The sequence below is a fragment of the Nocardioides sp. JCM 18999 genome (genome assembly GCF_055391175.1).
In genome coordinates this window covers 1,688,361-1,743,972 of record NZ_AP043887.1, presented here as the reverse complement: position 1 = coordinate 1,743,972, position 55,612 = coordinate 1,688,361, and the positions used below count along the sequence as shown (strand labels likewise).

Below are 55,612 nucleotides of genomic sequence, written 5' to 3'. Positions count from 1 at the left end.
CGCACGCGTCGGGACCCGGACGATCGAGCAGAGCCGCACCGCGATGCTCTCGGTGATCAAGGACCTCGCCCCGATCCTCGACACGCTGACCGCCAACGAGGGGACCTTCAAGCCGATCTTCGACGGGATCCAGGCCTTCGCCTCCCAGACCGACAGTGCGATCCGCGGCTCCTACCTGAACTTCGACCTCCGGATGCGGGTCAACGAACAGGTCTTCACCAGCGCCAACCCGGTCGAGACCCTGGCCAGTCTGCTCGGACTGCCCGGGGACCTGCTGACGGAGCCTGGCCGATGAGCACGCCGATGACCCGCCGTGTGCACACCGCGCAGATCCTGCTGATCCTGATCGTCATCGTCGGCGCTCTGATCGTCGGACGCCAGATCGTGACCGGCTCGATGTTCAGCCGGGCGTACACCGTCACCGTCGACCTCCCCGGAGCGGCCGGCCTGCACCAGCACTCCGACGTCGCCTACCGCGGTCAGCACATCGGCACCGTCGACGCCGTCGACCTGACCGCGACCGGGGTGCGGGCCACGCTCGCGATCAACAGTGGCGTCAAGCTGCCCACCGACACCGAGATCGTGGTCGCCAACCTCTCGGCCGTGGGGGAGCAGTACGTCGACTTCCGACCGCGCACCGACTCTGGCCCGTTCATCCTCGCCGGGGCGAAGCTCCGTGCCGGCGAGGAGGCGCTGCCGCTGCCGACGTACCAGCTCCTGGCCCACGTGCAGAAGCTGCTCGGCCGGATCGACGTCAAGGACATCCGGACCATCTCCCGTGAGATGTCCGCGATCTTCGACAACGAGGACGTCGACGTGGCCGCCCTGGCCGCTGAGATGGGCGACACCCTCGACCTGCTCGAGCAGCTCACCCCCGACGTGATCACGGCGCTGCAGCAAGGGCAGGTGCCGCTGCGCACGATGTCCGAGCTGACGCCGGAGATCAAGGACTTCGTCGCCAACGCGGTCAGCATCACAGCCCAGCTCAAGAAGGCCAACCCGATCCTGGCCCGGCTGATCGACCAGGGCGCCCTGCTGGTGTCGGTGATCGACGGCCAGTTCACCCAGCTGGAGCCGTCGCTCGCGAGCCTGCTGAAGTCGGGGACGCCGGTCGCCGAGATGGCTCGCGACCACCTGCCCGGCCTCAAGCACTGGTACACCTACGGCCCGCTCCAGTTCCAGGCGATGGCCGCCTCGACGGCCGGCGGGCACGCCCACGTCATCCTCGCCTTCCGGGTGCCGCAGAACTGCCACTACGGACCCGACGTCTCGCCCTACAGCGAGCGCGCCGAGATCAACCTCGACGCCCGCTGCACGACCGAGAAGCCGGCCATGCAGCAGCGCGGCTCGCAGTACGTCCCCCGCCAGTGACCCCGCCCAGGAACAGGACCGATTGATGGACTTCAACATGCCCGACTCAGCGCTCGCCGTGCGTGAGGGCGTCGCCGCGGTCGCGGCGAAGTACGACCACGCCTACTGGTCGCGCTGCGAGGACGAGCACCGCTTCCCGCACGAGCTCTACGCCGATCTCGCCGCTGGTGGCTGGCTGGGTCTGACCGTCCCCGAGGAGTACGGCGGCGGGGGACAGGGCCTGCTCGAGCTGGTGATCGCCAACGAGACGTTGTGCGCTTCCGGCGGGACCGCGGGCGCCTACATCTACATCACCACGCCCGGCTTCGGTGCCACCACGATCACCCGGCACGGCACGGAGGCCCAGAAGCAGGCGATCCTGCCCGGACTGGCGACGGGAGCGACCCAGTTCTGCCTCGCCCTGACCGAGCCCGACGCCGGCAGCAACGCGCTGGAGATCACCACCTCAGCCCGCCGCGACGGCGACGAGTTCGTGCTCAAGGGGCAGAAGGTCTGGATCTCCAACGTCGAGAACGCCGACTGGATGGTTGCCGTCACCCGCACGGTGCCAGCCGCCGAGGCCCGGCCGCGCAGCTCCGGGATCACGCTCTTCCTGGTCGACGTGACGCAGGCGCTTGCCGACGGCACCCTGGTCTTCCAACCCATCCCCAAGCTCGGGTCGAACATCATCGCCTCGAGCCAGGTCTTCCTCGACGACGTCCGGGTCCCCGCGGCGAACGTGATCGGTGAGGTCGACCAGGGCTTCGCGGTGCTCTGGGACGTGCTCAACCCCGAGCGGATCCTCGCCGCCGCGGGTGGCATCGGGACCGCGCTCGCCGCCCTCGACGTGGCGTGCGACTACGTCCGCGAGCGCGAGGTGTTCGGCCGACCGATCGGGGCGAACCAGGGGCTGCAGTTCCCCTTGGCGCAGATCAAGGCCAAGACCGAGCTGGGCCGGCTGATGACCTACAAGGCCGCCTGGCTCTTCGACCAGGGGCTGGCCTGCGGCAACGAGGCGAACGTCGCGAAGCTCACCGGCGCCCAGGTGGCCTGGGAGGCCGCCAACCAGGCGTTCCAGTGCTTCGGCGGCATGGCCTACAGCAAGGAGTACCCGGTCGAGCGTCTGTTCCGTGACGCCCGGATCGGCAAGAACATCCCCGTGTCCGAGGAACTGGTCCTCGCGCACATCGGCACCCAGATGCTGGGCCTGCCGAAGAGCTACTGAGCCCGAACTAGCTGAGGAGACAACGATGGACGTCCTGAACGAGCGCGAGCTGATCGACAAGCAGATCGCCGGCCTGACCATCCCCGCCGCGCTGGCCGAGACCGCCGCGACCCAGGGGGAGACCCCTGCCTACTCCGACCGGCACACCCCCGACGGCACCGGCTGGCGCACCATCACCTGGGGCGACTTCCGCGAGCAGGCGCTCGACCTCGCCGCCGGCCTGATCGGCCTCGGCCTCGAGCCGGGCGAACGGGTCTGCATGATGGCCTCGAGCCGGATCGAGCACGCCCTCACCGACGCCGCGGTGGTGCACGCCGGCGGCGTGCCGATCTCCGTCTACGCGACGCTGTCGCCGACCCAGGTCGCCTGGTACGCCAAGCACGCCGGCCCGAGCGTGATCCTGCTCGAAGGCGCCGACCAGCTCGAGCGCTGGACCGAGGCGCTGGCCGACCCCGAGCTCCGCGCCGGGATCAAGGCCGTCGTCGTGCTCGACCCCGCTGCGGCCGGCGAGCACACGGTCTGGACCGACGTCGCGACCGCCGGCGCCGCGCGCCGCGCCGCCGACCCGTCGGAAGTGGCGGCCCGGGTCGAGGCGATCACCATCGACGACCCGGTGACGATCCTCTACACCTCCGGCACGACCGGGGACCCGAAGGCCGTGGTCCTCACCCACCACAACGTGCTCTTCGAGGTGGTCTCCTCCACCCAGGCCGGCGGCCTCGTCGGACCCGGGATCACGCTGTCCTACCTGCCGATGGCGCACATCGCCGAGCGCGTCCTCGGCCTGTACGTGCCGCAGGTCCACGGCGGCCACGTCCACTTCATCGCCGACCCGACCCAGCTCGCGGCCACCCTCGGCGAGGTGCGACCCACCCGCTTCTTCGGGGTGCCCCGGGTGTGGGAGAAGATCCAGGCCGGCATCTCGGGGCTGCTCGCGATGGAGCAGGACGAGGCCAAGAAGGCCGCGATCGCCGCAGCGTTGGACACGGGCCGGCGCTACATCGAGTCCCAGCAGTACGGCCGGACCACCCCACCTGAGCTGGCCGAGGAGTTCGCCGCCGTGGACGCCGCGGTGCTCGCCCCGATGCGGGGCATGCTCGGGCTGGACCGGGCCGAGTGGACCGCCAGCGCCGCCGCGCCGATGCCGCCGAGCGTGGCCGCGTTCTTCGCCGGACTCGGGCTCAAGATCCTCGACGTCTACGGGATGACCGAGACCACCGCCTCGCTGGCGGCGGTCACCCCGTCGGCCTTCCGGATGGGCACGGTGGGCCGGGCGCTGCCCGGCATCGAGATCCGCCTCGCCGACGACGGTGAGATCCTCGCCCGTGGTCCGATCGCCACCCCGGGCTACGACCAGAACCCGAAGGCCACCGCCGAGCTGGTCGACGCCGACGGCTGGGTGCACACCGGCGACATCGGAACGATCGACGCCGACGGCTTCCTCCAGGTGATCGACCGCAAGAAGGAGATGATCATCAACTCCTCGGGCAAGAACATCGCCCCGACCGTGATCGAGAACTACCTCAAGGAGAGCCCGCTGGTCGGGCACGCCATGGTGGTCGGCGAGGGCCGCAACTACCTGGTCGCGCTGATCACCCTCGACGGCGAGATCGCCCCGCGCTGGGCGGCCTCCCAGGGCATCGAGACCGCCGACCTCGAAGCGCTCGCCCGGCACGAGGCGGTGCTCGCCGCCATCGGCGCAGCGGTCGAGTCCGCCAACGCACGCCTCTCCCGGCCGGAGCAGATCAAGAAGTTCGAGCTGCTCCCCGTCGAGTGGACCGCGGAGTCGGCCGAGCTGACCCCGACGCTCAAGCTGAAGCGGCGGGTGGTCACCGACCTGTACGCCGACGTCGTCGAGCGGCTCTATGACAACTGACGCGGCGCGCGTCAGGACGACGCTCCCGGCCCGACCGCTCGGGCCGGGAGCCGTCGCCTGGTACGCGGCGAGCGATCAGCGGATGCTGCTGCTCGCCGTCCGCGCCCTCGTGCTCCAGGTCGCCCACCCGATGGTCGGCGCCGGTGTGGCCGCCTACTCGGTCTACAAGACCGACCCCTACGGTCGGCTGTGGCGCACGACGCTGTCGGTCCTGGACCAGGTCTTCGGCGGGGCCCGCGCGGCCGAGGAGGGTCAGCGGCTGGTGCGGATGCACGCCGAGATCCGGGGGAGTGACGCCGCCGGTCGCCGGTACAGCGCCCTCGACCCGGGCGCGTACCTGTGGGTGCACGCCACCATGTTCGAGACCTGGCGGCTCTTCCTGCGCGAGTACGGACCCGGGCTCACCGCGGCCCAGGAGGACCAGCTCTTCGACGAGTGGCACCGGATGGGACTGCTGATCGGCGTCCGACCCCGGGTCCTGCCGGGCTCCGTCGCCGAGTTCGACGCCTACTGGGCCGAGATGGTCCCGACCCTGGAGAACAACGAGGTCGTCCAGGACCTGCTCTACTACGCGCCCGGGCCGGCCTGGTTGACCCGGTCGCTGCTCCGCCGCCAGCGCGCCGTGGTCTCCGAGACCCTCGACGCCGACTTCGTGGCGCGGATCGGGCTGCGCCGTACGTCGGCGACGGCTGCGACCCGCCGCCGGGTGCGGTCGGTGGCCCGTCTCCTGGGTCACCTGCCCCGACCGTTGCTGCAGAACCCCTTGGCCCTGCGCGCCATGCGCCGCACGGCGCACGACCCTCGCACGTTGCCCGAACCCGTTCCCTACCCCGCAGGAGCACCAGCATGAGCATCGACCAGACCACCGGAACCTCCGCCCGCCCCGGCTGGGTCGACGACGCCGTGATCGCGGACCTGGCCCGCTGGGTCACCCGTGACCCGCACGGCAGCGCCGAGCCCGTCGTCGCGCTCTCGCCCTACGACCGCGCTCCGATCGCCGAGCTGCCCGCCTCGACCGTCGCCGACGTCGAGGCCGCCGTCGCCCGGGGTCGCGGCGCGCAGCGGGCGTGGGAGATCACCCCGCTGGCGCAGCGCAGTGGAGTCGTCCTCGCCTTCCACGACCTGCTGCTCGAGCGTCAGGACCAGGTCCTCGACCTGATCCAGTGGGAGACCGGCAAGGCCAGGTTCCACGCCTGGCAGGAGGTGGCGCAGGTCGCCACCATCGCGCGGCACTACGGGCGCAAGGCGAAGAGCTACCTCGCCGACCACCACGTCCGCGGGATGGTGCCCGGCCTGACCAAGGTGAAGGAGGTCCGCGTCCCCAAGGGGGTCGTCGGCATCATCTCGCCGTGGAACTACCCGCTCTACCTCGGCACCGGTGACGTGCTGCCCGCACTGTTGGCCGGCAACGCGGTCGTCTCCCGGGCCGACTCGCAGACGGTGCTGACGATGCTCTGGGCCCGCGCCCTGATGGCCGAGGCCGGTCTCCCGACCGACCTGTGGCAGATCGTGATCGGTCCCGGCCCGGAGGTCGGCGGCGCGATCATCGACAACGTCGACTTCATCTGCTTCACCGGGTCGACCGCCACCGGTCGTGGGATCGCCGAGCGGGCCGGACGCCGGCTGATCGGCGCCTCGCTCGAGCTCGGCGGCAAGAACCCGTTGATCGTGCGGGCCGACGCCGACCTGGTCAAGGCGGCCGAGGGCACCGTCGTGGCGGCCTTCGCGAACACCGGCCAGATGTGCATCCACATCGAACGGGTCTACGCCCAGGACGCCGTCTACGAGCAGTTCCGCGACGAGCTGGTCAAGGCCACGGTCGCGCTCACCATCGGGCAGACCTACGACTACTCCGTCGACCTGGGCACCCTGGTCTCGCCGGCGCAGTTGGAGACGGTCAGCGCGCACGTCGCCGACGCGGTCGCCAAGGGCGCCACCGTGCTCACTGGCGGCAAGGCCCGGCCCGACCTCGGGCCGCTCTGCTTCGAGCCGACCGTGCTCGAGGGCGTCACCGAGGAGATGACGGTCTACGGCAACGAGACGTTCGGTCCGGTGATCTCGCTCTACCGCTACCAGCGCGACTCCGACGCCCTGGCACTGGCCAACGAGGGCACGTACGGCCTGTCGGCCTCGATCTGGTCGAAGGACGCCCAGGCAGCCGACCGGTTGGCCCCGCGGATCCGGTCGGGCTCGGTGAACATCAACGACGGTGCCGCCGCCGCGGCCGGCAGCATCGAGGCCGGCATGGGTGGCATGGGGGAGAGCGGCCTCGGTCGTCGGCACGGTGCCGAGGGGATCAAGAAGTACACCGAGTCGCAGACCGTCGCCTCGCAGCGGCTGATGACGCTCGGTCCGCCCCCGAAGCTGGGCGTGGAGGGCTTCGTGAACCTGACCAACAAGCAGCTCGCCCTGCTCAAGAAGCTGGGTGTCCGATGACGGCCGAGATCCGCGAGCGGTTCGACGCCCTGCGGGCCGGCCCTGCCACGGTCGAGGAGCTCGACGCGCTCTGGGCCGAGCTCCGGCCGGCGGTCGCGGCCGACCTGCTCGGGTCCTGGCGCGGCTTCGCGTTCTCCACGGGACATCCGATCGAGGAGCTTCTGGTCGCCTCCCGCTGGCACGGGAAGCGGTTCGACGCGGTCGACGACGCCCAGCCGCTGGTCTGCGTGGGCGAGGACGGGGAGCTCTACGACGAGACCGTCCGCGGGGGAGCGAGCCTGTGGAACGTCGAGTTCCGTGGCGAGACCACCGCCACGATGGTCTACGACAAGGCGCCGATCTTCGACCACTTCAAGGCCGTGGACGACACCACCCTGATGGGGATCATGAACGGCAAGCCGGCCGTGGTCCTCGTCGACGGACAGCACTTCTACTTCGGCCTCGAACGCGAGTAGCTCGGGTCCACCCACTCAGCAGGTGATCCGCCGGTTTCCTTCGGCGGACACCCCTTGACCCATTTTTGAATTCGAATACGATTATGAAAACGACGAGGAAGGGACGCCCATGAGCAGCGCCGTGATCGAGAACGACCGCCCCCTGTACGACGACGACCACCAGCACGTCCGCGAGACGGTGCGCGCCTTCGTGGACAAGCACGCCAAGCCGAACGCTGAGCGCTGGGCGGCCGAGGGCAAGGTCGACAAGTGGCTCTTCGAGGAGGCGGCCAACGCCGGCATCCTGGGGTTCAACATCCCCGAGGAGTACGGCGGCGCCGGGATCGACGACTTCCGGTTCAACGCCGTCATCGGTGAGGAGTTCAGCCGGCACCCCGTCTCGGACGGTCTCGGTGGGATCAGCCTGTCCAGCGACATCACCATCCCGTACTTCGTCGACCTGACCAACGACGAGCAGAAGGCACGCTGGCTCCCGGGGATCGCCGCCGGCACGCTGGTGACGGCGATCGCGATGACCGAGCCCGGCACGGGCTCCGACCTCGCCGGCATCCGCACCTCGGCGGTCCGTGACGGCGACGAGTACGTGATCAACGGATCGAAGGTGTTCATCTCCAACGGCCAGAACGCCGACCTCGTCGTGGTCGCCGTCCGGACCGGCCCGCACCCGCACCAGGGGCTCAGCCTGATCGTCGTCGAGGCCGACCGCCCGGGCTTCAGCCGCGGACGCAACCTGGAGAAGATCGGCCTGCACGCGCAGGACACCTCGGAGCTCTTCTTCGAGAACGTCCGCGTCCCTGTCGCGAACCTGCTCGGCGAGGAGGGATCAGGCTTCCTCGGCCTGATGCAGAACCTGCCCCAGGAGCGGATCTCGATCGCCCTCGGCGCCGTCGCCGCCGCGGAGGGCGTGCTGGAGCGCACCTTGGAGTACGTCAAGGAGCGTAGTGCGTTCGGCAAGCCGATCGGCTCCTTCCAGAACACCCGGTTCGAGCTGGCCGAGCTGGTCACCGCCGTCCGGGTCAGCCGTTCCCACGTCGACGCCCTGATCGCTCAGCACGCCGAGGGCAAGCTGTCGGCCGTCGACGCCGCCGCTGCGAAGTTCTGGTGCACCGAGCAGTACGTCACCGTGGTCAACCGCTGCCTCCAGCTGCACGGCGGCTACGGCTACATGCAGGAGTACCGGATCGCACAGGACTACCAGGACTGCCGGATCACCACGATCTACGGCGGCACCACGGAGATCATGAAAGAGATCGTCGGCAAGGACCTGGGACTGTGAGCGCGATCCGGTACACCCGTGACGCCGCGGGCATCGTCACCCTGGTGATGGATGACCCCGACGCCCCCGTCAACACGATGAACGACCACTTCGTCGGTTCGCTGCGACTGACCCTCGACCGACTCGAGGCTGAGCGCGACGAGATCACGGGCGTCCTGCTCGCCTCGGCGAAGAAGAGCTTCTTCGCCGGCGGCGACCTGGAGAAGCTGCGCTCCCACGACCCGGCCAACGACGCCGAGGAGCTGCGTCACCTCGACCTGATGAAGAACGACTTCCGCCGGTTGGAGACGCTGGGCCGACCGGTCGTCGCCCTGATCAACGGCACCGCTCTCGGCGGTGGCTACGAGGTCGCGCTGGCCACCCATCACCGGATCGCCGCCGACGTCCCGGGCTCGCTGCTGGGCCTGCCCGAGGTGAGCCTGGGACTCTATCCGGGCGCGGGAGGAGTCAGTCGGGTCAGCCGCCTGCTCGGGCTCGCGAAGGCGCTCGCAGAGGTCATTCTGCCGGCCCGGATGTTCACCCCGACCGAGGCGCTCGAGGTCGGCCTGGTCGACGAGCTGGTCGGGGACGTGTCCGAGCTCGAGGCGCGGGGGCGCGCCTGGATCGCCGCCCACCCCGACGCTGCGCAGCCGTGGGACCGCCCGGGAGCGTCCGCCCCAGCGGCACAGGAGACGGCGGCGTACACCGCGATCCTGGCGGCGGCCGAAGGAGCGACCGTCGACATCGACGCCGCACTCGCGATCGAGTCGCGTCACCTCGTCCACCTGCTCGGGCAGCAGGTCACCAAGGACATCATCACCGAGCGGTTCTTCAACGTTCGGCGGAACCAGAAGGGAGCGGACCGTGCCTGAGCTGCGCACACGCTTCACCGAAGCGGTCGGGATCCAGTACCCGATCGTGCAGGGCGGGATGATGTGGGTCGGCCGGGCCGAGCTCGCCGCGGCCGTCTCCGAAGCCGGGGGTCTTGGCATGATCACCGCACTCACCCAACCCACCCCGGCCGACCTGGTCGTCGAGATCGAGCGGGCGCGCAAGCTCACCGACAAGCCGATCGGGGTCAACCTGACGATCCTGCCCTCGATCACCCCGCCGCCGTACGACGAGTACCGGCGGGCGATCGTCGACGCGGGGATCACGATCGTCGAGACGGCCGGGTCCAGCCCCGAGCCGCACATGGACTTCTTCGGGGCGCACGGGGTCAAGGTGATCCACAAGTGCACCAGCGTCCGGCACGCGGTCAAGGCGGAGAAGGTCGGCGTCACCGCCGTCTCGATCGACGGCTTCGAGTGCGCCGGTCACCCCGGTGAGGACGACATCCCCGGGCTGGTGCTGATCCCGGCGGCGGCCGACGCGCTGTCGATCCCGTTCATCGCCTCGGGCGGCATCGCCGACGGTCGCGGGTTGGCCGCGGCGCTCGCGCTGGGTGCCGACGGGGTCAACATGGGTACGCGGTTCCTCTGCTCGGAGGAGTCCGACATCGCGCGGTCGGTCAAGGAGCAGATCGTCGCCAACAGCGAGCTCGACACCAACCTGATCTTCCGCACGCTGCGCAACACCGCGCGGGTGGCGAAGAACTCGGTCAGTGACGAGGTCGTGGAGATCCTCAACGCCGGCGGTCAGTTCCCCGACGTGCAGGCGCTCGTCGCCGGATCACGGGGACGGAAGGTCTTCGAGGACGGGGACCTCGAGGCCGGGATCTGGTCGGTCGGCCTGGTGCAGGGCATCGTCCGCGACATCCCGCCCGCGGGGGAGATCGTCACCCGGATGGTCGCCGAGGCACACCGGACGCTGACGGCCAACCTGGCGCGCTTCTCAGGCTGAGGTCGACTCGCTCTGATCCACGCCGGCCTGGGCGTGCTTCCCGTGCGGGAACGTGCCCAGGCTGGCCAGGTCGTACCCGTGCGGGTAGGACTTGATCTTCTTGAGGTCCTCGGTCCGCACCGGCTTGCGCCGCGGCGGCAGCAGCGCGACGAACCGGGCCCGCAGGCGCAGGCCGGACTCGGCGGCCCTGCGGACCCACTCCGGCGGGTCCGAGTAACCGAACGCCCGCAGCAGCGGCTTGTCCATCAACGCCTTGCTGAACAGCGGCATGAACCAGCTGATCGGCTTGGGGTAGAACTCCGAGAGCAGTGCGAGGGTGGAGTCGGCCACGGCGCGACCACCGCCGTCGTAGGCGAAGTTCGCCGCTTCGTACTCATCCATCAACGTCGCGAAGCCGTCGTACGTCTCGGGGACGTCCTTGATCCCCATCCGCCGGCCGAGCGCCTGGTAGTAGCGGACGCTGGCCAGCAGCTCGGCGTCGGTGAGCTGACGCCATCCGTAGTCGGCGATCCACCGCGCCGGCACCACCACGAACGTCGACAGCACGTAGCGCATGTCGTCGTTCGGGATGTCGTAGCTGTGGTGCATCTGGTTGACCCGCCGCAGACCGGTCTTGCCCTCCGGACTGTCCAGGCCGTGCTCCAGCGGAGCGGCCAGCAGCAGCGCGGTGTCGTCGTACCGCTTCTGGGTGTGGTCGATGAAGGCCCGGGTCTGGAACAGCAGACGGCCGATGCTCGGGACGGCGTAGGTGCGGAAGAGTGCGAAGCTCAGTGCCTGGTTGGAGTCCCACGGGAACTCGTAGGACAGGAGGTTGGTGTAGATCTCCTGGAAGTCCTGCTCCGGATCGAGCCCAGCGTTGCGATCCGGCCGCTGAACGAAGAGAACCATGACACCTCCACTGTCGACGTTCATCCGACAGTAGCGCCTTTCAGATGCGCTCGAACAGGTCCTTCGTCCGGGCGATGAGGTCGTCCAGCGCCGCAGCGGCCCCGGGGCTGGCGGGGCCCATGTCGATGAATCCGTGCACCATGCCGTCGTAGCGGACCAGCTCCACCGGGACGTCGGCCGCCTCCAGCGCGGCGGCGTACGCCTCGCCCTCGTCGCGCAACGGATCGAACTCGGCGGTCAGGACGAGGGCCGGCGCGGTGGCTCCGATCGTCTCGGGTGTGGCCCGCATGGGGGAGTGCCAGAGGTCGTCGAGCGCGGCGTCGTCGGGCACGTAGTGATGGAAGAACCACTCCATCGTGGCCATCTCGAGGAAGTAGCCCTCACCGTTCTCCTCGCGCGAGGGATAGCTGCCGCTCGGGTCGGTGACCGGGTAGATCAGCACCTGGGCGTCGACCAGCTGTGGGCGCTGCTGGGCCACGACCGCGGCCAGGTTGCCACCGGCGGAGTCGCCGGCGACGGCCAGGACGTCGCTGCCGCCGAAGACGGCGAGCTGGCCCGCGACCCACTTGGTCGCCATCAGGCAGTCCTCGACCGCGGCCGGGAACTTCGCCTCGGGCGCGAGCCGGTAGTCGAACGAGACCACCACGGCACCGGTGCCGGTGGCGAAGCGGCGGCAGGTCTGGTCGTGGGTGTCGAGGTCGCCGACGACGAAGCCGCCGCCGTGGAAGTAGAGCAGCGTCGGACGAGGTCCCTCGCCCTCGGGCCGGTAGACCCGGGCCGGGCGCCCGACGATCTCGATGTGCTCGACCTCGGCCACCGGGACCTGGTTCTCCGGGGTGACCAGGTCGATCGTCATCGCGCGGGTCGCGCGGCGCGCCTGGGCCGGGGTGCCGGCATGCATCGGCGGGTACGCAGCGGAGTTGATCAGGTCGAGCAGGCCAGCGATTCCGGGGTCGAGAGGCATGGCCCCGAGCATGCCACCTCAGGCGGTGTCGGGGGTGCGTTGCCGGTTGCGCAGGCTCCAGATCCCCCACACGCCGACACCGATCGGGATCGGCAGCCAGAACGAGAAGAGGCGGTAGAGCAGGGTGCCGATCACGGCGGTGTCGGTCGGAACGCCGATCACGACGAGCAGACCGGTGAGGCCCGCGTCGACGAACCCGAGGCCCCCGGGGGTGAGCGGGATGAAGGTCAGGGCCTGCGCGACGACGTAGGCGACGAGCACCTCAGAGGCACGCACGTGAGCCCCGAAGGCGACCAGGGCCGCGACCAGGGCGGCGAAGTCGAACATCCGGTTCGCGGTCGCGGCCAGGACGGCCTGCAGCCACTGGCCGCGGAACGCCTCGACCAGGCGGTCGCGCTGGGCCAGCAGCGAGGCCTCGACCTTCGTGGCGGTCGCCGACCGCTTGAACAGGTGGACGACGTGTCCGATGCCGCGTCCGACGGCGGCGACCGCGCGGCGCCACGTGAAGGCGACCACGCCGATGCTGACGGTGACGATCGCGAGGGCGAGCGAGAACAGCAGGCCGAGCTGGAGCTGGTGCGGCGGCGGTGGGCCGACGATCAGCGCGGGGATGACCAGCACGGGGAGCAGCAGCAGGACGGCGCTGGTGAGCAGGTTGGAGGCGGTCAGCCCGGAGACCACCGCACCGGAGGGCTGCCCTGCCGTGATCAGGACCTTGCCCTGCACCACGCCGCCCATCGCGATGCCGCCGGGCACCACCTTGCTGGCGGCGTTGCCGGCGAGCTGGGCCGCGGCGGTCGTGCCCCAGGTCAGTTCCGGGGCCGCTTCGACGCCCGCGGCCTCCTCCTCGACCGTGATCGCGATCCGAGCCAGCCACCACAGTCCGGCCAGGCTGCAGGTCTCCAGGACGCCGAGGATGACGAACCACGGAACGTCCACGTCGGACAGGCGCGGCCACGCGTCGAACATGGTGAGCATGCTCGGCAGGACCAGGTAGATGCCGAACCCGGTGGCGCCCAGGGCGACGGCGCGCCAGCTCCACTGCCGGATCAGGCTTGCGGTGCGCGAACGTTCGTCGTCGGCCATGACCCTGATTATGTCGGCCAGGTCCACCGGTATGCTCGGGCTCGCCAGTGCGGGAACCCGGTGAGAATCCGGGACTGACGCGCAGCGGTGAGGGTGACGGGCGGAGCATGCCAGCGATGGCAGCCACTGGACACGACGAAGGTCGGGTCCGGGAAGGCGCTCCGTTCCGGTCGATCCCGAGTCCGAAGACCTGCTGGCCCTAGCGGCGTCCGCCGCCAGGTCACGTTCGGACTCCGCGACAGAGTCCCTGACCGGATGGGTGTTCCATCGATGTCTTCGCTCCGAGATCGTGCCGACCGCTGCCCCGGGGTGCTGCGCCCGTGGCCGGCTGAGGACGGCCTGCTGGTGCGGCTGCGCCTGATCGGTGGCCGGATCACCACGGACCAGCTCCTCGCCCTCCTCGACGTCGCGGAGACGTACGGCGACGGACGGCTGCGTCCGACCACGCGGGCGAACCTCCAGCTCCGTGCGCTGCCCGGCGGGGAGTCGCTGAGCCCGGAGGTGGTCGCGGCGATCGAGGAGACCGGCCTGCTGCCGAGTCGCACCCACGAGCTGGCCCGGAACGTGATGGTCTCGCCGCAGAGCGGTCTGGCCGGCGGGCGGGCGGACCTCCGACCGGTCGCGGCCCGGTTCGATGCGCTGCTGCGCAGCAACGCCGACCTGGCCGGGCTGCCCGGTCGGTTCCTGGTCGTGCTCGACGACGGTCGCGGCGACCTGGTGTCCCAGAGCTCCGACCTGGCCGCGGTCGCCCTGGACGAGGACTCGGTGCAGCTGAGAGTCGGCGACTCGTGGGGTCCGGTCGTGCCGATCGACGCGGCCGCGGCCGCGCTGATCACCCTGGCCGAGGTCTTCGCCCACGTGCGTGGAGCCGGTCCGGACGCGCCGTGGCACATCGCCGAGCTGACCGTGCCGCTCCTCGAGGCGGCCACGCCGGACCCGCGGCTCCCCACTGCTGCGCCCACCCTGCCCTTCGGCACCGTCCCCGGCGGACGGCACGTGGAGGTGCCCGAGACCGGGCTCGCCCGCGCTGCCGTGGTTGACCTCATCGCGGACGTCGACCACCTGATCGTCACCCCGTGGCGGGGCATCCTCGTGCCGGAGGACCACCGATGAGCACCGCAACCCGCCCGCCCCGCCGCTACGAGTACGTCGACTCCGGACCGGCCATCTACCTCGACTCGTTCGCGACCATCCGGCGCGAGGCCGACCTGTCCGCGATCCCGGCCGACGCGGAGAAGCTCGCGGTCCGGATGATCCACGGCAGCGGGCAGGTCGACCTCGCCCGCGACCTGGTCGTGCACCCCGACCTGGTCCGCGCGGCCCGGGCCGCGCTGGAGGCCGGGGCCCCCTTCCTGTGCGACGCGACCATGGTGGCCACCGGCGTCACCCGATCCCGGCTGCCCGCCGACAACGACGTGCTCTGCTTCCTCAACGACCCTCGAGTGCCCGACCTGGCGCGGGAGTGGTCGACCACCCGGACCGCAGCGGCGGTCTCGTTGTGGGAGCCGCACCTCGAGGGCGCCGTGGTCGCGATCGGGAACGCCCCGACCGCGCTGTTCCACCTGCTCGAGATGCTCCTCGACGGCGCCCCGCTCCCGGCGGCGATCGTCGGCTGCCCGGTCGGCTTCATCGGCGCTGCCGAGTCCAAGCAGGCCCTGGTCGAGTTCGCTGCCACGTCGGGCATCGACATCCCCTACGTCGTCGTACGAGGTCGGCGCGGTGGCTCCGCGATGACCTCCTCGGCGCTCAACGCACTGGCCCAGGAGCAGGAATGACCGGCCACTTCTACGGCGTCGGCGTCGGGCCCGGCGATCCCGAGCTGATCACCCGCAAGGGCGCGCGACTGATCGAGTCGGCGCCCGTGGTGGCGTTCCACGCCGGGGTCGGCAAGGAGTCGAACGCCCGCCGGATCGCCGCCTCCCTCTTCCGTGCCGACGTGATCGAGGAACAGCTCACCTATCCGGTGACCACCGGCGACACCGACCACCCGGGTGGGTACGCCGGCGCGTTGGCCGCCTTCTACGAGGAGTCCGCCGCCCGGCTGGCGGTGCACCTCGACGCCGGCCGTGACGTCGTGCTGCTCTCCGAGGGCGACCCGCTCTTCTACGGCTCCTACATGTACATGCACGACCGACTGGCCGAGCGGTACCCGACGGAGGTCGTGCCCGGGATCCCGGCGTTCCTGGCCGCGACGGCGACCACCGCGGCTCCGCTCGTGCGGCAGACCGACGTGCTGACCGTGCTGCCCGGGACCATGCCCGAGCCCGAGCTCGCGCGGCGCCTGGCCGACACCGACGCGGCGATCATCATGAAGCTCGGTCGGACCTTCCCGGCCGTCCGTCGCGCGCTCGAGGCCGCCGGACGCCTGGAGCACGCGCTCTACGTGGAGCGGGCCTCGATGCCCGCGGAGCGATGGCTGCCGGTGGCCGACGTGGCCCCGGAGACGGTGCCGTACTTCTCGCTGATCGTCGTGACCGGTGACTCGCTCCACGGCGCGCGCTCCCGCACGACGCAGTCGGTGGAGCCCGTGGTGAGCGTGGAGGGTCCGGCCGCGGAGCTACTCGTCGTCGGGCTCGGGCCCGGTCCGGACGCGTGGCTCACGCCGGAGGTCTCGGCCGCGTTGGCCGAGGTCGACCACGTCATCGGATACGGCCCGTACGTCGCCCGCGTCCCGCAGCGACCGGGACTGACCCGGCACGCGACCGGCAACACGGTCGAGGTCGACCGCGCCCGGCACGCGTTGGAGCTGGCGAAGGCGGGCGAGAGGGTCGCGGTCGTCTCCGGCGGCGACGCCGGGGTCTTCGGGATGGCGGCTGCCGTCTTCGAGGCGGCCGAGGACCCGGCGTACGCCGACGTGCGGGTGCGGGTGCTGCCCGGAGTCAGCGCGGTCCAGGCGGTCGCGGCGCGTGCCGGAGCACCGATCGGCGCCGACTTCGCGGTGGTCTCGCTCTCCGACCGGTTGAAGCCGTGGGAGGTGGTCGAGCGGCGACTCCGAGCGATCGCCGAGGCCGACCTGGTGCTGGCGATCTACAACCCCGCCTCGCGGACCCGGGTCTCCCAGATCGAGACGGCGCAGCAGGTGCTGCTCGAGCACCGCAAACCCGACACGGTGGTGATCGTGGGGCGCGACGTCGGCCGGGCCGAGGAGTCGATCACCGTGACCACCCTGGCGGAGCTGGATCCGGCGACGATCGACATGAAGTGCCTGCTGATCATCGGCGCCGAGTCCACCCGCGTCAGCCCGGCTGGGGTCTGGACGCCTCGCTACGTCGACGGGTTCCTCCGGTGACCGTTCACTTCGTCGGTGCCGGCCCCGGTGCGGCCGACCTGCTGACGGTCCGCGCCACCCACCTGCTCGGCGCGGCGGACGTCGTCCTCTACCCGGGGACCTACCTGGATCCTGAGGTGCTCGCGCACGTGAGCGGTGAGGCGAGCCTGGTCGACACCCAGGGGTTGGACCTCGACCAGATCACCGAGCACCTGGTCACCTCGTCGCGGGCGGGTCGGTCGGTGGTCCGGCTGGCGTCAGGAGACCTGTCGCTCTACTCGGCGCTGTCGGAGCAGACCCGACGGCTCGACGCCGCCGGGGTCGCGTGGGACGTGACGCCCGGTGTTCCGGCCTATGCCGCCGCAGCCGCCGCGGTCGGGCGCGAGCTGACCGTGCCGTTGGTGGCGCAGTCGGTCGTCCTCACCCGCACCCAGGCGCGCTCGACCGCGATGCCCTCAGGTGAGTCGTTGGAGGCGTTCGCCGCGACCCGTGCGACGTTGGTGCTGCACCTGGCGATCACCCGGATCCGGTCGTTGATGGGGGAGATCGAGGCGTCGTACGGCGCGGGGTGCCCCGTCGTCGTGGTCCACCGCGCCTCCCAGCCCGAGCAGCGCGTCCTGCGCGGGACGGTCGGCACGATCGCGACCGCGGTCGAGGCGGCCGACCTCCGCCAGGCGGCGGTCATCCTCGTCGGCTGGGCGCTCGATCCCGATGCGGCGAACGGCGAGGTGGGGGAGTCCTTCCTCTACGACGCGAACCGCGATCGGGCACGATGGCGGAATGGACAGCGAGACTCGGAGCTACCGCACCGGAACCCGTGAGACGGTCCTCGACCTGACGCACGACTGCGCCCAGTTCGTCGCCGGGGCGGGCGACGGCCTGCTCCACGTCTTCGTGCCGCACGCCACGGCTGGCATCGCGATCCTGGAGACGGGCGCGGGCAGCGACGACGACCTGCTCGGCGCCCTGTCCGAGCTGCTGCCTGCGGACGACCGCTGGCTCCATCGCCATGGGTCCCCCGGCCACGGCCGCTCGCACGTGATGCCCGCCCTGATCCCGCCGTACGCCACGGTGCCGGTGATCGACGGCCGCCTGATGCTCGGGACCTGGCAGTCGATCTGCCTCGTGGACCTGAACGTCGACAACGTCGACCGGACGGTCCGGTTCAGCTTTCTCGCCGGCTGAGAGCCTGGATCCGGCCCGGCATCGGCTGCGATGCTGTCAGCACGTCCCACCACTGAAGGAGCAGCCATGCGCCAACTGATCGTCACCGCCTTCGTCTCCGTCGACGGGGTCATGGAGGCGCCGGGCGGTGAGGCCGGGTACCGCAACGCCGGCTGGACGTTCAAGGACATCGAGTTCCTCCCGGAGGCCTACGAGCTCAAGGGACGCGAGCAGACCGAGGCGGGGGCGCTGCTGATGGGGCGGATCTCCTACGAGGCCTTCGCGCCGATCTGGCCGACGATGGTCGAGGAGTTCGCCGGCTACAACGCCATGCCGCGGTACGTCGTCTCCACGACGCTGGAGCAGGAGGACCCCGGTTGGCCCGCGACGATCCTGCGTTCCCTCGATGACGTGGCTGCGCTCAAGGAGACCGAGGGCGGGCCGATCTCGGTGCACGGCAGCGCAACGCTCGGGCAGAGCCTCGCCGACGCGGGCCTGGTCGACCGCTACCACCTGCTGGTGTTCCCGACACTGCTCGGCGCGGGGAAGCGGCTCTTCAGCGAGGCCGACAAGGACAGCACGAAGCTCCAGCTCGTCGAGCACGACACCTATGCGAACGGCATCCAGAAGCAGATCTTCGACGTCGTGCGGTAGGTCCTGGCCATGGTCGTGATGCTCGCCTGCGGTCTGCTGCTGGTGGCCGGGATCGGCCTGGCCTGGCGGTGGCGGGCGTCCCGGCTCGAGCTGCCGGCGTGGGCGCTCGACGATCCCGCCGGTCGCGCCGACCCGCTGCGTGCCCTGGTCTGGTTGCTCAACGTGGCGATCCTCAGCGGGCTCCTGATCGGCGTGCTGGTGATCGGCCCGGCCGGGCGGCTCGCGATGCGGCTGCTGGCCGCGACCTCGTCGCAGGCGGCCCAAGGCAGGATCACCGACGCGGACGAGGTGGTCGGCGAGATCACCCTCAACGGCACTCTGGCGTTCTTCACCTTCGTCGGCCTGCCGTTCGGGCTGATCGTCGGCTTCCTCTACGCCTTCACCTCGTTCTTCCTGCCGCGTGGTCCGGTCGGCGGTGGGTTCTTCGGTGCGGCGCTGCTGGTGGTCTTCGGCGCCACGGTGGATCCACTTCGGAAGGAGAATCCCGACTTCGACATCCTCGACCCGGGCTGGCTGGCCGTCCTCACGTTCGGATCGATGGCGGTACTGACCGGGCTGGTCATCGCGCCCGTCGCAGGCAGGATCGGCACCCGGATGTCCGCGCCCCGCCTGCGGTGGGCTGCCTGGCTCCTGCCCGTCGGACTGGTCGTCCTGGCGGCCCTGGCCAATGCGCCGCTGTGGGTCCTGTTCGGCGCGCTCGTCGCGTGCGTCGTCCTCGTCCTCGCCCTGGTGGTGCCACCCGGCCGACGCACGGTCATCTGGCGGCACGGCCGTCGGGTGGTGCAGGTGGCCCTCGTCGCCGTCGTGGCATGGGGGGTGCCGGGGTTCGTCTCGGCCGTCTCCAGCATCTCCTGACCGGAGGAACCGCGTGACCACCCGACCACGTCGTACAGGCATGAGGTTGCTGTGCACGGCCGCCGCCGTCCTGTGCGGGGTCACGACGTTGGCCGGCTGCGGCGAGGACGACCTGACCGCGGGCGACTGGGCGCCGCACCCCTACGACGGGCCGCTCCAGGTGTCGAAGGCCGAGTCCCGGCACCCGAGCGCCCGCGCCGCCGGCAACGTCGTCGACTGCGACACCTGGGGAGACGGCCGCTTCAGCGGAAGCGGGGTCTACAGCGAGGGAGCCACCGCCGACAGCCCCAGCGGGGCGATGGAGACCGCGCGCAGCGAGCGCGCCTTCGGCGGGGCGACGGACGGTCTGCTGATCGCCCAGCAGACGGACGATCGTGTCCTCAACGTGCTCGAGGTCGATGGCGTGATCAAGCAGGCCGTCATCGTCCACGACGGTCCGGCGACCGAGGGCGCCGGTGGCCCGGGCTGGTACGTGGAGTCCTGGGCGCACTGCGACTTCTCCGAGCTTCCCCCCAGCTTCACCGACTCGATCGGACTCCAGATCTGGACCGACGCCGAAGGGCGAGCGGTGCCCACGACGACGATCGAGTCGTGGGTCGGCCCGGAGCACTGCGACTGGCAGTCGATGACCTTCCTGATGCTGGGGGAGGACACCTACGTCCGCCACCCGCTGCCGGAGCTGTCCGACTACGTCGTCATGCCGTTCGAGACCCGCACCGAGCTCCCTGCCGATGCGGTCGACACGGGGTTCGAGCGGGACGGCGACCACCTGTGGCTCTCGAGCGACGGGCGGCGTGCCTTCGTCGGCACGACCGCCGAGGTGGAGGCCTGGCCCCGGGAGAGCCGACCGCTCGGGTGCGACTGACCGACCGGCGACTCATCGGGTGACCCGGAAGGTCTTCGTCAGCGTCGCCGTGGAGTCGTCGCCGGCGAACACGTCGATGGTGCCGGGTTCGACGACGAACCGGCCACGGTTGTCGTAGAAGCCGAAGTCGCTCGCGTCGAGGGTGAACCGCACGGTCTTCGACGCACCGGGCTTCAGGGTGACCCGCTCGAACCCACGCAGTCGGCGCACGGGCTGCGAGATGCTCGCGACCGGGTCGTGCAGGTAGAGCTGGGCGACGTCGTCACCGGCGACGTTGCCGGTGTTGGTCACCTTCATGGAGGCGACGACCGAGCCCTTCCGCGTCACCGTGCTCCTGCTCAGCGTCAGGTCGGAGACCTTGAAGCTCGTGTAGCTCAGCCCGAACCCGAACGGAAAGAGCGGGTCGCACGAGCGCAGGTCCCTGTACCGCGAGTTGTACTTCTGGGTCACGTCGCACGGACGACCCGTCGGCTCGTGGTTGTAGTAGAGCGGGACCTGGCCGAGGCGCTGCGGGAAGGAGACCGGCAGCTTGCCGCCGGGATTGACCTTGCCGAAGACGACGTCGGAGACCGCGTTGCCTGCCTCGACTCCGGGGAACCAGGCCTCCAGCACGGCCGGGGCGCTCGCCACGACCTGCGACAGGGTCAGCGGCCGGCCGTTGAAGAGCACGACCACGAACGGCTTGCCGGTCGCGGCGATCGCATCGATCAGCTCCTGCTGCTTGCCGGGCAGGTCGATCGTGGAGCGACTCGTCGCCTCCCCGCTCATCTCCCGGGTCTCGCCGAGCGCCAGGACGACCTGGTCGGCGGCCTGTGCCTTCGCGACGGCCTCGCCGAAGCCGGCCGTGGTCGGGCAGTCCTGCGACGGGTCGTAGTCCGCGGGCTCCTTGTTGCTGAGCGCGCACCCCTGGGCGTACGTCGTCGTGGCACTGGATCCGGCCGTGATGCCCTTCAGCACGCTGACCGCGTCGGCGTCCTCGCCCTTGCCCCACCACGGGCCGAGCATGTCGTGCGGGTCATCGGCGAGTGGGCCGATCACCGCGGTGCTCTTGGCGGGGTCCAGCGGCAGGGTTGCTCCCTTGTTCTGCAGCAGCACCATCGACCGGCTCGCCGCGGTCCGTGCCGCCGACCGGTCGGACGCGGTGAGGAAGCTGGCCGGGTCGGTCGCCCTGGTCTGGTCGACGTACGGGCGCTCGAAGAGTCCGGCGCGGAACTTGACCCGCAGGATCCGACGGACCGCGTCGTCGAGGCGCTTCATCGTGATCGAGCCGTTCGTGAGCAGCTCACGCCCGTAGTCACGGATGTTCGTGCTCACCATCTCGGAGTCGGTGCCGGCCATCAACGCGTTCGCGCCCGCCTCAGGACCGTCGGCAGCGGTGCCGTGGCCGCAGGAGCCCTCGTCAGGGCGCTTCGGCGGGCAGGCCCGGGTCTCGGCGACGGCGGTGTAGTCACTCTCGATGAATCCGTCGAAACCCCACTCCTTCTTCAGGATCTGGGTCTCGGTGTAGTCGTTGGCGCAGCCGGGGACGCCGTTGATCGCGTTGAACGAACACATCACGGTGTCCGCCCCGGCGTCGATGGCGGCCTTGAACGGCGGCAGGTACAGGTTCCGCAGCGTCTGCTCCGACAGGTCGGTCGTGTTGTAGTCGCGACCACCCTCGGCGGCGCCGTACGCGACGAAGTGTTTGACACTGGTGACGGCCTTGTCGGGCCGGCTGTAGTCGGCCCCCTGGGCACCCTTCACCCGGGCCGCGGCCATCGCCGAGCCCAGGTAGGGGTCCTCACCGTTGCCCTCGACGATCCGCCCCCAACGCGGATCGTGCGAGACGTCGACCATGGGGGAGTAGATCTGCTTGATCCCGACGGTCGTGGACTCGCGGGCGCCGATCGTGGCGTCGGTCTTGGCGACCTCCGGGTCGAAGGAACTCGCTGCACCGAGAGGCGCGGGGAAGATCGTCCGATAGCCGTGGATGGTGTCGTAGGCGAACAGGATCGGGATGTGCAGCCGGTACTGGGTCATCGCGATCCGCTGGTAGTGGTCGATCTTCGCCGGGTCGGTGAGGCTGAAGACGCCGCCGACGCCGGCCTTCGCGTCAGCGTCGGTGATCTGACCGTCCGAGAGGAGCTGCACCTGCTGCAGCTTCTCGGTCGTGGTCATCCGCTTGAGCAGCTGGTCGACCCGCTTCTCGATGTTTCTGCTGGGGGCACCGCGGGTCGGGTTCAGTGCTTGCTCGTCCGACGAACCTGCGTCGCTGGCCAGCACGCTGCCGGCCGTCAGGCACCCGACGATCAGCGTTCCCGCGATCAGTGGTGCACCGATGATCTTCTTCATTGTCGACTCCTAGAGCGTCCCGAGCAGTCCGCATCGACGATGCGGCGGTGACGCCAGAAGTGACGTGCGTCACATCAACGGCCGTACCCCCGTGGAGCTCGTTCCATTCGCACGTCGTCACTCGAGGAGGTTGGCGCGCAGGAACCGCACCTCGTCCTGGTCGAGGCGCGCCTGGACCCGACGGAGCACGATGTCGTCGATCCGTTGCTGGTCACGCAGCTCCAGGAGCGCCTCGCGGCGCCGGCTCAGCAGGGCGAGGGAGAGGGCCCGGAACTCGTCGTCGTGCTGCACGACCGGGTGGCCGTCCTCGCCGTCGGCGGCGAGCAAGGAGCGCTGCTTCTCGAGCTCGTGGCGCACGCGTTCGACGACCTTCGGCCCGCTGCCGAGCTCGGCGGCCGTGTCCTCGAGCGCTGCGAGCGCGACGTCGAGCGTGTACTCGTCGGCGTACTGGAGCTCCTCGGCGACCGAGGTGTCGGCCGGCAGCTTCGCGAACCGGACCACCGCCGGGAGCGCGAGCGCCTGGAGGAGGGTCAGCACGATGACGCCGGACGCGATCAGGACGATCAGGTCGCGGTCGGGGAACGGGGCGCCGGAGTCGAGCGTGTGCGGGACGGCCAGGACCGCGGCGAGGGAGACCGCACCCCGGAACCCGGCGATGGCACTGACCGTCCGCTGCCGCGCCGGGATGCGGCGGAGGCGTTGCGCGGGACGCCGGTCGAGCGTCCGGATGACGTAGGGCATCGTGAAGGTCCAGACCCAGCGGACCCCGATCACCACCGCCGTCACGATCAGGATGTCGAGCAGGGCGCGCGACATCGACGTGCTGCTCAGGTCGCGGAAGGCGGCGTGCGCCGAGATCCCGACCAGGACGAAGAGTGCACTGCTGAGCACCGTGGTCGACAGCGCCCAGAACGGGTTGAAGAACTGCCGGGTGACCGCGCTCGTGATGCGTGGCGTCACCTGGCTCATGAAGAGACCGCACGCCACCACCGCCAGCACCCCGGAGGCGTGCAGGGCGTCGGCCGCGAGGAACGCCACGAACGGGGTGACCAGCATGGTGATGCTCTCCAGCATCGGATCGTCCATCCGGCGACGTACCTGCCAGCTCAGCAGACCGGCGAGTCCGCCGGCGAGGACGCCCCCGGCGTAGGACCAGACCAGCAGGGCCGAGACGTGCCAGCCGGAGAGCTGCTCCGCGCCGACGGTGACACCGACCGCGAGCCCGTAGATCACCAGCGCGGTGCCGTCGTTGATGAGGCTCTCGGCACGCAGGACCGTCACGGTGCGGCGGGGCAGGTCGTGCGCCAGGACCCCGACCGCGGTCGCGTCGGTCGGCGCCAGGGCCGCGCCGAGGACCCAGGCCGGACCCCAGGCCAGCCCGAGGGCATGTGCGGTCGCCGCCACCGCGGCGGCGGTCAGGGCGACCAGTGCTGTGCTGGTCAGGACGACCACCCGCAGGTTGTTGCGGATCTCGCGCAGCGACGTGGTCAGGCTCTCCCAGTAGAGCAGCGCGGGCAGGAAGATCAGCAGCACCGCCTCCGGCGGGAGCTGCGCCTTGCTCAGCGCGGGGACGAACCCGATCGCCACGCCGACCGCGACCAGCAGCAGCGCCGGCGCGATCGGGTACTTGCGGGCGAGGGCGCCGCACGCGACCAGCGCGACGCCGAGGACGACGACCATCTCGAGTCCGAGCACGTGCCCATCCTCCCGAGTTCCGCGTTCCGGTGCCATCGCAGGGGCGGATCGAACGCCACGTACGCTCGCCGGATGACCCTGTTCATCGACTGCATGCTGGTGGGCGGTGTCGCGCTCGAGCTGGTGGGCGCGGGTGCTCTCGCGCACAGCCACAACGCCGAGTCGATCGTCGAGCTGCGTGACCGGATCGGCGACGAAGGCACCGCGATGGGGCAACCCGACGCCATCTCGACGCACGCCCGGCTCCTGGCAGAGAAACGGGTCGGATTCCTGCTTCTCTGCGTCGGTCTCCTGCTCACCCTGGTCGGGCTCATCGCCGACAGCTCCGAGAGCGTGCTGCTGATGAGCGTGATCGGAGCCGCGACGCTCGTCCTCGGAGTGTTGGCGACCGGCTACTTCACCCGGATCCTCGGGGACCGGTACCGCGACCAGGCACGCCAAGCGCGTTCGGCGGACGACCCGGACGCGTTGCCCGAGCAGTAGTTGCCCGAGCAGTAGGAGGTCAGCGCACCAACGTGCTGGCCAGCTGCCGGGCGGCGCGGACCTCGCCGCCGCGCCGGACGGGCCGATACGTCGGCCGCTGCTGACGCGCCGCCATCATCGCCGAGGCGAGCTCGCGAGGGTTGGTCCGGGCGTAGTCCATGCGCGTCCCGGCACCGAAGTGGTCGAGCCGGTGCGCGACGAAGTGCTGCTGCTCCCAGTGGTGCGCCAGCGGGAAGTAGACGAAGGGCCGGCGGGCCGCGACCAGCTCCATCGTGGTCGACAGCCCGCCCTGGACCACGGCCACGTCGGCGCAGGCGAGGTGCTCGAACAGGGACGGCACGTAGCCGAGCTTCTCCATCCCGTCGACGTCGGGGAGCGTGTCGGGATCCAGGCGCGGTCCGGTGACCATCACCATCCGGGCGTCGGGCTCCTGCCGGCGCACCAGCGCGAACGCCTCGGCGGTCAGCTCCAGCAGACTGCGCCCGACCGCGGTGCCGCCGACGGCGGCGACGTAGAGCGGATAGCCGGTCCCGTACCCGAGTCGTCGGCGCAACGCCTGGGGACGCCGGTAGTCGCGGGGGTCGAACGGGACGACGTACGGCACCGAGGTGAACTGCTCGCGGGTCCAGTCCCGGACGGTCGGCAGGCCCTCGCCCATCGAGGCGTCGGGGAGCTCGTCGAAGCCGCCGATGAAGACCGAGCGGTCCCGCACCATCGGGAACCGGGCGCGGTGCTCGATCATCTCCAGGTTGTAGTCGGCACACAGCTCGGCCTCGCGCGGGTCGCCCTCGGGGTTCACGGGCAGGAACCCGACCACGTCGGTGAGGAAGGCGTACGGCGCGATCTTGCGCTCGGGGTTCTCGTGCAGGAAGTGGTCGACGTCCCAGGCCTCGTCGCCGACCCAGAGGTCGTACGGCGTCTCGCGCACGACCTCGTCGAAGAGCATGTAGTTCGCGCAGAAGATCTCGTCCATCCGCCGGAAGGCGTGGAACGCGTGCAGGTCGTGCCCCGCTGCCTCGCTCTCCCAGTGCGCCGACTCCGAGGCGAGGTCGGCGCTGGCCGGGTGGATCAGCTCGCCCTCGGCCGCCAGCACCTCGGTGACGGGGGACTGAGCCAGCCACTCGATCTCGAGGTCGGGCACCTCGGCACGCAGGGCTCGGGCGATGGTGAGATCACGCAGGACGTGGCCGAGGCCGATCGGGGAGCAGACCCAGAGCGCACGGCGGGTGCGCCGCTGAGCGAAGACCCACGGGGTGGTCCGTGGCGTGGAGGTGTTCATGTCGACGAACTCCTTGATCAGCGTGGTGACGATGACGGGGTGGCGTGCGTGCGGGAGGTGGCCGGCGCCCTCGAGCACGACCAGCCGGCCGCCGGTGAGCTCGGCGAGACGCTCGGACCGGGCGAGCGGCTGGCAGGTGTCCTCGGTGCCGTGGATCACCAGCACGGGGCAGGCCAGCTGACGGCAGAGCGCGACCGCCTCGTCCTCGGTGGCAGGGGTGAGGTCGGCATGGGTGCGGGCGGTGAGTGTGTCGGCGTCGGTCTCGTGCGTCCAGGCGACCAGGTCGTCGAACGCCTTGGTCACGTGCGGCTCGGGCAGCAGGATGTCGGAGTGGTACTGCGTCCACCCGGCGAAGTCGCCTCGCCACCGTGGGGCGTCGACGGGACCCAGCGGCGACGGGTTCGGCGCGAGCGGGTGCACGCCGGCCCCGATCGCCACGATGCCGCGCACCCGCGCCGGTGCCGTAGCGGCGGCCAGGAGCGACCACTTGACCCCCGAGCAGAGCGCGACCAGGAACGCCGCCTCGGTGTCGGTGGCGTCGAGCACAGCGAGCGCGTCGTCGGCCTGGACGGTGTCGGCGTACGCCGCCGGGTCGGCCGGTCGGGAGGAGCCACCGTTGCCACGCGCGTCGATCGTGATCACGCGGAAGTGCCGCGCCAGCGTGGGCACCTGGGCCTTCCACTGGCGTCCGTCGACGACGGGGAACGTGCCCATCATCAGCACCGTGGCCGGACCGGACCCGAAGACCTCGTAGTGGATCTGGACACCGTCGCGGTCGACCTCGCCAACGACGTCGGGCTCACGCGCGCGCACCGCCGGTCACCTCCCGGGCGAAACGCAGCAGCCGGTGGTTGAACCAGACCGGGTGCCGGGCCTGGACGCAGTGGCCGCCTCCGACGACGAGCTCGAGCGGCGCGTCGAGCGCGGCGGCCAGCTGCTCCGCGGTCTCGAGCGGCACGATCCGGTCCTCGTCGCCATGCAGCACGAGCGAGGGACACCGGATCTGCGTGGCCAGCCGGGCGGCGCTGGTCGGACCCGCGGTGGGCGGGTGGCGGTCGAGGAACGGTGCCCGCTCCGCGGCGATCAACGTCTCGGCGTCGGTCTCGCCGACCCAGTCGACCGCGTCGTCGATCGCCTTGCTCGAGTGGGGTTCGGAGAAGACCTCGCCGAAGAACCAGCGGGCGAAGCCGGGCAGGTCCTGGCGCCAGTACTCGGCGTTGAACCGCCCCCAGCCGACCCCGCTGCGGAGGGGCCCTTCGAACGGGGGCGTCCAGCAGGCCGGCGCCTCCTCCGCCATCCGCACCGAGGGTCCGACGAAGACGGCACCGTCCACCCGGTCCGGATGCGCGGTGGCCAGCTGGAGCAGGACCCTGCTGCCCATCGACAGCCCGACGCAGACCGCGCTCGCGGTCTCAGTCGCGTCGAGCACGGCGGCCGCGTCGGCGACCAGCTCCTCGTCGGCGTACGCCGCCGGGTCCTGCGGTCGGTCGGATCGACCGTTGCCGCGCGGATCGGCGACGATGACGCGCAGGTGGCGGGCCAGGTAGGGGACCTGCATCTTCCAGACGCCGGAGTGGATCGCACACCATGTCGGCAGCAGGAACACCGTCGTCGACCCCGAGCCATGCACCTCCCAATGGAGGCGCACGCCCGCTCGGACGGCGTCGCCGACGAGATCGGGCTCTCGGGCACGCACGACCTCATCCTCCTCCCGCTGGCGATCCTGCGCGCCTGCGCTCAGGGTCGCGCTTCGTAGACGATGTTGAACGGGGTCTCGGTCGCCCGGCGGAACCGGGTGAAGCCGGCCTCCGTGACCAGGTCGGCGATCGCCTTCTCGCCTGCCTGCGCGCCGAGTGAGTACCCGCCCGGCTGGGAGAGCGCGTTGGGCACGCAGAGGAAGGTCGAGAAGCCGTAGTAGACCCGGCCCACGGGGTTGAGGTTGTCGCTGACCGCGTCGCCCGCGTTCGGCTCAACGATCAGCCAGGTGCCGTCGGCGTCCAGGGATCGGCGGATGTGTCTCGCCGCCCCGACCGGGTCGCCCATGTCGTGCAGGCAGTCGAAGGTGGCGACCAGGTCGTAGTCGTTCCCGGGGAAGTCCTGGGCCGAGGCCACCTGGAAGTCGACCCGGTCGGACAGGCCCGCGTCGGCCGCCCGCTTGCGGGCCAGCTCGATGGAGCCTTCGTGGTAGTCGCAGCCGACGACCTGGGACTCGGGGTAGGTCTCGGCGAGCAGGATGGTCGAGGCGCCCAGCCCGCAGCCTGCGTCGAGCACCTTGGCGCCTCGGGTGAGCTTCTCCGCGACACCGTCGAGGGCCGGGATCCAGCTGGGCACCAGGTTGGCGACGTACCCTGGCCGGAAGAACTGCTCACAGCCGACGAAGACGTCGTCGTCGTGCTCGTGCCAACCCATCCCGTGGCCGGTCCGGAACGCCTCGGTGATGCGGTCCTCGGCCTTGAGGGCGGCCAGGGCGAGCACGAACGCTCCGGGTGCGTACACCGCCGTGTCGGGCTCGGCCAGGATGAAGGCCTGCTCCTCGGTGAGCGAGTAGACGTCGCTCGCGGCGTCGTACTCCAGGTAGCCACCGGCGGCCTGGCCACGCGCCCACTCGGTGACGTAGCGCGGGTCGCAGCTGGTCCGGCGGGCCAGGTCGTCGGCCGTTCCGGGGTTGTCGACCAGGGCCCCGTAGAGCCCGAGCCGGTGGCCGATGACGACCTGGCCGGCGGTGATCGTCGCGCCCAGGTCGCCGACGAACCTGTGCAGGAACTCGTTGAGCTTGTCCTCGTTCATGTCGCACCTTCGTTGTCTCGTGTGCCGACCCGGACGGCCGGTGAACGATGTCTACGAGGTGGTTGCGGTGGGCGACATAGGGGTTATCCCTAGTGGGGTGCCGCTAGCGCGGCTGGCCGGCGATCCAGGCGGCGACGGCGGCACGGTTGTGCACGCCGAGCCGTTGCATCGCGTTGCGCAGGTGCAGCTCGGTGGTCTTCTCGCTGATCCCGAGCTCGCGGCTGATCTGCCGGTTGGTGCGCCCGTCGGCGACGAGTTCGGCGACCTCACGTTGGCGGGCGGTCAGCTCGGCGCTCGCCGTGTCGCTCGCACCGTCGGTGCCGAGGGTGGGGGAGACGAGCCCCGTGACCAGGTCGGTGACAGCGTGCGAGCCGAGGCTCTCCCCGGCGCGGTGCTCGTGTGCAGCCTCATCCGTGCCGAGCAAGATGGCGGTGCGGGCGGTGGCACGGTGGATCCGGTCCTGTTCGGCCGCGGTCGCCCGGGCCGCGGCGCGCTGGCGTTGGGCGGCACCTGCCCCGAGCAACCGGGCAGCCGTCGAAGCGGCACCGCGGGCGAGGGCGACCTCCGCGAGCGCCTCCAGACTCTGCGCGATGCCCCGGACGTCACCGGCCGCGCTGTGCAGCTCGAAGGCACGGGCCGCGGCGCGACCGGCGGCCCCGGCGTCGCCCTGCGCGGCGAGGACGACCGCGAGCCCGCACGAGGTCACCGCGACGGCCCACGGGTAGTCCAGCGCGTCGAAGATGCCCAGCGCCTCGCGCAACAGCACCTCGGCGGTGTCGAGATTGCCGAGCTCGGCTTCGAGCAGCCCGAGGTCACAGGCCGCCCACCCGATCCCGCGATCGTTGCGGACCGCCTCATAGATCCCGCGCGCCCGCCGGTAGTGGGCCCGTGCCTCCTCGTAGCGGCCGGTCTCCCGGGCGACGTGACCGAGGAACGCCGTCGCGAAGGCCACCCGCCGTTCATCCCCGCGGTCCTCGCAGATGGCGTACGCCGTGGCGAGCCGCTCCTCGGCAGCGGCGAGGTCACCGAGCGCGAACGCGACGACCCCGGTGGCGACGAGGATCGCCGAGGCTGCGTCCGGTCCGGCCGTTTCGAGATCGCTCTCGCGCGGTGCCAGGTCCTCGGCGTGGATCGGCGCGCCGCGGGTGTACCAGTACCAGCTCAGCGCGGCTGACAGCCAGAGCGTCGCCTCGGCATCGGTGTCGCGGACGACCGTGAGTGCGACCTCGAGGTCACCGCGCACGATCTGGGAGCGGTGCCAGATCATGTTCTCCTGCCCGGTGCCGATCGTCGCCTCCCAGCTGCGCGCGACCTCGGTGAACCAGGCCGCATGCCGGGCTCGCACGCTGGCGCGTTCGTCGTGCTGCTCCAACTGTTCGGCGCCGTACTCGCGCAGGCTGATCAGCATCCCGAACCGGGCCGGCCCGCCGTGAGCGCTCTCGTCCTCGCTCGGGATCCGCCGGATGAGGCTCTTGTCCAGCAGCGACTCCAACCCGCTCAGGACGTCGGGCGCGTCCTCACCCGCGCAGACCGCCTCGGCCTCGGCGAGGGTCCAGCTGCCCTCGAAGACCGAGAGTCGTCGGAAGATCGCCTGCTCGCCGGGTGGGAGCAGGTCGTGGCTCCAGGTGATCGCGGCGCGGAGGTCCCGGTGGCGCGCAGGGCTGTCGCGGGTCGTTCCGACGAGGTCGTCGGTGCTGTGCTCGAGTCGGAACGCGAGCTCGCTCGGGGTGAAGACGCGCAGGCGGGCGGCTGCGAACTCGAGTGCCAACGGAAGCCCGTCGAGGCGCTGGATGATCTCGGTCAGGGGCCGGGCTGTGCGCGGGGTGAGGGTGACGTAGGCCGGCGCCTGGGCGAGGACGAGCGCGATCGCCGGATTGGTGGCGAGCCGCTTCAGGTCGCCCTGACCCTCGCCCTCGACGTCGAGCTCGGGAACGGGCAGGGGAGGCAGTGGCCATTCGTGCTCGGCAGCGATGTGCAGCCGCTCGCGGCTGGTCGCGAGGATCTTCAGGCCGGAGTGCTCGGCGAGCAGCTCGGCGATCGCGGGTGCCGCGTCGAGCAGGTGCTCGCAGTTGTCGAGCACCACCAGCGTCTCGCGGTCGGCGATCGCGCCCGCGTGGGAGAGCCCGCAACCGTGCGCGATCTCGTCGACGACCAGGTCGGGGTTGCGCACCGGGGTCAGGTCCACCCACGCGACGCCGTCGTCGAACCAGTCGGCGACGGCCTCGGCGACCGCCAGCGCGAGGCGGGTCTTGCCCACTCCCGGTGGGCCGGTCAGGACGATCAGGCGCTCCTGAGCGAGCAGCGCCGAGCCGAGGTCGGCCAGGTCGGTCTCCCGTCCGAGCAGGGAGGCAGGCGACAACGGGAGTGAGCGTCCGAGCGCCATGATTCGATCCTCACCCGTGCCCGGACTGTTGGCTAGGTGCAATGCGGACGACGACCCGGATGCAATTCCCGAGCGGGAGGGGCGAACGGTGGATCATGATGGCCGCATGGATCAGGCCGACCTCGACCAGGTGAGTGCCTACCTCTGCGCCTCAGACGTGGTCGCGCCTGCGGACGGGTATGCGGTGCGGGTCACGGGAGTCAGCATCGTGATCGGCGAGATGTGGCACGGCTCGGACGGCTCGTGGAAGCAGGATGACGAGCTCTTGATCGACTACGTCGTCGGAAGTTTCCCGCCCGCTCAAGCCACGCAGCCGCTCCCCGCCCCCTGGCACGAGAGCCTCGAGGAGTACTGCGAGGGGGTGGCCACCGAGCTGAACGCCTGGGCGACGGAGCACGTACGAAAGTTCGAGCCCCTACCGATCCCGGACCGCGATGATGTCGCGCGCGACCTGCCATCCTGCGAACAGCTCTGGGAGATCCTCCGATCCGACTTCACCGAGGTCCGCGACGAGCCCGTGGGCTTCAGTGGCGTGTTCTACGACGATCGCCGCGTCGCGCTCAGGTTCACCGCGGTGCAGTGGCAGGACTTCGTGATCGGTTGCGAGATCGGGTGTCGAGCTGACTATGGAGTCGATGCCGACAGCGCCGGGCAGGGTCCGGCGGTGGCGGGGGACTACGTCTCCGAGCTGCTGGCCAGCGGTGAAGGGTGCGAGGGTCTGGAGCTGCAGGACGGCAGACTCAGTCGGTTCGGACAACGCGCCACCGGGTGACAGTTCGAGTTCGGGCGTAGCCTCGAAGCATGGCCAGCTACGAGGTCAACCAGCCTGCCGTGACGAAGGCCCTGAGCCTGATCGGGAGCCGGCAGTACGTGCTCGACAGCGAATGGGGCGAGGTGCAGCCCGATGCTGCCGCTGGCACCGCGTTCCTCGAACGGCACTCCTGGGACGAGTACGCCGCCTGGCACCTCGGCCTCACCGTCGGCGCGAACGACGAGACGAAGGCTCGCTACGCGTTCGTGTTCGGTGACTTCCGGCGCGTGCACCGCAGCGGGCTGATCGCGTGTGTCTACCGCGCGGCGGAGTGGCGTCACAAGAAGGTCGAGCTGGCCGCGCACAGGCTCCTGCAGGAGCTCGATCGGCAGGCCGGAATCTCCTGATCAGGGTGAAAGCTGATGCCCAGCCCTCGAGAGTGGCGCCGGCGTCACGCTAGCTTCCTCCGCCACCCCAGTCCGCCAGCTCGGCGATCGCGTTGCGGAGAGCGAATCCACGCTCGGTGAGTGCGTACGCCCGGGTGTTGTGATGCAGCGGCAGGCGGGTCAGGACGCCGGCCGCCTCAAGCTCGCGCAGGCGGGTAGCGAGCATGTTCGTTGGCGCGCCGAGGTCGCGCTGGAGGTCGCCGTACCGTTGCGGGCCTTCGAGGAGACGTTCCACGACGAGGAGTGCCCATCGTGCCCCGACGACTTCCAGAGCGGCGGCGAGGTCGCTCACGCCGTCGGTTCGGCGTCCGACTTCATCCAGAACGGCGAGTAGTGGTAGCCGTCGGGGTCGTCGAACTGGCGCTGGTACATGAAGTCATAGTCGTCGGTGTCGCCGATCCGCCCGCCGGCGGCACCGGCGCGCTCGACGAGTTCGTCGACCGCCTCGCGGCTACCCAGGTCGAACGAGACGGTGACCTTGGAGGGGGTGGACGGGCCGCCGACGAGTTCCTCCACGCCGCCGACGGCTGCGTACATCTCGCGGCTGCCGAGCATGACGTACTGCTCCGCCGCGATCGCGAAGCAGGACACGTTGTGGTCGGACATCTCGGCGTTCAGGGTCCAGCCGAGGGAGGAGTAGAAGGCGGTGGAGCGCTCGACGCTCTCGACGGGGCAGGTGATGAAGAGGCTCATGGATAGATGCTTGCAAAATGCAAGTGCCTGGTCAAGGGCCGTCTTCGGCCGCACATGCCGATGGAGAGCCGCTGGGCGACCTCTTGGTTGCTAAGTGGCGCGAAACTCGCGAGCCTGGCCGCAAAGTGATCGCATTTGGCGCCACTTAGCGCTCGACGGGTTCAGGCTCCCTCGCCCGGGCGATCGACCATCCGGGGCGAGGGTAGATCCTGACCATGCCGACGATCGGGCGTCTATTCACTGATATCCAAGAGCGCCCGAGGGTCTTCTCGAAGCCGCACTAGTAGGCCCTCGGGGTCCTCGCCGGCGGCTCCAACGGTCGCCGCGCTCTCGTGTTCGCCCAACGCTTCGTAGACCCCGGCAGAACGCACTCACATGCCGCACCGCTCATCTGCATGTGCTGTCCAGCCGCGACGAACTGACGTACATCGGTCAGCGGAGGTTGGGTTGGGGTGCCCATCTCCGGGCCTGCGCTGCTCAGGCTCCGGTCCGACCGTCGATCCCTTCGCGAAGCAGGTCGGCGTGCCCGCAGTGCTGGGCGTACTCCGTGACCATTCGGAGGACCAGCCAGCGCAGATCGACATCCTCATGCCAATCCAGCGGGCGGGCAGTCTCGTCGAGCTCGTGAGCGGCGACGATTTCACGAGAGACTGCGCACTCGTCGCGCCAGGTCTGCAGGTCGGCGGCGAAGTCGGCGTCCGTGGGCACGTCGAAGTCGAGGCTGGGGTTGTCCTCGGTGAAGAACAGGAACGGCACATCGCGTCGTTCGAAGTTCTGCTGGAACCACCATCGTTCGCACCCGGCGAGGTGGCGGACCAGGCCGTGAAGGGACAACGTCGATGGCGGCATGGATCGCGTCCGGGCCTGTTCCGGGGTCAGGCCGCGGCACTTCATCTCCACCGTTGCCCGGTAGTGGTCGAGATAGGCCGCGAGCGCCTCCCGTTCGTTGGCCACGCGGGGGATCCGCGGACGGTCATCGTCCGCCCACTTGGGTGCGAAGGCGTCGATACTGAGACCGGACTCCGGTCCGACCGTCCCTTTCGCGGAGGTGTCGCTCATGCACTGCACCCTGCCATGGGGATTCCAGGCGCAGCCTCAACGCGTGGGCGGCCGCGGCATGTGGGCGAAGGGCGCGCTAGGCGACGAAGCTCCACTGAGTGACAGCGCGGGCGGGGGTCCAGCCGGTGAAGGTGCCGATCGGCGCGGCGGTCTCGACGGCGATGCGGGCCAGCTCCCCGCCGTGCTCGCGGTAGAGGCCGGCGAGGAGCTGCTCGGTCTCGAGGGTGACGCCGTGCACGACGAGACGGCCGCCGGGTTTCAGCGCCGCGAGGCAGGCGTCGATCACGCCGTCGCGGGTGGCGCCACCACCGATGAAGATCGCGTCGGGTCGGGGGAGATCGGTCAAGGCGTCGGGGGCGCGGCCCTCGACGACGGTGAGGCCGGGGACGCCGAGATTCCTGGCGTTGCGGGCGATCCGACCGGCCCGGTCGGGATGGGCCTCGATCGCGATGGCGGCGCAGGTGGGGTGGGCGCGCATCCATTCGATCCCGACCGAGCCGGCCCCAGCGCCCACGTCCCAGAGGTGTTCACCCGGGACGGGGGCGAGCCGGGCCAGGGCCGAGGCGCGCAGGTCGCGCTTGGTGAGCTGCCCGTCGTGCTCGAACGCCTCGTCCGGCAGCCCGGCGACCCAGCCGCCGAGCGACTGACCCACGCAGGTGATCGCGACGATGTTGAGCCGCGAGGTGGGGAACTCCTTGCCGAGCAGGACGAACGCCTTGTCCAGGTGGACCGAGCCCGACAGCGCCGGATCGCCCAGATCGTTGAGGATGGCCAGCTCGCTGTCGCCGTACCCGGACTCGCCGAGCAGCTCCGCGACCTGACGCGGGGTGTGCTCGTCGGAGGAGAGCACCAGGATGCGGCGGCCAGGCGCGAGCTCCCGGCGGACGAGTGAGACGTCGCGGCCGACGACGCTGACGGTCGCGTGCGATTCGGCCGGCCAGTGCATCGAGGCGCGCGCGAGCGCCACCGATGAGACTGCGGGGACGACGAGGAGCTCTCCGGGGCCGAAAAGCTCGGTCAGCGTGGTCGCGATCCCGGAGACGTAGGGATCCCCGGAGGCCATCACGACGATGTTCCGCTGGGGATGCGTCGCCACGAGGTCGCGCAGGCCGGGTCGCAGCGGAGAGGGCAGCGGCAGCCGGGTCTGGCCCTCGACCTCGGGCAGGAGGGCGAGCTGCCGAGCGCCGCCGACCACGACGGCGGCGTGGCTGACCCACTCCTGCGCGGCGTTGTTCATGCCGGCCCAGCCGTCGGCCCCGATACCCACCACGATGATCACGCGGCCAGACGCTATCGTGTGCCGGACAAGGCGAGAGGTGCCCCAACGACTCAGTCATCGGAAACGGTGGCGAAGGTCGGCGGGGAGAATCTGGGAAGCCGGTGAGAATCCGGCACAGGCCCGCTGCGGTGAGCCGAGCCGTCTCTGAGCGATCAGGGATGGACTCGGTCAGTCCGAAGACCGGCCTCCCGCCAGACCACCGGACAGGCCCGTCCGGTGGCGAACTGAGCGGGAGCCTCACATGCGATCTACGTACCCCTTTTCTGCCCTCGTCGGCGCTCACCCTGAACAGTCTGGGCAGCCCGACCAGATGGCGCTCGCCCTCATCCTGACCACGATCTCTCCGCAGATCGGTGGCGTCCTGATCCGAGGCGAGAAGGGCACCGCGAAGTCCACTGCCGTCCGCGCCCTCGGCGCCCTGCACCCGCCCCTGGTCGAGCTCCCGATCGGCGCCACCGAGGACCGGGTGATCGGCTCCATCCAGCTCGAGCAGGCCCTGACGGCCGGCACGATCGAGGTCGAGAAGGGGCTGCTGGCCCGCGCCGATGGCGGCCTGCTGTACGTCGACGAGGTCAACCTGCTGCACGACCACCTGGTCGACCTGCTGCTCGACGCGGCTGCGATGGGTCGGGTCACCGTCGAACGCGACGGCATCTCCGTCGAGCACGACGCCCGGTTCGTGCTGGTCGGCACGATGAACCCCGAGGAGGGCGAGCTGCGGCCTCAGCTGCTCGACCGGTTCGGACTCACCGTCGAGGTCGCCGCCCCGCGGGACCCGGCGCTGCGCGCGGAGGTGGTCCGGAGGCGGATGGCGTTCGACGCCGACCCGGCGGGTTTCGCGTCGCGGTTCGCCGAGGACGAGGCGCGGTTCGCCGGTCGGATCGCCGACGCGCGTGGGCGACTCGCGACGGTCCGCCTGGACGAAGCGGCGCTGCTGAAGATCGCCGAGATCTGCGCGGCCTTCGAGGTCGATGGCCTCCGGGCCGACATCGTCACCGCCCGCACGGCCGTCGCTCACGCGGCGTGGGCCGGCCGGGACACGGTGGAGCGTGCCGACATCCGGGCCGCCGCGTTGCTGGCCCTGCCGCACCGGCGGCGCCGGAACCCGTTCGACGCTCCCGGCATGGACGAGGAGCTGCTCGACCAGCTGCTCGGCGACGACTCGCCCGAACCGGAGCCGGAACCGCCAGCACCCCCGCTGCCGGAGTCGTCGGAGTCTCCGGAGTCGTCGGAGGACGAAGGAACGACGTCGTCCGAGCCCGGGGACTCCGACACGCGCACCCCCGCAGGCTCCGGTGAGACCAGCGACTCCGTGGTGGCCGCCGCGGCGCCGTACCGACCGAAGCTGCTGACGGTCCAAGGCGTCGGAGGGGGATCGGCGGGCAAGCGCAGCCGCGCCCTGTCGAGCACGGGCCGTCGGATCGGGGCCCGTCCCGGAAGCACGGGCGGCCTGCACCTCGTCGAGACGATCAAGGCGGCCGCCTCGGCGGGGCGACGCGAGCTGCGACCCGTCGACCTGCGCACCGCTGTGCGTGAAGGGCGCGAGGCCAACCTGATCCTCTTCTGCGTCGACGCGTCGGGCTCGATGGCCGCGCGGAAGCGGATGACCCAGGTCAAGACCGCGGTCCTCTCGCTCCTGCTCGACGCCTACCGTCGCCGCGACAAGGTCGGACTGATCACGTTCCGCGGGCAGGGCGCCGAGCTGCTGCTGCCCCCGACCCGCTCCACCGACATCGCCGCTGCCCGGCTCGCGACGCTGCCCGCCGGAGGACGCACGCCGCTGGCCGCGGGGCTCGAGGAGGCTGCACGGGTGATCGTCCGCGAACGGCGTCGCGACCCGTCGCTGCGGCCGCTCCTGATCGTGGTCACCGACGGCCGCGCGACCGGCGGGGGAGACCCCTTGGTCGCCGCCGACGGGATCGCCGCGCTCGGCGTCACCACGTTCGTGCTCGACAGCGAGACCGGTCCGATGCGACTGGGACTCGCCGAGCGGCTGGCCGAACGCCTCGGCGCGACCCACCTGCCGGCCGATGCCCTCGGCACGCTGCTGGGCGAGGGCGAGGTGGCCTGATGCCGCAGGGACAGCCGAGCATGATCCCCGACGACGGCCTGACCACCCGGCAACGGCGCAACCGGCCGCTGCTGATGGTGCACACCGGCCCCGGCAAGGGGAAGTCGACCGCCGCGTTCGGGCTCGCGATGCGCGGCTGGAACCAGGGCTGGAACATCGGGGTCTTCCAGTTCGTGAAGTCGGCCAAGTGGCGGATCGGGGAGCAGACCGTCCTCGAACGCCTCGGAGCACTGCACCTCGAGACCGGCGAGGGCGGCCCGGTCGAGTGGCACAAGATGGGCGCCGGCTGGTCCTGGACCCGCAAGGCCGGCGACGCTGACGACCATGCCCGAGCGGCCGCCGAGGGGTGGGAGGAGATCAAGCGCCGCCTCGCCGAGGAGACCCACGACCTGCTCGTGCTCGACGAGTTCACCTACCCGATGACCTGGGGCTGGGTCGACGTCGACGACGTCGTCGCCACGCTGCGTGAGCGTCCCGGCCACCAGCACGTCGTGATCACCGGACGCAACGCCGACCCGCGCCTGGTCGCCGCCGCCGACCTGGTCACCGAGATGACCCAGGTCAAGCACCCGATGGAGGTCGGTCAGAAGGGTCAACGGGGGATCGAGTGGTGAGGCTCCCGCGGCTCGTCGTCGCAGCCCCGTCGACCGGGTCGGGCAAGACCACGATCGCGACCGGACTGATGGCCGCCCTGCGCACCGCCGGCCACGTCGTCAGCGGCCACAAGGTCGGCCCCGACTACATCGACCCCGGCTTCCACGCGCTCGCCACCGGACGCCCGGGCCGCAACCTCGATCCCCACCTGGTCGGCGCGGAACGGATCGTTCCGCTCCTGCTGCACGGCGCCAGCACGCCGACACCGGTCGACGTCGCGATCATCGAAGGCGTCATGGGCCTGTACGACGGCCGGCTCGGCGCCGACGGGTTCGCCTCCACCGCCCACGTCGCCACGCTGACCGGCTCGCCCGTCGTGCTCGTCCTCGACGTCGCCCGGATGTCACGCACCGCCGCCGCGATCGCCGTCGGGATGGCCGCCTTCGACCCGACGGTGCGGATCGCCGGGGTCGTGCTCAACCGCACCGGGTCGGCGCGCAACACCGCCGAGATCGAGGCCGCGCTGACCGACGCCGGCCTGCCGGTGCTCGGCCGCCTCCCGCGCGACGAGACCCTGTCCGCCCCGTCGCGGCACCTCGGTCTCGTCCCCGCCGGCGAACGCGACGAGTCCACGGCGCTCGTCCACCGCCTCGGCGCCCGGGTCGCCGAGCACCTCGACCTGGCGGCCCTCATTGAGGTGGCACGGTCCGCCCCCGATCTGGACGCCGAGCCGTGGGACCCCACCGTCGAGGTGCGCTCCCCGGCGCGTCAGCACCGTCCGGTGATCGCCGTCGCGGGCGGACGGGCGTTCACGTTCCGCTATCCCGAGACCGAGGAGCTCCTCGTCGCCGCGGGGTGCGAGGTCGTCGCCTTCGACCCCCTCACCGACCGGACACTGCCGCCCGGCACCAGCGGCCTCTACCTGGGTGGCGGGTTCCCCGAGGTGCACGCGGCCGAGATCGCCGGCAACACCGGCCTCCTCGCCCAGGTCCGTGAGGCAGTCTCCGCCGGACTCCCGACCGTCGCCGAGTGTGCCGGGCTGCTCTACCTCGCCCGGTCCCTCGACGACGTACCGATGGTGGGCGCGGTCCCGACCGCGGCGGCGATGACCGAGGCCCTCACGCTGCGCTACCCGACCGCCACCGCGCCGACCGACACCCTCCTCACCCGGGCGGGGGAGCAGGTGACCGGGCACGAGTTCCACCGCACCGCCGCGGTCCCGGGCGTCGGGGACCAGCCCGCGTGGGAGGTCGAGGGCGAGCCGATCGGGTTCGGCGGACCGGCGCTGCACGCCTCCTACCTGCACACTCACTGGGCCGGGCACCCTCAGCTGGCGCAGCGGTTCGCCGACGCGGCCCACGCCTACACCTCGGTCCCGGACCTCCAGCACCACGGGGACGCCGAGGTCGGCGTGGGCCTGGTCGACTTCGCCGTCAACGTGTACGACGGTCCGCGACCGTCCTGGCTCGACCACGCCCTCACCGGCTCGCTCGCCGAGGTCGGGGCCTACCCGGACGCCACCGCCGCGACGGCTGCGATCGCCGCGCGGCACCGCCGCCCGCCCGCCGAGGTGCTCGCGACCGCCGGAGCGGCCGAGGCGTTCACCCTGATCGCGCGGATGCGCGGCTGGCAGCGTCCCGTGGTGATCCATCCGCAGTTCACCGAACCGCACGCCGCGCTGGAGCAGGCCGGCCACCGCGTCACCCCCGTGCACTGCCGAGCCGACGACGGGTTCCGGCTCGACCCCGATGCCGTGCCCGCCGACGCGGACCTCGTCGTCGTGGGCAACCCGACCAACCCGACCGGGGTCCTCCACCGGAGGAGCGACCTCCTTCGACTGCTCCGACCTGGTCGGGTCGTGGTCGTCGACGAGGCGTTCATGGACGCGGTGCCCGGCGAACGCGAGGCCCTGGCAGGCACGAGGCACGACGGCCTGGTCGTGCTGCGCAGCCTGACCAAGCACTGGTCCATCCCCGGCATCCGCGCCGGTTACGCCGTCGGCGACCCCGCACTGGTCGAGGAGCTGCGCGCCGTGCAGACACCCTGGTCGGTGGCGGCGCCCGCGATCGCCGCGATGGTCGCCTGCAGCTCCGACGCCGCGACCGCTGAGGCCGAGGCACGCGCCCGGCGGATCGCCGCCTGGCGGGGCGAGCTCCAGGCCGGACTCACCCGACGCGGGATCGACCACATCGCCTCGGACGCTTCGTTCGTCCTCGCCCGACCCGGAGCCGGCACCCACCAGGCGCTGCGTCGGGCAGGGATCGCCGTTCGGCGCGCCGACACGTTCCCCGGCCTGGACGACACCTGGATCCGGATCGCCGTCCGACCACCCGAGACCACCGCACTTCTGCTCACCGCACTCGATAGGAACCCCCGATGACCACCTCCCACAGCGTCTCCGCCCCGTCCGAGATCGCTCGCGACCATGCGGCCAAGCGCCTCGCCTCCCTCGCCACGCCGCCCGGTGCGCTGGGTCGGTTGGGTGAGCTCGGCGTCTGGGTCGCCGCCTGCCAGGGTCAGGTCCCGCCGGCGCCGGTCGACAACGTCCGGCTCGTCATCTTCGCCGGCGACCACGGCGTCGCCGCCCACGGCGTCTCGGCGTTCCCGCCGGCGATCACCGGTGCGATGGTGCGCACCTTCCTGCTCGGCAAGGCAGGCGTCAGCGCGCTCGCCGGCGCCCACGGGGTGGCCGTGCGCGTGCTCGACCTCGGCGTCGACGAGGACTTCGAGGACCTCGACGAGGCGACCCGCAGCGCCCTGACGGCGTACAAGGTCCGGCGCGGCTCCGGCGCGATCCATCTCGAGGACGCCCTCACCGACGAGCAGACCCGCGCCGCGCTCGCGGCCGGTGCCGCCGTGGCTCGGGAGGAGATCGCCGCAGGCGCCCAGCTGCTGATCAGCGGCGACATGGGGATCGGCAACACCACGCCCGCGTCGGCCCTGATCGCCGCCGCCCTGGGCCTGCCCGCCAGCGAGGTCGTCGGTCGAGGTACCGGGATCGACGACGCCGCGCTGATCCACAAGACCGCCGTGATCGACGCGGCGCTGGCTCGCGCCGGGTCGCGCACCGCGGACCCGGTTGCGACCCTCGCCAGCCTCGGCTCGGCTGATCTGGCCGCCACCACCGGCTACCTGCTCGCCGCCGCCCAGGAGGGCGTGCCGGTCCTGCTGGACGGCCTGATGAGCGTCGCGTGCGCGCTCACCGCCGACCGGATCGAACCCGGGGCGGCCGCCTGGTTCGCCGCCGGACACCGCTCGACCGAACCCGCGCAGACCCTCGCGCTCGAGCACCTCGGGCTCGAGCCGCTGCTCGACCTCGGCCTGCGGTTGGGTGAGGGTTCCGGTGCGGTGGCGGCGGTCCCGGTCGTGCGCAGCGCCGCCGCCCTGCTGCGCGACGTCGCGCTCCTGTCCGAGCTCGGAGCCTGATGCTCGCTCGAGCCGCCGGCCTCCTGATCGGGTTCGCCGCCGATCGGATGCTCGGTGATCCGCAGCGGTTCCATCCGGTCGCCGGCTTCGGTCGGGTCGCCCGGCGGCTCGAGGAACGGATGTACGACGACTCGCGGCTGCGCGGCGTCGGATTCGCCGTCGCCTTGGTCGGTGGCGCTGCGGCTCTCGGGGTGGTGGCCGACCGCGGCGGCCCGTTGCGCCGCACCGTCGTCACCGCCGTCGCGACCTGGGCCGTGCTCGGCGGGCGTTCCTTGGAGCGGGAGGCCCTCACGGTGCACCGGTTGCTCGAGGCCGGTGACCTCCCGGCGGCGCGGGTGCAGGTGAAGCGGCTGGTCGGTCGGGACACCGCCGACCTCACCGACTCCGAGGTCGCACGGGCCGTGGTCGAGTCGGTCGCGGAGAACACCTCCGACGCGGTGGTCGCGGCGCTGGTCTGGGGCGGCCTCCTCGGAGTCCCCGGGCTGCTGGGATACCGGGCCGCCAACACCCTGGACGCGATGGTGGGCCACCACAACGCCCGGTACGAGAACTTCGGCTGGGCCGCCGCCCGGTTCGACGACGTCGCCAACCTGCCCGGTTCCCGACTCACCGGCCTGCTCGGCCTGGCCGCGGCGCCGGCGCGCGCCGAGGCCGCCTGGGCGACCTGGCGCCGGGACGCCGCCGCGCATCCGAGCCCCAACGCCGGCGTGGTGGAGTCGGTGTTCGCGGGCGCGCTCGACGTCCGGCTCGGCGGCACGAACACCTACTACGGCACCCGGGTCGAGCACCGGGCGATCATGGGCGACGGCCGTGCCGTCTCGCCCGCCGACATCCCGGCCGCGACCCAGCTGGCGCGTCGGATCGGATGGGGAGCGGCGCTGGTGGCTGCGGCGACCGCGCTGGCGGGGGTGCGCCGATGAGCGCGCTGGTGCTCGTCGGGATGTCGGTCTCCGACGTCGACCGGCGTGAGCTGCTGCTCGCGGCCGCCGCCGACCGGGGTGGCACCACCGCGTTCCTCCAGATGGCCGAGCCGTCCCTCAGCGCGGAGCTGACCCGGTTGGCTGATGCCGGTGCCACCGCGATCACCCTGGTCGGGGTCAGCACCGGCCCGCTCGCGCCGGGGCACAGCTGGCTGCGCCGGATCGCCGCGCACTGGTGGCGGGAGCGCGCCGGCGTGAAGCCCGAGATCCGGGTGGCGACCCAGCTCGCGGGCGGACCCGGCTCCGTGGGCGACGTACTCCCCGAGACGAAGTCGATCACCGGCGCCGAGCCGGGGCTGACGTCCGAGGCGTGGGAGAACGTGACCGGCCACCGGCACCAGGTGATGATCTGCCGCGGACCTCGGTGCACGGCCAAGGGCGCCGAGAGCGCCATGCGGGGGCTCATCCTCGGGATGCTCGAGCACAACCTCGGCGACAGCGACGTCCTGCTCGTTCACACCGGATGCCAGTTCCCCTGCAACCAGGCTCCGGTGATCAGCGTGCAACCGGACGACGTCTGGTACGGCCACGTCGATGCCGAGACCGCCTCAGCGATCGTGGCCGAGCACTTCGTGGCCGGTCGGCCGGTCGCGAGTCACCGGTTGCGGCGCGACGCGTAGGTCCGCTTGTCGTCGTACATCGCGCGATCGGCCTCGGCGATCACCGCTGCCGGATCGACGGGGGTCGCCCGGTGCGCGGTGCCGATGCTGACGTCGAGGCGCCAGCCGGTCCCGCCGACGACGAACGGCTCGGCGAAGACCGCCCGCAGACGGGCGACGAGCGCCGCTGCGACCTGAGCGGGATCGGCGTTGCTCGGCACCAACCTCGCCGCCAGGAACTCGTCACCGCCGAGCCGGGCGAGCACCTCGCCCTCCTGCATCGCCTCGCCCATCCGGGCGGCGGCCTGGGCCAGGACCTCGTCCCCGGTGCGATGACCCGCCGTGTCGTTGATCCGCTTGAACCCGTTGAAGTCGAGCACACAGGCGAGCAGGAGCTGGTCAGGGACGACGGACATCGCCGGCAACGAGTCCTCCAGCACCGTGCGGTTGCGCAGTCCGGTGAGGTGGTCGTGGTGGGCCGCCCACTCCAGCCGCTCGCGGTGGGCTGCCATGTCGGCTCGGATGAGGGCGTTCTCCAACGCCGCCGCGGCGTGCTCGGCGAACAGGCGGAGGATCTCGCGCGCCGACGGGTTGGGCAGCAGCCGGTCGCGGGGCATGTCGACGCTGAGGAACCCGAGGAGCCCGGCCGAGCCCGTCAGCAGGGGGACACAGAGCAGGTCGTCCGGGTGCCAGGCCTGCGGACCCTCGGTCGGGAGCTCGTCGCTGCGCCAGGTCGGGAGGCCCTCCAGGGCGACGACCCGGTCGTGCGGCACGAAGTAGAGCCCGTCCCAGTCGGCGGCAGCTTCCAGGATGCTCTCCCACTGGGCGGCGGCGAGGACCTGGCCCAGCAGGGCCTCGCGGACGTCCGGACCGCCGTGCACGGCCACGTTCTCGAAGTCTCCGTCCGGTCGCCGCAGCCCGACCGAGGCGGCGGTGAAGCCGGTGGCGGCGGGCACGTTGTCGACGATCGCCTGGAGCGTCGCGGCCAGGTCGAGGTGTTCATGGACGAGCCGCGTGGCACCGAGCACGTCACCGAGATTGAGGTGCGACGGCATGCCCCGATCACATCACACGGGGCATGCCGTCGCGGGCAAATGATCCTTTCGGACCGTCAGAACTCCTCGTCGAAGTCCACCGTGCCGGTGACACCGACCTGGTAGGCCGAGACCTTCCGCTCGAAGAAGTTCGACAGCTCCTGGACGTCCTGCAGCTCCATGAACGCGAGCGGGTTCGCCGATCCGTAGATGATCGGCAGACCGAGGCGTTCCATCCGGCGGTCCGCGACGAACTCCAGGTAGGAGCGCATGTCCGCGGTCGACAGACCGGCCACTCCCTGACCCAGGAGGTCCTCGGAGAACTGGGCCTCGGCGTCGACGCCTTCGATCAGCATCTGGCGCACCTTCTGGGCGAGGTCGTCGTCCCACAGGTCGGGCTCCTCCGCGCGGGCGGTGTCGACCACGTCGAAGGCGAACGCCATGTGCATCGACTCGTCGCGGAAGACCCAGTTGGTCCCCGAGGCCAGCCCGTTGAGCAGGCCACGCGAACGCAGGAAGTAGACGTAGGCGAACGCACCGTAGAAGAAGAGCCCCTCGATCACGGCGGCGAAGCAGATCAGGTTGAGCAGGAAGGCCTTGCGGTCCTCCCTGGTCTCGAGGGTCTTGAGGTCGCCCAAGGAGTCGATCCACGTGAAGCAGAAATCCGCCTTGTGCTTGATCGACGGGATGTTCTCCACTGCGGCGAACGCCTCGAACCGTTCGGCCTCGTCGGGGACGTAGGTGTCGAGCAGGTTCAGGTAGAACTGCACGTGGACGGCCTCCTCGAAGAGCTGCCGGCTCAGGTAGAGCCGACCCTCGGGGGAGTTGACGTGCTGGTACAGGTTGAGCACCAGGTTGTTCGCCACGATCGTGTCGCCCGTCGCGAAGAACGCCACCAGTCGCGAGATGAGGTGCCGCTCGGCGGGGCTCATCCGAGCCAGGTCCTTCAGGTCCGTGTGGAGGTCGATCTCCTCGACGGTCCAGGTGTTCTTGATCGCGTCCTTGAAGCGGTCGAAGAAGTGCGGGTAACGCATCGGACGCAGGGTCAGATCCATTCCGGGATCGAGCAGCATGTTCACTGGCAGGCCTCGCAGCTTTCGGGGTTCTCGAGGGAGCACGCGAGCGCTTCCTCGTCGGTGATGGTCAGGGTCGGGACGACCGGAGTGACGCTGGTCGCGACGTTCGTCGTCGCCTGCTGGATGCGCGTCGCGGGTCGCGAGCGCAGGTAGTACGTCGTCTTGAGGCCCTGCTGCCAGGCGTAGCGGTACATCGAGGAGAGCTTCCCGATGGTCGGCCCCGCCAGGAACAGGTTGAGCGACTGGCTCTGGTCGATGTACGGCGACCGGGCGGCGGCCAGGTCGATGAGTGCCTTCTGCGGCAGCTCCCAGGCCGTCCGGTAGAGCTCCCGCACCTCGGCCGGGATGGCCTCGATGCCCTGGATCGAACCCTCGGACCGCTTGATCGCCTCCCGGACCTCCGACGTCCACAGGCCGCGCTCCTTGAGTGCGCGGACGAGCGAGGTGTTGATCTGGAGGAACTCGCCGGAGAGGGTCTCGCGCTTGAACAGGTTGGACACCTGGGGCTCGATGCACTCGTAGCACCCCGCGATCGAGGCGATCGTGGCCGTGGGCGCGATCGCGAGCAGCAGCGAGTTGCGCAGCCCCGTGGCGGCGACCTTCGCCCGCAGCACCTCCCACCGCGCGGTCTGCGTGGGCGTCACGCCCCACAGGTCCGGCTGCAGCTGGCCCTTCGCCGCTCGGGTGCCGGCGTAGGCGGGGTGCGGGCCGTGCGCGACGGCCAGGTCGGCGGAGACCTCCAGCGCCGTCAGGTAGATCTCCTCCTGGATCCGGGTGGAGAGCTCCAGCGCGGCGGGGGAGTCGAACGGGAGTCCGAGGGCGAAGAAGACGTCCTGCAGCCCCATCAGGCCCAGGCCGATCGGACGCCAGTTCGGGTTGGACCGGGCCGACTCCTCACTCGGGTAGAAGTTGATGTCGATCACCCGGTCGAGGAACGGGACCGCCGTGCGAACGGTGTCGCGCAGCTTCTCCCAGTCGACCCCGTCGCCCAGGAGGTGCTGCCCGAGGTTGATCGAACCCAGGTTGCACACCGCGGTCTCGGAGTCGGAGGAGACCTCGATGATCTCGGTGCACAGGTTGGACAGGTGCACCACCGGGCTGCCCGGCTCGTCGCTGGTCTGGTTGCAGGTCCGGTTGGCCGCGTCCTTGAAGGTCATCCAGCCGTTGCCGGTCTGGGCCAGGGTCCGCATCATCTTCCCGTAGAGGTCACGGGCCTTCAGGGTGCGCACGACCGCGCCCTCGGCCTCCAGCGCGCGGTACCGGACGTCGAAGGCCGGCCCCCACAGGTCGACCAGCTCCGGGGCGACGTCGGGATCGATCAGCGACCAGTCCTCGTCGGCCTCGACCCGGCGCATGAACTCGTCGGGGATCCAGTTGGCCAGGTTGAGGTTGTGCGTTCGTCGCGCGTCCTCGCCGGTGTTCTCACGCAGCTCGAGGAACTCCTCGATGTCCGGGTGCCACGACTCCAGGTAGACGCACGCGGCGCCCTTGCGGCGACCACCCTGGTTGACCGCGGCGACCGAGGCGTCGAGCGTGTTGAGGAACGGCACGATCCCGTTGGAGGCCCCGTTGGTGCCCCGGATCAGGGCGCCGCGTCCGCGGACCCGCGAGAAGGAGATCCCGATCCCGCCGGCGAACTTGGATAGCTTCGCGATCTGGGCGTACCTGCTGTAGATCGAGTCCAGCTCGTCCTTGGGGGAGTCCACCAGGTAGCACGACGACATCTGGCTGTGCCGGGTCCCGGAGTTGAACAGCGTCGGGGACGACGGCAGGTAGGCCAGGGACGACATCAGCTCGTAGAACTCGATTGCCTCGGCCGGGTTCGTCGCCAGGCCACACGCGACCCGCAGCGTGAAGTACTGCGGGGTCTCGATCACCAGCCGCGCGGTGGGGTGGCGCAGCAGGTACCGGTCGTAGACGGTCCGCAGGCCGAAGTACTCGAACCTGCGGTCCTGGCCGGCGTCGATCGCGTCGTCGAGCTTGCGGGCGTTGTCCTTGACGAAGCGGGCGGTCTCCTCGCCGATCAGGCCCTCGGCATGACCCAGCGCGATCGACTGGCTGAAGGAGGCGACCGACTGGTTGCGGACCTCCTTGTCGATGTAGCCCGCCAGCAGGCGCGCCGCGAGCCTCGAGTACGCCGGCTCCTCACCGATCATCTCGGCGGCGGTCTGGATGCTCAGCCGGTCGAGCTCGTCGGTCGTCGCGCCGTCGTACAAGCCGCTGATCGTGCGGGTCGCGACGCGCATCGGGTCGACGTCGGGCAGGTCGAACGCGACCCGGTCGACGGCCCGGACGATCTTGGTGACGTCAACGGGCTCGGCATCACCGTTGCGTTTGCGGACATGCATCATGGGGGTCTCTCCCTCGAAAGTCAGGCACGAGGGAGACGACGGGACAGGGCCGGTGAGATGACGGTCCACTGCCTGGCGTCAGCCCACCCTCGAGGCCTCGGACCACCCCGTCCGACGGACGGGGTGCACTGTCAGGTATCGGACTCACCCGTCTCCACGAGGGGGACGGGTTCACCGTTGCGGGGCAGTCCCGGACTTTCACCGGGTTCCCTGGTTCAGCTGCAGGAGCACCATATATGGAAGGCCGACCCGGATCGGGGACCACATCTAGTGGGGGCGTGTCGCGCCGGATTCCGCTACAGTCGAGGCACGCGCCGTACGTGAGGAAGCCAGTGAGAATCTGGCACGGTCACGCCACTGTGAGATCCGCTGCCCCGGCAGAGGACGAAGTCAGATCTTCCGACGACGCGTTGTCCGCCCATACGGGAACGTTGTATTCCTGAAGGAGCATCACGTGTCTTCCACGTCTGCTATTTCTGCCCCCACCGCCGGTGCGATCGCGACTCCGCTCGTCGACGTCAACCTCAAGACGGTCGCCCTCCTCCTCGGCACGTCGATCCTGGCGCTGCTCGTCTACTACTTCATCGGCGTCGACGAGGGCATGACCTCCGTCTTCGGCAAGTCGATGATGGTGCACGAGTTCTTCCACGACGGCCGGCACTTCCTCGGCTTCCCCTGCCACTGATGGAACGCCAACTCATCGGCCGCGGCGCACTCGCCGGGGCCTTCTCAGGCATGCTCATGTTCGTCTTCGCCCGGATCTTCGCGGAGCCGGTGATCGTGAAGTCGATCGGTTACGAGGACGCGATCGGTGCCGCCCAGGCAGCGATCGACAAGGCGGCAGGGATCGCCGTCCCCGCGGAGGGACCGGACCTGGTCAGCCGCACCATCCAGATGAACGTGGGGCTGGGCCTCGGCCTGATCCTCTTCGGTGCGGCGATGGGTGCGCTGGTCGCGGTGGCCTTCGTGATCGCGGTCGGCCGGATCAACCTGCCGCCGTTCCAGCTCGCGCTCTGGGTGCCGCTCTTCTTCTTCATCGGGCTCTACCTGGTGCCGTTCGCGAAATACCCGGCGAACCCGCCGGCGGTGAGCAACGACGACACGATCCGGGAGCGGGGCGCTGCCTACCTGGTCACGGTCTTCCTGTCGTGCCTGTTCCTCTTCCTGGCGGTGTACGTCGGCCAGAAGGTGCACCGGCGCTGGTCGATGTACTGGACGGTGCTGGCGATGGCTGCGGCGTACCTCGTCGTGATGGGCGTCGTCTTCGCGGTCCTGCCGAGCTACGACGAGACGCCGGGCCCGATGTTCGACGCCGACGGGACGATGGTGCTCGGTGGCTTCCCGGCCGACCTCCTGGCCCAGTTCCGGGTCTATTCGCTGGCGGCGCAGGGCATCTTCTGGGGCGCGCTCGCCCTGGTCTTCGCGCCGCTCGCCACCGCGGTGCTGACGCCGACCCCGAAGGTCGACGCCCAGCCCGTCGCGGCGTGATCCGGCATCCCCTCGCCCTGCTGGCGGCGGCGGCCTTCGTGCTGCCGTCGCCGGCATCGGCGCACTCGGGTTCCAACGCGGTGGAGAACCTGCGGACCGAGGTCGCCTCGGTGCCGGACGGCCTCGAGGCCCAGGTCCGTTCCGACGGGTCGTTGATCACGGTCCGTGCCCGACCCGGGGTCGGGGCGGTCGTGCGCGGCTACGAGGGCGAGCCCTTCCTCCGTCTTGAAGGAGATTCTGCGTTCACCAACGCCGCCTCGTCCACGACCCGCGACCTGCACCCCGAAATGACCGAGGTGACCGGCGTGGCTGGGGTGGCCGGGGTGGCCGGGGCCGACTGGCAGGCCGTCGAGGACCCGGGGTGGTTCGCCTGGTCCGACCATCGCGTGCTGTGGGACGGCGAGCGCCTCCCGGCCGCCGTGATGGACGACCCGGGCGACGCCCACCGGGTGGCGACGTGGTCCATCCCCGTCACGGTCGACGGGCACGACACCGCGATCACGGGCCGGATCGTGTGGGACCCGCCCGCGGGCGGCCAGGGGTTCACCGTCGTGGTCCTCGTCGGGCTCCTGGGTCTGGCCCTCAGCCTGGCGGTGTGGGCGGCGTTCCCGCGCCGCGTGCGCTGATCCAGGCGACGGCGTCCGCTACCGCGTTGACGGTGATCACGCCGTCCCGCGGCACGGGCCGACGGACGACGACGATCGGGATGTCGAGCTTGTTCGCGGCTTCCATCTTGGGCCAGGTGAACGCGCCGCCGGAGTCCTTCGTGACCAGCACGTCGATGCCGTAGCTCGTCATCAGGTCGAGCTCGCCGTCGAGCGTGTAGGGCCCGCGGCTGCTGAGCAGCGTCCAGGTGGTCGGCAGCGTGACGTCGGGGACGTCGACCACCCGCGCCAGCGTCCGGTGCTGCGCCAACGGTCCGACGAACCGGGCCAGCTCCTGCCGCCCGACCGTGAGGAACGGCCGGACCCCGAGCCCGGACGCCAGGATCGCCGCGTCGTCGTGACCACTGGCGTAGTGCCATCGAGGATCCCATCCCCACCCCGGACGTTCGAGTCGGAGGAGCGCGACGCCGTCGACCGCGCACGCGTAGCTCGCGTTGGCGCTCATCCCTTGCGCGAACGGATGGGTGGCGTCGATGACGGTGTCGTACCCCTCCGCGGCGAGGGTGTGTCGCAGTCCCTCGACCCCGCCGAAGCCGCCGATCCGCACCGGACCGACCGGCAGCCGCGGGCGGGCGACGCGTCCGGCGAGCGAGCTGGTCACGTCGTAGCCAGCGTCGACCAGGCGGGCGGCGAGGTCGCGTGCTTCGCTGGTGCCGCCGAGCAGCAGGATCCGCATCAGCCCTGGCCCCGGGCGAGCGAGAGCAGCGCCGTGACGTCGAGGTGCTCCTCGACCAGGTCGCCGAGCAGGTCGAGACGGCGCTCACGAGCCGCGGGGAACGAGACGCCCGACGGTGCGAGGCCGAGGCTCGACTCCAGGAACGAGCGGCGGACGCCGTCGTCCTCCAGCGCTCCGTGCCACATCGTGCCGTAGACGTGGCCGTCCCGGACGCCGCCGAGGAACTCCTCCCCGGCGCCCAGGGTCATCCGGCCGTGGTGGATCTCGTACCCCGCGGCGGGCAGCCGGAGCTGCTTCTCAGGGGTGAAGTCGGTGCGGACGTCCAGCAGGCCGAGGCCCTCCACCTCGGCGCCCACAGCCCCCTCGACCCCGTCGGGGTCGGCGATCGTGCGCCCGAGCATCTGGAATCCACCGCAGATGCCGAGCACGGGGCGACCGGCACGGGCGTGGGCGGTGATCGCGGTGTCGAGGCCACGGGAGCGCAGCCAGGCCAGGTCGGAGATCGTCGCCCGGGTGCCGGGCAGCACGATCAGGTCGGCATCGGTGACGTCGCGCGGTGAGGCGGCGAAGACGACGTCCAGCTCCGGCTCGAGCCCGAGGGCGTCGACGTCGGTGAAGTTCGAGACCCGGGGGAGTCGGACGACGGCCACCCGCCGGGTCGCCGCCGTGCTGCTGGAGCGCCGACCCTCGAGGTCGAGCGCGTCCTCGGAGTCCAACCACAGGTTCGGGTCCCACGGCAGGACGCCGAAGACCCGACGGTCGGTGAGCTCCTCGAGCTGGCGCAGCCCCGGCTCCAACAGGCCGAGCGAGCCCCGGAACTTGTTGATCACCCAGCCCTCGATCAGCTCCTGGTCGGCGGGCTCGAGCAGCGCGAGCGTGCCGGCCATCGCGGCGAAGACGCCGCCGCGATCGATGTCGCCGACCACGATCGTCGGCAGGTCGGCGTGCCGGGCCAACCCCATGTTGACGTAGTCACCGGCGCGCAGGTTGATCTCGGCGGGGCTGCCGGCGCCCTCGGCCACCACGACCTCGAAGCGCGAAGCGAGGTCGTCGAACGCCGCGTGCGCGGCACGGGCGAGGTGGGTGCGCCCAGCCTCCCAGTTGGTCGAGTCGATCGCCCCGGACGGGTGTCCCATCAGCACGACGTGGCTGCGCTGGTCGCTGCCGGGCTTGAGCAGCACCGGGTTCATCGCCGGCTCGGGCGTCACCCGGGCGGCGAGGGCCTGGATCCACTGGGCGCGGCCGATCTCGGCCATCCGCCCGTCCGGGCCGGCGCACACCATCGAGTTGTTCGACATGTTCTGTGCCTTGTACGGCGCCACCGCGACGCCCCGCCGGGCGAACGCCCGGCACAGACCGGTGGTGACCACGCTTTTGCCGGCGTCCGAGGTGGTGCCGGCGACCAGCAGGCCGCTCACGCGGCAGCTCCCGGGGCGCGGAGGAGGTAGACGTCCATCACCCAACCGCTGGACTGCTTGGCCCGTCGCCGAGCCGTCTCGATCTCGGTGCGCACCTCGGCCACGACTCCCGCCACCAGCTCCTCGCTCGGGGCGCCGAGGTTGGCGCCCCACCAGATCGACCAGTCTTCCAGGCCGGTCAGGTCGAGGGTGCCGGTGAGCATCACGACGAGGTTGGTCTGTCCGGCGGCGATCGCGGCATCGCGTCCGCGGGCGGTGGTGACGTGCACGGGCGCGCCGATCGGGTGCAGCACGATCCGGTGCCGCGCCGCGAGCAGCTGCGGTGCGCTGATCCCCGGCACGACGGTGAACTCAGGATCGAGCGTGGCCACGATCCGGAGGGTCGAGTCGTACAGCGCCGGATCGCCCCAGACCAGGAAGCCCGCCCGGCCGCCGCGCTCGGTCAGCACCGCCCGGTACGCCTCGGTGCGTGCGTCGTGCCAGTCCCGCACCGCCGCCGGATAGTCGGCCGGGTCGTCCCGATCACGTTCCGGGTCGGCGACGACGACCAGCTCGACGCCGTACGCCCGGCAGACCGCGCGGCGCACCGCCAGCAGGGCGTCGTCGGGCCCCTTGGCTGCGGCGACCACGTAGTCGCAGGCCCGCAGGGCGTCGACCGCTTCGGCGGTCAGCTGGGTCGGACCCATCCCCATCCCGATCGCGCTGATTCGGGCCGGAGCGCTCACTCGCGGTCCTCGAGATCGCCCTCGACCTCGAGGTAGACCTGCTGGAGGGCGGCCATCACCTCGGGATCCGGTTCGGCCCAGAGCCCACGGGTGGACGCCTCGTGCAGCCGCTCGACGATGCCGCGCAAGGCCCACGGGTTCGACTGCCGCAGGAACGCCTGGTTCGTCTCGTCGAGCACGTACTCGGTGGCTAGCTTCTCGTACATCCAGTCGTGCACCACGCCGGCCGTCGCGTCGAAGCCGAACAGGTAGTCCACGGTCGCCGCGAGCTCGAAGGCCCCCTTGTAGCCGTGCCGCTGCATGGCGGAGATCCAGCGCGGGTTGACCACCCGGGCACGGAAGACCCGCGCGGTCTCCTCGGCCAGCGTCCGGGTGCGGATCGCATCGGGCGTGGTCGAGTCACCGACGTAGGCTCGCGGGTCGGAGCCGGTCAGCGCGCGGACGGTCGCGACCATGCCGCCGTGGTACTGGAAGTAGTCGTCGGAGTCGGCGATGTCGTGCTCGAGGGAGTCGACGTTCTTGGCCGCGACCTTGATCCGACGGTAGTTGGCCCGCATGTCGTCGGCGGCCGGGACACCGTCCAGGTCGCGGCCGTAGGCGAAGCCGCCCCACGCGGTGTAGACCTCGGCGAGGTCGGCGTCGTCGCGCCAGGTCCCGGACTCGATCACCTGCAGGATCCCGGCGCCGTAGGAGCCGGGCTTGGAGCCGAAGATCCGCGTCGTTGCCCGGCGCTCGTCGCCGTGGCTGGCCCGATCGGCCTCGGCGTGGGCACGGACGAAGTTGCAGTCGTCCGGCTCGTCGAGCCCGGCGACCAGCCGGACGGCGTCGTCGAGCATCGCCACCACGTGCGGGAACGCGTCGCGGAAGAACCCGGAGATGCGGACGGTGACGTCGATCCGGGGCCGGCCGAGCTCCTCGAGCGGTACGACGACGAGCTCGCGCACCCGTCGGGACTGCTCGTCCCACTCCGGACGCACGCCCAGCAGGGCCAGCACCTCGGCGATGTCGTCGCCGCTCGTGCGCATCGCGCTCGTTCCCCACACGGAGAGCCCGACCGACGTCGGGTAGTCGCCGGTCTCGGACAGGTAGCGCTCGATCAGGGAGTCGGCCATCGCCTGGCCGGTCTGCCAGGCGAGCCGGCTCGGCACCGCGCGCGGGTCGACGGTGTAGAAGTTGCGGCCGGTGGGCAGCACGTTGACCAGTCCACGCAGCGGCGAGCCGCTCGGGCCGGCCGGGACGTAGCCGCCGGCGAGGGCGTGGACGATGGCGTCGAGCTCGTCGGTGGTCCGGCCCAGGCGTGGCACCACCTCGGTGGCGGCGAAGGTCAGCACCTGCCGCACCGCCGGGTCCTCGTGCAGACGCGCCACCGCCGCCGGGTCCCACTCGGCCTTCTCCATCGCCTCGACCAGCTCCCGCGCCTGCGCCTCGACGGCGTCCACGTCGACCGTCCCGGTGGTCTCGAGACCGAGCGCCGTCCGCAGGCCCGGGACCGCATGCCCGACACCGCCCCAGACCTGCCCGGCGCGGAGGATGGCGAGCACCAGGTTGACCCGGGCCTCGCCCGTCGGGGCCGCGCCGAGCACGTGCAGCCCGTCGCGGATCTGGGCGTCCTTGATCTCGCACAACCAGCCGTCGACGTGGAGCAGGAAGTCGTCGAACTCCTCGTCGTCGGGCCGTTCCTCGAGGCCGAGGTCGCGGTGCAGCTCGGCGGCGTGCATCAGCTGCCAGATCTCCCCGCGGATCGCCGGCAGCTTGGCCGGGTCCATCGTCGAGATCTTGTCGTACTCCTCGAGCAACGCCTCCAACCGGGCGATGTCGCCGTAGGACTCGGCGCGCGCCATCGGCGGGACGAGGTGGTCGACGATCGTGGCGTGCGCGCGGCGCTTCGCCTGGGCGCCCTCGCCCGGATCGTTGACCAGGAACGGGTAGACCAGCGGCAGGCTGCCGAGGGCTGCGTCGGGGCCGCAGGAGGCGGACAGGGCGGCGTTCTTGCCGGGCAGCCACTCCAACGAGCCGTGCTTGCCCAGGTGAACGACGGCGTCGGCCCTGAACCCGTGCTCCAGCCAGCGGTAGGCGGCCAGGTAGTGGTGCGTGATCGGCAGGTCGGGATCGTGGTAGATCGCGACCGGGTTCTCGCCGAAGCCGCGCGGCGGCTGGATCATCAGCACCACGTTGCCCGCGCGCAGGGTGGCGATCACGATCTCGTTGGCGTCGTTGACGAACAGCTGCCCGGGGGCGGGCCCCCACGCCTCGGTCATCGCCGCACGCAGGTCGCCCGGCAGGTCGGCCGTCCAGGTGGCGTAGTCGGCAGGGGAGATCCGGACGTGCGCGTCGGTCAGCTGGGCCTGGGTGAGCCACTCCTCGTCCTGGCCGCCGGCAGCGATCAGGGCGTGGATCAGCGCGTCTCCGGCGGCGGTCTCGTCGGCCAGGTCCAGCAGCCGGGCGACCTCACCGGCTCCGACGTCGTACCCGTCCTCGCGCAGACGGCGCAGCAGCCGGATCGCCGAGACGGGCGTGTCCAGGCCGACCGCGTTCCCGATCCGGGCGTGCTTGGTCGGGTACGCCGACAGCACCAGGGCGATCCGCTTCTCCGCGTTGGGCGTGTGCCGGAGCACCGCGTGGTTGACGGCGATCCGGGCGACCCGGGCCGCGCGTTCCGGATCGGCGACGTAGGCGGGAAGGCCCTCGTCGTCGATCTCCTTGAACGAGAACGGAGCGGTCGTGATCCGACCGTCGAACTCGGGGATCGCGATCTGGGTGGCGTAGTCGAGCGGGCTGACGCCGTCGTCGGACGCCTCCCACTCGGCGCGGCTCGACGTCAGGCACAGGCCCTGCAGGACCGGGATGTCGAGGGCTGCCATCCGGGCGACGTCCCAGGACTCGTCGTCCTCGCCCGCGCTCGCCCCGGCCGGGACCGATCCGCCGGAGGCCAGCACGGTCACGACCAGCGCGTCCAGGGTCGCCAGGGCGTCGTACAACGCGTCCGGTGCCGAGCGGAGGGAGCCGGCGAAGATCGGCACCCCGACCGCGCGCCCGGTCGTATCGATCGCATCGGCCAGGGCGTGGGCGAACGCGTTGTTCCCGCTGGCCTCGTGCGCCCGGTAGTAGAGCACCCCGATCCGCGGCAAGCCGGGGACAGG

At 71.0% G+C, this 55,612-nt stretch carries 51 protein-coding genes and 4 riboswitches (2 of these 55 only partly in view); of the genes, 31 read left to right on the top strand and 20 right to left on the bottom strand.

Annotated features, from left to right (window positions below):
• The 10 genes from ACZ5J1_RS08480 to ACZ5J1_RS08435 all read left to right on the top strand — a co-directional run.
• Positions 1–295 carry the 3' portion of an MCE family protein gene (locus ACZ5J1_RS08480; RefSeq protein WP_464564328.1) on the top strand. Its footprint begins 740 nt before the window's first position, so 295 of the gene's 1,035 nt are visible here — the last part of the coding sequence; its start codon lies off the left edge, out of view; its stop codon occupies positions 293–295.
• Complete coding sequence (locus ACZ5J1_RS08475) at positions 292–1,371, top strand: MlaD family protein (RefSeq protein WP_464564326.1); 1,080 nt, start codon at positions 292–294, stop codon at positions 1,369–1,371. Before ACZ5J1_RS08480 ends, ACZ5J1_RS08475 begins: the two co-directional genes overlap by 4 nt.
• A gap of 25 nt (positions 1,372–1,396) precedes the next feature.
• The gene (locus tag ACZ5J1_RS08470) at positions 1,397–2,575 is read left to right on the top strand and encodes an acyl-CoA dehydrogenase family protein (protein ID WP_464564324.1); all 1,179 of its coding nucleotides are present in this window, start codon (positions 1,397–1,399) and stop codon (positions 2,573–2,575) included.
• A 25-nt stretch (positions 2,576–2,600) separates the two neighbouring features.
• Entirely contained in the window at positions 2,601–4,451 is a 1,851-nt protein-coding gene (locus ACZ5J1_RS08465; protein WP_464564322.1) for an AMP-dependent synthetase/ligase, read from the top strand.
• On the top strand, positions 4,441–5,301 hold the full coding sequence (locus tag ACZ5J1_RS08460) for an oxygenase MpaB family protein (protein ID WP_464564320.1): 861 nt from the start codon (positions 4,441–4,443) through the stop codon (positions 5,299–5,301). Before ACZ5J1_RS08465 ends, ACZ5J1_RS08460 begins: the two co-directional genes overlap by 11 nt.
• Positions 5,298–6,887, top strand: a complete 1,590-nt coding sequence (locus ACZ5J1_RS08455) for a succinic semialdehyde dehydrogenase (protein ID WP_464564318.1) — start codon at positions 5,298–5,300, stop codon at positions 6,885–6,887. Before ACZ5J1_RS08460 ends, ACZ5J1_RS08455 begins: the two co-directional genes overlap by 4 nt.
• Positions 6,884–7,342, top strand: coding sequence for a DUF4334 domain-containing protein (locus ACZ5J1_RS08450; RefSeq protein ID WP_464564316.1), 459 nt, complete (start codon positions 6,884–6,886; stop codon positions 7,340–7,342). The genes ACZ5J1_RS08455 and ACZ5J1_RS08450 overlap by 4 nt, the downstream gene beginning before the upstream one ends.
• Before the next feature lie 109 nt (positions 7,343–7,451).
• Positions 7,452–8,618: an acyl-CoA dehydrogenase family protein gene (locus ACZ5J1_RS08445; RefSeq protein ID WP_464564314.1), complete on the top strand. Its 1,167-nt coding sequence runs from the start codon at positions 7,452–7,454 to the stop codon at positions 8,616–8,618.
• Entirely contained in the window at positions 8,615–9,469 is an 855-nt protein-coding gene (locus ACZ5J1_RS08440) for an enoyl-CoA hydratase/isomerase family protein (RefSeq protein ID WP_464564312.1), read from the top strand. Before ACZ5J1_RS08445 ends, ACZ5J1_RS08440 begins: the two co-directional genes overlap by 4 nt.
• On the top strand, positions 9,462–10,439 hold the full coding sequence (locus ACZ5J1_RS08435) for an NAD(P)H-dependent flavin oxidoreductase (RefSeq protein WP_464564310.1): 978 nt from the start codon (positions 9,462–9,464) through the stop codon (positions 10,437–10,439). Before ACZ5J1_RS08440 ends, ACZ5J1_RS08435 begins: the two co-directional genes overlap by 8 nt.
• Here ACZ5J1_RS08435 and ACZ5J1_RS08430 read toward each other — a convergent pair.
• The 3 genes from ACZ5J1_RS08430 to ACZ5J1_RS08420 are packed head-to-tail and all read right to left on the bottom strand — an operon-like array spanning position 10,431 to position 13,377.
• Positions 10,431–11,327, bottom strand: a complete 897-nt coding sequence (locus ACZ5J1_RS08430) for an oxygenase MpaB family protein (RefSeq protein ID WP_464564308.1) — start codon at positions 11,325–11,327, stop codon at positions 10,431–10,433. The two genes, ACZ5J1_RS08435 and ACZ5J1_RS08430, sit on opposite strands and share 9 nt — an antisense overlap.
• A 40-nt stretch (positions 11,328–11,367) precedes the next feature.
• Entirely contained in the window at positions 11,368–12,291 is a 924-nt protein-coding gene (locus tag ACZ5J1_RS08425; protein ID WP_464564306.1) for an alpha/beta hydrolase, read from the bottom strand.
• An 18-nt stretch (positions 12,292–12,309) separates the two neighbouring features.
• Positions 12,310–13,377 carry a lysylphosphatidylglycerol synthase transmembrane domain-containing protein gene (locus tag ACZ5J1_RS08420; protein ID WP_464564304.1) on the bottom strand — a complete coding sequence of 356 codons (1,068 nt, stop codon included), beginning with the start codon at positions 13,375–13,377 and terminating at the stop codon, positions 12,310–12,312.
• 7 nt (positions 13,378–13,384) lie between these two features.
• Positions 13,385–13,589: riboswitch (cobalamin riboswitch) on the top strand.
• A 58-nt stretch (positions 13,590–13,647) separates the two neighbouring features.
• On the opposite strand from ACZ5J1_RS08420, the gene ACZ5J1_RS08415 reads away from it, so the two are divergent.
• The 8 genes from ACZ5J1_RS08415 to ACZ5J1_RS08380 all read left to right on the top strand — a co-directional run bounded on the left by ACZ5J1_RS08415 (position 13,648) and on the right by ACZ5J1_RS08380 (position 20,183).
• Positions 13,648–14,490, top strand: coding sequence for a nitrite reductase (locus ACZ5J1_RS08415; RefSeq protein WP_464564302.1), 843 nt, complete (start codon positions 13,648–13,650; stop codon positions 14,488–14,490).
• Entirely contained in the window at positions 14,487–15,152 is a 666-nt protein-coding gene (locus ACZ5J1_RS08410; RefSeq protein WP_464564300.1) for a precorrin-8X methylmutase, read from the top strand. The genes ACZ5J1_RS08415 and ACZ5J1_RS08410 overlap by 4 nt, the downstream gene beginning before the upstream one ends.
• Positions 15,149–16,666, top strand: a complete 1,518-nt coding sequence (locus ACZ5J1_RS08405; protein ID WP_464564298.1) for a precorrin-2 C(20)-methyltransferase — start codon at positions 15,149–15,151, stop codon at positions 16,664–16,666. The genes ACZ5J1_RS08410 and ACZ5J1_RS08405 overlap by 4 nt, the downstream gene beginning before the upstream one ends.
• Complete coding sequence (locus tag ACZ5J1_RS08400) at positions 16,663–17,466, top strand: cobalt-precorrin-4/precorrin-4 C(11)-methyltransferase (RefSeq protein ID WP_464564296.1); 804 nt, start codon at positions 16,663–16,665, stop codon at positions 17,464–17,466. Before ACZ5J1_RS08405 ends, ACZ5J1_RS08400 begins: the two co-directional genes overlap by 4 nt.
• Positions 17,426–17,830: a secondary thiamine-phosphate synthase enzyme YjbQ gene (locus tag ACZ5J1_RS08395; RefSeq protein ID WP_464564294.1), complete on the top strand. Its 405-nt coding sequence runs from the start codon at positions 17,426–17,428 to the stop codon at positions 17,828–17,830. The genes ACZ5J1_RS08400 and ACZ5J1_RS08395 overlap by 41 nt, the downstream gene beginning before the upstream one ends.
• A 66-nt stretch (positions 17,831–17,896) precedes the next feature.
• On the top strand, positions 17,897–18,463 hold the full coding sequence (locus ACZ5J1_RS08390) for a dihydrofolate reductase family protein (protein WP_464564292.1): 567 nt from the start codon (positions 17,897–17,899) through the stop codon (positions 18,461–18,463).
• 9 nt (positions 18,464–18,472) lie between these two features.
• Positions 18,473–19,318 carry a hypothetical protein gene (locus tag ACZ5J1_RS08385; RefSeq protein WP_464564290.1) on the top strand — a complete coding sequence of 282 codons (846 nt, stop codon included), beginning with the start codon at positions 18,473–18,475 and terminating at the stop codon, positions 19,316–19,318.
• Between the two features lie 40 nt (positions 19,319–19,358).
• The gene (locus tag ACZ5J1_RS08380; RefSeq protein ID WP_464564288.1) at positions 19,359–20,183 is read left to right on the top strand and encodes a hypothetical protein; all 825 of its coding nucleotides are present in this window, start codon (positions 19,359–19,361) and stop codon (positions 20,181–20,183) included.
• A 12-nt stretch (positions 20,184–20,195) separates the two neighbouring features.
• On the opposite strand, the gene bglX is transcribed toward ACZ5J1_RS08380, so the two are convergent.
• Together bglX and ACZ5J1_RS08370 are read right to left on the bottom strand one after the other, a co-directional pair.
• Positions 20,196–22,514 carry a beta-glucosidase BglX gene (gene bglX, locus ACZ5J1_RS08375; protein WP_464564286.1) on the bottom strand — a complete coding sequence of 773 codons (2,319 nt, stop codon included), beginning with the start codon at positions 22,512–22,514 and terminating at the stop codon, positions 20,196–20,198.
• Between the two features lie 117 nt (positions 22,515–22,631).
• Positions 22,632–24,209, bottom strand: a complete 1,578-nt coding sequence (locus ACZ5J1_RS08370) for a Na+/H+ antiporter (RefSeq protein ID WP_464564284.1) — start codon at positions 24,207–24,209, stop codon at positions 22,632–22,634.
• Between the two features lie 72 nt (positions 24,210–24,281).
• Here ACZ5J1_RS08370 and ACZ5J1_RS08365 point away from each other — a divergent pair, with 72 nt between their 5' ends.
• Positions 24,282–24,692: a hypothetical protein gene (locus tag ACZ5J1_RS08365; RefSeq protein ID WP_464564282.1), complete on the top strand. Its 411-nt coding sequence runs from the start codon at positions 24,282–24,284 to the stop codon at positions 24,690–24,692.
• Positions 24,693–24,711: 19 nt separating this feature from the next.
• Here the strand turns inward: ACZ5J1_RS08365 and ACZ5J1_RS08360 are convergent, their stop codons facing one another.
• Together ACZ5J1_RS08360 and ACZ5J1_RS08355 are read right to left on the bottom strand one after the other, a co-directional pair.
• Positions 24,712–26,784 (bottom strand): alpha/beta fold hydrolase, encoded by a 2,073-nt coding sequence (locus tag ACZ5J1_RS08360; RefSeq protein WP_464564280.1) that lies wholly within the window; start codon positions 26,782–26,784, stop codon positions 24,712–24,714.
• On the bottom strand, positions 26,771–27,601 hold the full coding sequence (locus ACZ5J1_RS08355; RefSeq protein WP_464564278.1) for an alpha/beta fold hydrolase: 831 nt from the start codon (positions 27,599–27,601) through the stop codon (positions 26,771–26,773). The genes ACZ5J1_RS08360 and ACZ5J1_RS08355 overlap by 14 nt, the downstream gene beginning before the upstream one ends.
• On the opposite strand from ACZ5J1_RS08355, the gene ACZ5J1_RS08350 reads away from it, so the two are divergent.
• Entirely contained in the window at positions 27,596–27,727 is a 132-nt protein-coding gene (locus tag ACZ5J1_RS08350; protein ID WP_464564276.1) for a hypothetical protein, read from the top strand. The genes ACZ5J1_RS08355 and ACZ5J1_RS08350 overlap by 6 nt on opposite strands.
• Here the strand turns inward: ACZ5J1_RS08350 and ACZ5J1_RS08345 are convergent.
• The gene (locus ACZ5J1_RS08345; RefSeq protein ID WP_464564274.1) at positions 27,709–28,758 is read right to left on the bottom strand and encodes a class I SAM-dependent methyltransferase; all 1,050 of its coding nucleotides are present in this window, start codon (positions 28,756–28,758) and stop codon (positions 27,709–27,711) included. The two genes, ACZ5J1_RS08350 and ACZ5J1_RS08345, sit on opposite strands and share 19 nt — an antisense overlap.
• Before the next feature lie 103 nt (positions 28,759–28,861).
• Positions 28,862–31,141 (bottom strand): ATP-binding protein, encoded by a 2,280-nt coding sequence (locus ACZ5J1_RS08340; protein ID WP_464564272.1) that lies wholly within the window; start codon positions 31,139–31,141, stop codon positions 28,862–28,864.
• Between the two features lie 106 nt (positions 31,142–31,247).
• On the opposite strand from ACZ5J1_RS08340, the gene ACZ5J1_RS08335 reads away from it, so the two are divergent.
• Together ACZ5J1_RS08335 and ACZ5J1_RS08330 are read left to right on the top strand one after the other, a co-directional pair.
• Positions 31,248–31,913 (top strand): hypothetical protein, encoded by a 666-nt coding sequence (locus ACZ5J1_RS08335; protein ID WP_464564270.1) that lies wholly within the window; start codon positions 31,248–31,250, stop codon positions 31,911–31,913.
• Between the two features lie 29 nt (positions 31,914–31,942).
• Entirely contained in the window at positions 31,943–32,299 is a 357-nt protein-coding gene (locus tag ACZ5J1_RS08330) for a hypothetical protein (RefSeq protein ID WP_464564269.1), read from the top strand.
• Between the two features lie 49 nt (positions 32,300–32,348).
• Here the strand turns inward: ACZ5J1_RS08330 and ACZ5J1_RS08325 are convergent, their stop codons facing one another.
• The 4 genes from ACZ5J1_RS08325 to cbiE all read right to left on the bottom strand — a co-directional run bounded on the left by ACZ5J1_RS08325 (position 32,349) and on the right by cbiE (position 35,369).
• Entirely contained in the window at positions 32,349–32,630 is a 282-nt protein-coding gene (locus tag ACZ5J1_RS08325) for a winged helix-turn-helix transcriptional regulator (protein ID WP_464564267.1), read from the bottom strand.
• Positions 32,627–33,031 carry a VOC family protein gene (locus tag ACZ5J1_RS08320; protein WP_464564265.1) on the bottom strand — a complete coding sequence of 135 codons (405 nt, stop codon included), beginning with the start codon at positions 33,029–33,031 and terminating at the stop codon, positions 32,627–32,629. Before ACZ5J1_RS08320 ends, ACZ5J1_RS08325 begins: the two co-directional genes overlap by 4 nt.
• Positions 33,032–33,508: 477 nt before the next feature.
• A complete protein-coding gene (locus ACZ5J1_RS08315) occupies positions 33,509–34,090 on the bottom strand; it encodes a DinB family protein (RefSeq protein ID WP_464564263.1) in 582 nt (193 codons plus the stop codon).
• A gap of 76 nt (positions 34,091–34,166) precedes the next feature.
• On the bottom strand, positions 34,167–35,369 hold the full coding sequence (gene cbiE, locus ACZ5J1_RS08310) for a precorrin-6y C5,15-methyltransferase (decarboxylating) subunit CbiE (protein ID WP_464564261.1): 1,203 nt from the start codon (positions 35,367–35,369) through the stop codon (positions 34,167–34,169).
• A gap of 56 nt (positions 35,370–35,425) precedes the next feature.
• Positions 35,426–35,570, top strand: a riboswitch (cobalamin riboswitch).
• A 109-nt stretch (positions 35,571–35,679) separates the two neighbouring features.
• Here cbiE and ACZ5J1_RS08305 point away from each other — a divergent pair.
• From ACZ5J1_RS08305 to ACZ5J1_RS08280, 6 genes are read left to right on the top strand one after another with little or no spacing between them, the layout of a single operon-like run.
• Positions 35,680–37,440, top strand: a complete 1,761-nt coding sequence (locus ACZ5J1_RS08305) for a VWA domain-containing protein (protein WP_464564259.1) — start codon at positions 35,680–35,682, stop codon at positions 37,438–37,440.
• Positions 37,440–38,054, top strand: a complete 615-nt coding sequence (gene cobO, locus ACZ5J1_RS08300; protein ID WP_464564257.1) for a cob(I)yrinic acid a,c-diamide adenosyltransferase — start codon at positions 37,440–37,442, stop codon at positions 38,052–38,054. The genes ACZ5J1_RS08305 and cobO overlap by 1 nt, the downstream gene beginning before the upstream one ends.
• On the top strand, positions 38,051–40,414 hold the full coding sequence (locus ACZ5J1_RS08295; protein ID WP_464564255.1) for a cobyrinate a,c-diamide synthase: 2,364 nt from the start codon (positions 38,051–38,053) through the stop codon (positions 40,412–40,414). The genes cobO and ACZ5J1_RS08295 overlap by 4 nt, the downstream gene beginning before the upstream one ends.
• Positions 40,411–41,460 carry a nicotinate-nucleotide--dimethylbenzimidazole phosphoribosyltransferase gene (cobT, locus tag ACZ5J1_RS08290; RefSeq protein WP_464564253.1) on the top strand — a complete coding sequence of 350 codons (1,050 nt, stop codon included), beginning with the start codon at positions 40,411–40,413 and terminating at the stop codon, positions 41,458–41,460. Before ACZ5J1_RS08295 ends, cobT begins: the two co-directional genes overlap by 4 nt.
• Entirely contained in the window at positions 41,460–42,380 is a 921-nt protein-coding gene (locus ACZ5J1_RS08285; protein WP_464564251.1) for a cobalamin biosynthesis protein, read from the top strand. The genes cobT and ACZ5J1_RS08285 overlap by 1 nt, the downstream gene beginning before the upstream one ends.
• Positions 42,377–43,060, top strand: a complete 684-nt coding sequence (locus ACZ5J1_RS08280; RefSeq protein ID WP_464564250.1) for a (2Fe-2S) ferredoxin domain-containing protein — start codon at positions 42,377–42,379, stop codon at positions 43,058–43,060. Before ACZ5J1_RS08285 ends, ACZ5J1_RS08280 begins: the two co-directional genes overlap by 4 nt.
• On the opposite strand, the gene ACZ5J1_RS08275 is transcribed toward ACZ5J1_RS08280, so the two are convergent.
• From ACZ5J1_RS08275 to ACZ5J1_RS08265, 3 genes are read right to left on the bottom strand one after another with little or no spacing between them, the layout of a single operon-like run.
• Entirely contained in the window at positions 43,036–44,094 is a 1,059-nt protein-coding gene (locus ACZ5J1_RS08275) for a sensor domain-containing diguanylate cyclase (protein ID WP_464564248.1), read from the bottom strand. The two genes, ACZ5J1_RS08280 and ACZ5J1_RS08275, sit on opposite strands and share 25 nt — an antisense overlap.
• Positions 44,095–44,150: 56 nt before the next feature.
• On the bottom strand, positions 44,151–45,107 hold the full coding sequence (locus ACZ5J1_RS08270; protein WP_464564246.1) for a ribonucleotide-diphosphate reductase subunit beta: 957 nt from the start codon (positions 45,105–45,107) through the stop codon (positions 44,151–44,153).
• A gap of 41 nt (positions 45,108–45,148) precedes the next feature.
• Positions 45,149–47,500 carry a ribonucleoside-diphosphate reductase subunit alpha gene (locus ACZ5J1_RS08265; RefSeq protein ID WP_464564244.1) on the bottom strand — a complete coding sequence of 784 codons (2,352 nt, stop codon included), beginning with the start codon at positions 47,498–47,500 and terminating at the stop codon, positions 45,149–45,151.
• 133 nt (positions 47,501–47,633) lie between these two features.
• A riboswitch (cobalamin riboswitch) is annotated at positions 47,634–47,712 on the bottom strand.
• Positions 47,713–47,797: 85 nt separating this feature from the next.
• Positions 47,798–47,952: riboswitch (adenosylcobalamin (AdoCbl) riboswitch) on the top strand.
• Between the two features lie 2 nt (positions 47,953–47,954).
• Here ACZ5J1_RS08265 and ACZ5J1_RS08260 point away from each other — a divergent pair.
• The 3 genes from ACZ5J1_RS08260 to ACZ5J1_RS08250 are packed head-to-tail and all read left to right on the top strand — an operon-like array spanning position 47,955 to position 49,614.
• The gene (locus tag ACZ5J1_RS08260; protein WP_464564242.1) at positions 47,955–48,185 is read left to right on the top strand and encodes a CbtB domain-containing protein; all 231 of its coding nucleotides are present in this window, start codon (positions 47,955–47,957) and stop codon (positions 48,183–48,185) included.
• Positions 48,185–48,988: a CbtA family protein gene (locus ACZ5J1_RS08255; protein ID WP_464564241.1), complete on the top strand. Its 804-nt coding sequence runs from the start codon at positions 48,185–48,187 to the stop codon at positions 48,986–48,988. The genes ACZ5J1_RS08260 and ACZ5J1_RS08255 overlap by 1 nt, the downstream gene beginning before the upstream one ends.
• Positions 48,985–49,614 (top strand): hypothetical protein, encoded by a 630-nt coding sequence (locus tag ACZ5J1_RS08250; RefSeq protein WP_464564240.1) that lies wholly within the window; start codon positions 48,985–48,987, stop codon positions 49,612–49,614. The genes ACZ5J1_RS08255 and ACZ5J1_RS08250 overlap by 4 nt, the downstream gene beginning before the upstream one ends.
• Here the strand turns inward: ACZ5J1_RS08250 and ACZ5J1_RS08245 are convergent.
• The 4 genes in view from ACZ5J1_RS08245 to cobN are tightly spaced (each overlapping or abutting the next) and all read right to left on the bottom strand, a layout consistent with a single transcriptional unit that may run on beyond the window.
• Positions 49,571–50,329 (bottom strand): cobalt-precorrin-6A reductase, encoded by a 759-nt coding sequence (locus ACZ5J1_RS08245; protein WP_464564238.1) that lies wholly within the window; start codon positions 50,327–50,329, stop codon positions 49,571–49,573. The two genes, ACZ5J1_RS08250 and ACZ5J1_RS08245, sit on opposite strands and share 44 nt — an antisense overlap.
• On the bottom strand, positions 50,329–51,747 hold the full coding sequence (locus tag ACZ5J1_RS08240) for a cobyric acid synthase (protein ID WP_464564237.1): 1,419 nt from the start codon (positions 51,745–51,747) through the stop codon (positions 50,329–50,331). The genes ACZ5J1_RS08245 and ACZ5J1_RS08240 overlap by 1 nt, the downstream gene beginning before the upstream one ends.
• The gene (gene cobF, locus ACZ5J1_RS08235) at positions 51,744–52,472 is read right to left on the bottom strand and encodes a precorrin-6A synthase (deacetylating) (RefSeq protein WP_464564235.1); all 729 of its coding nucleotides are present in this window, start codon (positions 52,470–52,472) and stop codon (positions 51,744–51,746) included. The genes ACZ5J1_RS08240 and cobF overlap by 4 nt, the downstream gene beginning before the upstream one ends.
• A protein-coding gene (gene cobN / locus ACZ5J1_RS08230; protein WP_464564233.1) for a cobaltochelatase subunit CobN crosses the window boundary here: on the bottom strand, positions 52,469–55,612 show its 3' portion. Its footprint extends 417 nt past the window's final position; only the last 3,144 of its 3,561 coding nucleotides appear in the window; its start codon lies off the right edge, out of view — the gene reads right to left on this strand; the stop codon is at positions 52,469–52,471. Before cobN ends, cobF begins: the two co-directional genes overlap by 4 nt.

Bases quoted from the DNA above. Each gene is read 5' to 3' on its own strand.
- ACZ5J1_RS08390 (WP_464564292.1), top strand. From the start codon at position 17,897: ATGCGCCAACTGATCGTCACCGCCTTCGTCTCCGTCGACGGGGTCATG.
- bglX (WP_464564286.1), bottom strand. From the start codon at position 22,514: ATGAAGAAGATCATCGGTGCACCACTGATCGCGGGAACGCTGATCGTC.
- ACZ5J1_RS08305 (WP_464564259.1), top strand. From the start codon at position 35,680: ATGGCGCTCGCCCTCATCCTGACCACGATCTCTCCGCAGATCGGTGGC.
- ACZ5J1_RS08255 (WP_464564241.1), top strand. From the start codon at position 48,185: ATGGAACGCCAACTCATCGGCCGCGGCGCACTCGCCGGGGCCTTCTCA.
- ACZ5J1_RS08445 (WP_464564314.1), top strand. From the start codon at position 7,452: ATGAGCAGCGCCGTGATCGAGAACGACCGCCCCCTGTACGACGACGAC.
- ACZ5J1_RS08315 (WP_464564263.1), bottom strand. From the start codon at position 34,090: ATGAGCGACACCTCCGCGAAAGGGACGGTCGGACCGGAGTCCGGTCTC.
- ACZ5J1_RS08285 (WP_464564251.1), top strand. From the start codon at position 41,460: ATGCTCGCTCGAGCCGCCGGCCTCCTGATCGGGTTCGCCGCCGATCGG.
- ACZ5J1_RS08410 (WP_464564300.1), top strand. From the start codon at position 14,487: ATGAGCACCGCAACCCGCCCGCCCCGCCGCTACGAGTACGTCGACTCC.
- ACZ5J1_RS08345 (WP_464564274.1), bottom strand. From the start codon at position 28,758: ATGAACGAGGACAAGCTCAACGAGTTCCTGCACAGGTTCGTCGGCGAC.
- ACZ5J1_RS08420 (WP_464564304.1), bottom strand. From the start codon at position 13,377: ATGGCCGACGACGAACGTTCGCGCACCGCAAGCCTGATCCGGCAGTGG.
- ACZ5J1_RS08455 (WP_464564318.1), top strand. From the start codon at position 5,298: ATGAGCATCGACCAGACCACCGGAACCTCCGCCCGCCCCGGCTGGGTC.
- ACZ5J1_RS08320 (WP_464564265.1), bottom strand. From the start codon at position 33,031: ATGAGCCTCTTCATCACCTGCCCCGTCGAGAGCGTCGAGCGCTCCACC.
- ACZ5J1_RS08330 (WP_464564269.1), top strand. From the start codon at position 31,943: ATGGCCAGCTACGAGGTCAACCAGCCTGCCGTGACGAAGGCCCTGAGC.
- ACZ5J1_RS08350 (WP_464564276.1), top strand. From the start codon at position 27,596: ATGCACCTCCCAATGGAGGCGCACGCCCGCTCGGACGGCGTCGCCGAC.
- ACZ5J1_RS08475 (WP_464564326.1), top strand. From the start codon at position 292: ATGAGCACGCCGATGACCCGCCGTGTGCACACCGCGCAGATCCTGCTG.
- ACZ5J1_RS08385 (WP_464564290.1), top strand. From the start codon at position 18,473: ATGGTCGTGATGCTCGCCTGCGGTCTGCTGCTGGTGGCCGGGATCGGC.
- cobT (WP_464564253.1), top strand. From the start codon at position 40,411: ATGACCACCTCCCACAGCGTCTCCGCCCCGTCCGAGATCGCTCGCGAC.
- ACZ5J1_RS08340 (WP_464564272.1), bottom strand. From the start codon at position 31,141: ATGGCGCTCGGACGCTCACTCCCGTTGTCGCCTGCCTCCCTGCTCGGA.
- cobO (WP_464564257.1), top strand. From the start codon at position 37,440: ATGCCGCAGGGACAGCCGAGCATGATCCCCGACGACGGCCTGACCACC.
- ACZ5J1_RS08425 (WP_464564306.1), bottom strand. From the start codon at position 12,291: ATGCCTCTCGACCCCGGAATCGCTGGCCTGCTCGACCTGATCAACTCC.
- ACZ5J1_RS08275 (WP_464564248.1), bottom strand. From the start codon at position 44,094: ATGCCGTCGCACCTCAATCTCGGTGACGTGCTCGGTGCCACGCGGCTC.
- ACZ5J1_RS08270 (WP_464564246.1), bottom strand. From the start codon at position 45,107: ATGCGTTACCCGCACTTCTTCGACCGCTTCAAGGACGCGATCAAGAAC.
- ACZ5J1_RS08380 (WP_464564288.1), top strand. From the start codon at position 19,359: ATGAGGTTGCTGTGCACGGCCGCCGCCGTCCTGTGCGGGGTCACGACG.
- ACZ5J1_RS08365 (WP_464564282.1), top strand. From the start codon at position 24,282: ATGACCCTGTTCATCGACTGCATGCTGGTGGGCGGTGTCGCGCTCGAG.
- ACZ5J1_RS08395 (WP_464564294.1), top strand. From the start codon at position 17,426: ATGGACAGCGAGACTCGGAGCTACCGCACCGGAACCCGTGAGACGGTC.
- ACZ5J1_RS08450 (WP_464564316.1), top strand. From the start codon at position 6,884: ATGACGGCCGAGATCCGCGAGCGGTTCGACGCCCTGCGGGCCGGCCCT.
- ACZ5J1_RS08245 (WP_464564238.1), bottom strand. From the start codon at position 50,329: ATGCGGATCCTGCTGCTCGGCGGCACCAGCGAAGCACGCGACCTCGCC.
- ACZ5J1_RS08465 (WP_464564322.1), top strand. From the start codon at position 2,601: ATGGACGTCCTGAACGAGCGCGAGCTGATCGACAAGCAGATCGCCGGC.
- ACZ5J1_RS08335 (WP_464564270.1), top strand. From the start codon at position 31,248: ATGGATCAGGCCGACCTCGACCAGGTGAGTGCCTACCTCTGCGCCTCA.
- ACZ5J1_RS08460 (WP_464564320.1), top strand. From the start codon at position 4,441: ATGACAACTGACGCGGCGCGCGTCAGGACGACGCTCCCGGCCCGACCG.
- ACZ5J1_RS08405 (WP_464564298.1), top strand. From the start codon at position 15,149: ATGACCGGCCACTTCTACGGCGTCGGCGTCGGGCCCGGCGATCCCGAG.
- ACZ5J1_RS08430 (WP_464564308.1), bottom strand. From the start codon at position 11,327: ATGGTTCTCTTCGTTCAGCGGCCGGATCGCAACGCTGGGCTCGATCCG.
- ACZ5J1_RS08415 (WP_464564302.1), top strand. From the start codon at position 13,648: ATGTCTTCGCTCCGAGATCGTGCCGACCGCTGCCCCGGGGTGCTGCGC.
- ACZ5J1_RS08280 (WP_464564250.1), top strand. From the start codon at position 42,377: ATGAGCGCGCTGGTGCTCGTCGGGATGTCGGTCTCCGACGTCGACCGG.
- ACZ5J1_RS08265 (WP_464564244.1), bottom strand. From the start codon at position 47,500: ATGATGCATGTCCGCAAACGCAACGGTGATGCCGAGCCCGTTGACGTC.
- ACZ5J1_RS08470 (WP_464564324.1), top strand. From the start codon at position 1,397: ATGGACTTCAACATGCCCGACTCAGCGCTCGCCGTGCGTGAGGGCGTC.